Genomic DNA, 56,237 nt, shown 5'->3' on the forward strand with positions numbered 1-56,237 from the left:
CGTGCTGGGAGCTAGCCTGCTAGCGATGAGGCCAGTCCAACCAATACGAATCTACTGCGCAGCCCGCGCCGGCAATAGCTTCAACGTGCTCCGTGTATTGGCCGTCACTTCCTCATCATTGAGATGCGCCTGGAAGTACATCCCTTCGACATACGCCTCCGCCTGATCCTCGTAATGCCGGTCAAACGGCACACCACTCTGGCCCACCGGGTTCACGGTCAGGCTGTGCGCCGGGTCGGCGAAATCGATCAGGCGCCGGGTCGATGGCCCATACGTGACCGGCCATGGCGCCGGCCCGATTTTGGCCGAGAGGTTGTTTGGCACTTCATGGGTACCGGGCGCCGCGAACGGCCCGACATTGAAAATCCGGTCCAGCGGCTTCTGCTGCCCCAGTGGATGACCATGGGTCAGCGTATGCGCCTTGCCCCACTGCCATTGCGCGAAATCCGCACCCAGGGTGGTCTTGAGGTGAGCAATGCTCGCTTGCCACGCCACCCTGACCGTATCGGCGCGCGTTTCCTTGCCGAGGGTGTTGCGGTTGTCCCACCACGGCGAATCAGCGTTCGCCGCCAGACGAGGCAGCGCAGCGTCGATCACCCGCGTCGAAAGCAGCGTTTCGAAAAAGTCGTTGCCCAGTTCATCGTGCATCGATGCGTCGGCGAGGTTGAACAGGAGCTGGTTGAACAGCGTGGCGCTGGTTGAATCCAGCGGGTAATCACCTTTCCACTGAGCCAGTTGCTCCACCAGTTTGAGTTCGGCGGAGTCGCTCACCACTTCACGCAACACCGGCAACAATGGCGCGAGCAAGCGCGGGCCGTAAGCAGTGGTGGTGCCCAATTGCAACTTCTGGCTGGTCTCCAGATCCCACTTGACGGTTTTGTCGCCGAGCTGGCGATTGAGCTGCTGACCTCGATCGGCGAGGTTGTAGTAACCGGGAATCTCCATGCCGGTCGGCGACACGGGCTGGAAGTTGGCCGAGACGATGTAGCCCCGTGCCGGGTTCTCTTCCTGGGGGTTGGCGCTGAAGGGGTAGAAGCCGTCCTTGTCCGATTCGGCGCTGCTGCCGTCAAGGATGAACCAGGGCCGAACACCGGCGGGCCGTTTCGGCAATTGCGCCGCTGCCCACCAGCCGATGTCGCCCTTGGCATTGGCCCACACGATGTTCAGGCCGGGTGCCTGGACCTTGGCGGCGGCACTGCGCGCCTTGGCCAGGGTGTCGGCGCGGTTGAGCTGATAAAAACCTTCGAGAATCGGATTCTGGCTTTCGAGAAAGCCCCACCACATGGCAATTGGCGTTTTGCCGACGCTGTTGCCCAGCGCATCGTTGACGATCGGCCCATGGGGCGACTGGCGCAGCACCAATGTCACGGGCGCCTGGCCCTTGACCGCGATCTGCTGCTCGCTGGTGACCATGTCCACCCACTTGCCGCGATACCAGACCTGATTGGGGTTATCCGGGTTGACCTTCTCGGCGATCAGGTCGAGGTCGTCGTTCTGGAACATGGTGATGCTCCAGCCGAAGTCGCGGTTCATCCCCAGCGAGGCGAACGGCATCAACGCCTGATAGTGACCGTAGAGTTCGAAGCCCGGTGCCGAGAGTTGTGCTTCGTACCACACCGACGGCGCGGAAAAGCGGATATGCGGGTCACCCGCCAGCAGCGGCTTGCCGCTTTTGGTGTGGTTGCCGGAGACCACCCAGGCGTTGCTGCCCTCGAACTGTGGCAAGCCGTTGTCTGCCAGCGCCTGCTCGCTCAGGCGGGCGAGGGCGTTGAGGTCTTTCCAGTCGGCGCTGGCGAGGGGTGGCATGGCGCCGCCAGGGTTTTTCGCCAGCACGCCTTTGGGCTGCCAATCGAGATCGAAAACGTTCAGGTACTCGGCGCCCAACTGATCGCGCACGTACGTCAGCAACGGTTCAGTACGAAACGCCGCGGCAAAACTGTAGGCCATGTATCCGGCGATGCTGATGGTGTCCTGCGCGGTGAACGGGCGTTTTGATATGCCCAGCGCATCGAACTCGGCGGGTTTTGCATGACCGTCCTGATACTGGTTGATGCCATCCAGATAGGCCTGCATGGCAATGAAAGACGGGGACTGTTTGTCCAGATTGGCGAGGTAGGTTTCGGCGCGATCGCGAATCCGCAGGCTGCGCATCAGTTTGTCGGTGTCGAGCAGTTTCGGGCCCAGCACTTCGGCCAGTTCACCGCGGGCGAGGCGACGCAGGATTTCCATCTGGAACAGCCTGTCCTGGGCGTGCACATAGCCGAGGGCGCGGTACAGGTCGGTCTCGTTTTCGGCGCGGATGTGCGGGATGCCGCGCTCGTCGTAACGGACGGTGACGGAGCCTTGCAGGTGTTGCAACTCAACCATGCCCTGGCGTGTCGGCTGCTTGCTGTAGACGTACCAGCCGGCGCCTGCGGCGAGCACGACAATCAGCAGGACGAGCGCAGTCAGGAGGCGTTTCATGGTGATTCCTTGTTCTTGTTATGAGTGGCAGCAATTCCCTGGCATCACTGTTTAACACGGCCTGCCGAATCGGCCCATCACCCGTAGGAGGGATTCTTGTTGCCTGACCTGTCGCTACTTTGTTGTATCGACTGGCCACGGGCAGTAACACCCGACTGCCAGGGTGTGCGTGGCATTCACCGCGCGGCCGGCGTTCAACGCTTGCAGGATCGGTTCGATAAAGCTGTTGCTCGAATTGCAGGTCAGGCCTTCGCTGTAAGGGCCGAAGTAGGCGAGCTTGCCGCTGCGATCCCAGATCGCCACGGCCGGGCTGGCCGGGATCTGTTCCGAGCCTGGGAGGACGGTGATGGTTTTCAGGCTGCTCAAGGTGCTGGGCAACTGGCCGTGGCTGCCGGGCTTTTGTACCGCATAGAACTCGACGCCCTGCGCAGCGTACTGCTCGACCAGTTCGCTCAGGTGTTGCTGATTGCCGACGTTGCACGGGCAGGCCGGGTCCCAGAAATGCACGAGGCGGATGGCGCCGGGGCCGGCGAGGGTGTCGGGCAGGCGCAACGGGTCGCCGGAAAATACCGCGGTGTGCTCGCTGAACGCGCGCAGATAGCGTCCCTGAAACCAGTCGTAAGCCGACCACAACACACCGGCACACACGAGGGCGATCAGGCTGGCAAGCAGTGGGGTGCGGTAGGGCAAGCGCATGGGTGTCGATCCTCGAAGGTCGCCCAGCTTGCCATGCTTGCCGCGACAGATGAATATCGCAGGCTTATAAAGTCTGCTTCGTGCTCTGGAATCGCCCATGTCCGCCACTTTCGACCCTGATCATCTGCGTGCCGGCCTGCGCCCTCTGGCCGAGTGGCAGCCGCTGTCCGTGGAGGCGCTGGCGTACCAGCGGTTCTACGGCGTGGATTTTCCGGGGCGTCAGTTGCGCAGGGGCCTGGGGCGTTTCGAGGTGGACGGTTATGAGCTGGTCAGCCAGCTCTGGTGGCCGGAGCGGGCGAAGGCCACGTTGTTTGTGTTTCACGGTTTCTACGATCACACCGGGCTTTACCGGCATGTGATCGAATGGGCCCTGGATCAGGGGTTTGCGGTGATTGCCTGCGACTTGCCGGGGCACGGTCTGTCCAGCGGCGAACGGGCGAGCATCAAGGATTTCGCCGAGTATCAGGACACGCTGCAAGGGCTGTTCGCCGAGGCGCAATCCCTCGATCTGCCGCAACCGTGGCACCTGTGCGGGCAGAGTACCGGTGGCGCCATCGTGATCGATCATGTGTTGAATGAAGGTGCGAACAGCCCGGCACAGGGTCAGGTGATTCTGTTGTCGCCGCTGGTGAGGCCGCGGGCCTGGGGGTGGTCACAGCTCAGTTATTACCTGCTCAAACCTTTCGTCAAAGCCATCGCCCGGCGCTTCAGCGAGAACTCCAACGACCCGGATTTCCTGCCATTCCTGCAAGCCGACCCGTTGCAGCCGCTGCGCCTGCCAACAGCGTGGGTCGGCGCGCTGGCGCGCTGGATCAAGCGCATCGAGGCCGCACCCGGCAGCATGCGCCAGCCGCTGATCGTGCAGGGGCAGGCGGACATGACGGTGGATTGGAAGCACAACCTTGAAGTGTTGAAAACCAAGTTCGATCGGCCGCAGGTGCTGATGTTGCCGCAGGCTCGGCATCATTTGGCGAATGAGACCTTGGCGTTGCGGGGGGAGTATTTCGGGTTTTTGACGAAGCGGATCAAAGGCCGGAATCTTTAGCGTTTGTTCGGGCTTCATCGCGAGCAGGCTCGCTCCCACAGTTGACCGAGTTGCTTGGGAAAACCAGGTCTAATGTGTGCGAGCCTATCTGATGCCGAAGATTACTGGTTGAGGCTCGAAGGATTCTGCCCCACCGCCAACCCCGCCCGAATCGCCGCCAACGCCGCCTGGTAATACGCCTTGCCTTCAGCCGACTCGGCAAACGTGGCGAACTCCTCCAGCTCGTCATCCGACAGGTCGCGATAGACATACAGCAACGTGTTGTTCAGGTCGCTGCCGATCTGCTCCATCAAGCGCTGACGCTGACCGTTCAACAGGCCTTGCGCCTGACCGCCGCCGAGCAGGCCGGGGATCATCGAACTCAAGCTGTCGGCCGCGACGCCGGCAATCGCCAGGCTGACTTCCGCGCCGGCCTCGCGCGCGGGCAAGGCCTGGGCGAGGTGACCGATGATCAGCATGCGGTTGTCGCTGGCCTGAATCTTCGGCAGGCCCTTGGCGTTCTTCGCCAACTGATCACGACGGGTCGCCAGCAGTTCGGCGGCCACGATTTTCTTGCCCAGCGGCGACTGGAAGAAGGTCAGTGCCGGCTTCGGATCAGCAAGGGTTTTGCGCAATTGCGCTTCGGCGCGCTGGTCCACGGCCTGCGGGGCAAAGCGCTGATTGCTGTTATTCACCAGCGCTTGAAACACGGCGGGCGGCAGGCTGTTCTGGTAACGCTGCTGAGCGGCTGAGAGAGCATCGTTGAAATGCGCGCGTTGTTCTGGCCAGCCGGCGACCTTGTACAACTGGTCGTGGCCGTCTGCCCAGGCGGGCAAAACGCAGAACATCAGCAGTGAGAAAAGCAAACGGCGCATAGGGACTCCTGTCAGCAGGCGACTATTCTCCGTGCGGCATACGGACTTGTCGAGAATTCGTATCAAGCCGCTGCGCGGCTCTGTCGGATTTTCGGGCACAGGAATACTATGCGCGCCATGCAAATATCCTCTGATCACCCGCTGCTGTTACGTATCGTCGATGACCTGGCTGAACACGGCTGGTCGCAGCAGAATATTTTCCTTCCTCTGGATCTGACCCGGGCGTTGGCCGCTGAGTGCCGTAAACGTGCCGCCGAGGGTGAACTGGCCCCTGCCGCCGTGGGCCGCGGGCCGACATCGGAGATTCGCGAGAGGATTCGCGGCGACAAGATCCAGTGGATCGAGCCCGGTCAGGCGTTGGCATGCGACAGCTACCTGCAGTTGATGGACAGCCTGCGCGAGGCCATGAATCGAGGCTTGTATCTGGGCCTTGAAGATTTCGAAAGCCATTTTGCGATGTACCCGCCCGGCGCTTTCTACCTCAAGCATGTCGACCGCTTCCGCGATGACGACCGACGCACGGTCTCGGCGGTGGTCTACCTCAACGACGCCTGGTTGCCGGAGCACGGCGGTCAGTTGCGCATGTACCTCAAGGAAGACGTCGAATACGATGTGGTGCCTACCGGCGGATGCCTGGTGGTGTTCCTGTCGGGCGAGGTGCCCCACGAAGTCCTGCCCGCGACCCGCGATCGCCTGTCATTGACCGGCTGGTTCCGGCGCCGTGGCAACGAGCCGTTCTGATCATGCAGAAAATCCTGGTAAGTCGCTGCCTGCTCGGCCACCGCGTGCGTTATGACGGCGGGGCCAGCGGGCCGTTCGATCAGCTTCAACAGTGGCTCGACGAAGGTCGCGTCGTGCCGTTGTGCCCTGAGGTCGCCGGCGGGTTGCCGACGCCACGGGCGGCGGCAGAGATTCCGGGCGGGCAGGGTGGGGAGGTGCTTGATGGCCAGGCTTCGGTGATCACCACCGAAGACGAGGATGTCAGTGCGCAGTTTCTTTCTGGCGCTTATCAGGCGCTGGAACTGGTAGAAAAACACGGCATCCGCATCGCCGTGCTCAAGGCCAACAGCCCGTCTTGCGGGAATTTGCTGACCTATGACGGCTCGTTCAGCGGCGTGAAGGTCAGCGGTGAAGGCGTCACTGCTGCGTTGCTCAAGCGCCATGGTGTGCAAGTGTTCAGCGAACTGGAGTTGCCGCAAGCGGCTTCGGTCCTGGCAGCACTCAGCTAGCGATCAACACAAAACCACTGTGGGATCGAGACCGGCTTGCCGGCGATAGCGGTCTGACAATCAATGAAGATGTTGAGTGTTATGCCCTCATCGCGAGCAGGCCCGTTCCCACAGGGTTGTTCATCAGCCTGAGATCAGGGTTTGGGCGCCACACTCGCATCCGCGCCAAACCATTTCTGCTCCAGCGCCGCCATCCGCCCATCCGCCTTGATCCGCTGCAACGCGTTCTCCAGGCTGGCGTGGAACGCCGGGTTACCCTTCTGAAACGGAATTGCCAGCTCGACAGGAGGGCTGGCTTTCGGTTTTTCGTCCGTCAGCGATTGCACCAGCAGGATGGAGCGAGGCTCTTCTTTCTGAGCGATCAACTGCGCATCGGCCTGAATGTAAGGTTCGCTGAAGTCGAAACGATCCTTGAGTTCCGGGGTCACTGCTATGTGGTTGATGGCGATGTCGTACTTGCCGCTTTCGACGCCGGACAACAGATCGCTGGAGTCGGTGACGACAAAGTCGGCCCGTACATCCAGCTCGTTGGCCAGCAGCTGGCCCAACTCGACTTCGAAGCCACTGAGTTGGCCGTCGTCCTTGAAATTGAAGGGCGGTGTATTAGCCTCAATGGCAATGCGTAATTCGCCGCGGTCGTTTACATCATCAATCAGTTCGGCATGAGCCAAAGGGCTCAGAAGGGGTAGCAGGCAGATCAGGCCAGGCAGAAAGCGCATGGTCACTCCTTTGAATACATTTATCGCGATGCGCTGATTCAGGCTCGCTTTGCTATGGTTGTCGAGAGCCTTCGACAACGAATGGCCGTGAAGTTGTCATGGTCACGCGGATTTTATGAAAAAACTGGAGAAGAGAATGAAAACCTTTATGTCACGTGCTGCGCTGACCGGTCTGCTGATGGGCGTTTCGGTGCTGGCCAGTGCGGCTACGCCGGCACCCAAGGGTGCTGAAGTGTCCATCGTTTCTCCTAAAGATGGTGGGACTGTCCCGCAAACGTTCAAAATCAAGTTCGCTGTTAAGAACGTGGCGTTGGCGCCAGCGGGCGATCTCACCAAGAATACGGGCCACCACCATTTGCTGGTCGATGCCAAGGAAATCGTTGCAGCAGGGGCCGTCATCCCGACAGATGCCAATCACGTTCATTTCGGCAAGGCGCAGACAGAAACCGAGCTGACGCTGACACCGGGCAAGCACACCTTGCAGCTCGAGTTGGGCGACATGAGCCACATGGCCTTCGATCCGCCGATCGTTTCCGAGAAGATCACCGTCAACGTCAAGTAACGATAGTAGCGGCCATGAAAAAGGAGACCCGAAGGTCTCCTTTTTTTGTCGCTCAAATTGCTGTCAGAACAACACGCGGCAACGAATGGTGCCGTTGATGTGCTGCAGCTTCTCTTGCGCCAGGTCCGAGTACTCGGCGTCGACGTCGATGACCACGTAGCCGACTTTCTCGTTGGTCTGCAGGAACTGACCGGAGATGTTGATGCCGTTTTCGGCGAAGACCTTGTTGATCTCGCTCATCACACCCGGGATGTTCTCGTGGATGTGCAGCAGACGGTGCTTGCCAGGGTGAGCCGGCAGGGCCACTTCCGGGAAGTTCACCGACGATACCGAAGTACCGTTGTCGCTGTACTTGACCAGTTTTTCTGCCACTTCCAGACCGATGTTGGCTTGCGCCTCAGCGGTGGAACCACCGATGTGCGGGGTCAGGATCACGTTGTCCAGGCCACGCAGCGGGCTTTCGAACTCTTCGTCGTTGGAGCGTGGCTCCACCGGGAATACGTCGATGGCTGCGCCGATCAGGTGCTTGTCCTTGATCGCGTCCGCCAGGGCTTGCAGCTCGACCACGGTGCCGCGCGCGGCGTTGATCAGGATGCCGCCCTTCTTGATGGAGCGGATTTCCTTCTCGCCGATCATCCACTGGGTCGCAGCGGTTTCCGGAACGTGCAGGGTGACGATGTCGGACATGCCCAACAGCTCGTGCAGGTTGCCGACCTGGGTCGCGTTGCCCAGTGGCAGCTTGGTCACGGTGTCGTAGAAGTACACCTGCATGCCCAGGCCTTCAGCCAGGACCGACAGTTGCGTACCGATCGAGCCGTAGCCGACGATGCCGAGCTTCTTGCCACGGATTTCGAAGGAGTTGGCCGCGCTCTTGATCCAGCCGCCACGGTGGCAGGAAGCGTTCTTCTCAGGGATGCCGCGCAGCAACAGGATCGCTTCGGCCAGCACCAGCTCGGCAACGGAGCGAGTGTTGGAGTACGGAGCGTTGAACACCGCGATACCGCGTTCGCGGGCCGCGTTCAGGTCAACCTGGTTGGTGCCGATGCAGAAACACCCTACAGCCACGAGCTTCTTCGCGTGATCGAAGATCTCTTCGGTCAGTTGAGTGCGGGAGCGAATGCCGATGAAGTGAGCATCAGCGATCTTTTCCTTCAGCTGAGCTTCCGGCAGAGAACCGGTGAGGTACTCGATGCTGGTGTAGCCCGCCGACTTGAGAACGTCGACAGCCGATTGGTGGACGCCTTCGAGAAGAAGGAACTTGATCTTGCTCTTATCGAGAGAAGTCTTGCTCATCTGCGTAAACCTGTATCCCGGAGAAAAATGGCAGGAAATAGCCAGCAGACGCTGACCCGGACGGCAGGAAAGCCGTCGCCGCAGAATAGCCGTTGGGCACTATCCTGCGGGGTCGGTATGCTAGCATATGCACCCCGCTAAACACTCATTCCTGCGACGTGAAGCGTTCTCAGGATGACCATGAATTGTTCGAGAGTTCCGTCGATGACCAATCCTGCCCTGATTGATGAGCTGAAGACCTTGGTTGAGCCTGGCAAGGTGCTGACCGATGCCGACTCCCTGAATGCTTACGGCAAGGATTGGACCAAGCACTTCGCCCCGGCCCCGACCGCCATTGTGTTTCCCAAGACCACCGAACAGGTCCAGGCCATCGTCCTTTGGGCCAATAAACACAAGGTGGCGCTGGTGCCGTCCGGCGGACGTACCGGGCTGTCCGCCGCTGCGGTGGCCGCCAATGGCGAAGTGGTGGTGTCGTTCGACTACATGAACCAGATTCTCGACGTGAACCTGACCGACCGCACCGCTGTATGCCAGCCGGGTGTGGTCACCGAGCACCTGCAGAACGTCGCCGAAGACAAAGGCCTGTACTATCCAGTGGATTTCGCTTCCGCAGGTTCGAGCCAGATTGGCGGCAATATCGGCACCAATGCCGGCGGGATCAAGGTCATTCGCTACGGCATGACCCGTAACTGGGTGGCCGGCATGAAAGTCGTCACCGGCAAGGGCGATGTGCTGGAGCTGAACCGCGATCTGATCAAGAACGCCACCGGCTACGACCTGCGTCAGCTGTTCATTGGCGCGGAAGGCACCCTCGGTTTTGTGGTCGAAGCGACCATGCGTCTGGACCGTGCGCCGAAAAACCTCACTGCGATGGTGCTCGGCACCGCCGATTTCGACTCGATCATGCCGGTGTTGCACGCCTTTCAGAGCAAGCTCGACCTGACGGCCTTCGAGTTCTTCTCCGACAAAGCCCTGGCCAAAGTCATGGGGCGCGGCGATGTGCCGGCACCGTTCGAAACCGATTGCCCGTTCTATGCACTGCTGGAATTCGAAGCGACCACCGAAGAAGTGGCCAACCACGCCCTGGAAACCTTCGAGCACTGCGTCGAGCAGGGCTGGGTGCTGGACGGCGTGATGAGCCAAAGCGAAACCCAGTTGCAGAACCTGTGGAAGCTGCGCGAATACATCTCTGAAACCATCTCCCACTGGACGCCGTACAAAAACGACATTTCGGTCACCGTGTCAAAAGTCCCGGCGTTTCTGAAGGAAATCGACGCGATCGTCGGCGAACATTACCCGGACTTCGAAATCGTCTGGTTCGGTCACATTGGCGATGGCAACCTGCACTTGAACATCCTCAAGCCGGACAACCTGAGCAAGGACGAGTTCTTCGCCAAGTGCGCCACCGTCAACAAGTGGGTGTTCGAAACCGTCGAGAAGTACAACGGTTCGATTTCCGCCGAACACGGCGTGGGCATGACCAAGCGTGATTACTTGACCTATAGCCGCTCGCCGGTTGAGATCGAGTACATGAAAGCCGTCAAAGCGGTGTTCGACCCGAACGGCATCATGAACCCGGGCAAGATTTTCGCTGTTTGACTTTCGAACTTAAGAGCTACGAACCAGGAGTCGGTCAATGAGCTATCAGCACCAGTATGTCGATGGAACGCGTATCCACTTTCCATTGGGTAAAGTGGTGTGCATCGGCCGCAACTACGCCGAACACGCCAAGGAACTGGACAACCCGGTGCCTACAGAGCCGCTGCTGTTCATCAAGCCGGGCAGTTGCGTGGTGCCGCTGGAAGGTGGTTTTACCATTCCAACCGAGCGTGGCTCGGTGCATTACGAAGCGGAAATCGCGGTGTTGATCGGCAAGCCTTTGTCGACGAAGCCAAGCCGTGAAGAAGTGCTGGATGCCATTTCAGGTTTCGCCCCGGCGCTGGACCTGACCCTGCGCGACAAGCAGGCCGAGCTGAAATCCAAGGGCCTGCCATGGGAAATCGCCAAGTCTTTCGACGGTGCCGCAGTGATTGCCCCGTTCGTGTCCGGCAGCACCTTTGCCGACCTGACTGACATTGGTATTCGCCTGACCATCAACGGCGAAGTCCGCCAGGATGGCAACAGCAGCGCGATGCTCAACCCGATCGTGCCGATGATCCAGCACATGGCCGGCTGCTTCTCGCTGCAGGCCGGTGATGTGATCCTGACTGGCACGCCGGTTGGCGTGGGTCCGCTGAATGTCGGTGATGAGCTGGTTATCGAATTGCCGGGCGCCAGCAGCTTCACAAGCAGCGTCCGCTAACCGCAACACCCTGTGGGAGCGAGCCTGCTCGCGATGGCGGTCTGTCATTCAACATCTTTGTCGACTGACACGGCCTCATCGCGAGCAGGCTCGCTCCCGCATTGGTTTTTGTGGTCGGCCGAAAAAGGGCAATCCCGCCATTTGCCGTTTTTTTCACATCTTGTCTGGATAATTCCGCGGAATCCGGCGTCTGAGCCGGTCCCAATTGTGCTATTACCCTTAGCCTGAATTTCTGGAACGCATCCCTTGATGGCCATCCAATCGCTGCCCACGCTTAAAACTGCCCGGCGCCCGCGCTTTTTCATGCGCTGGTATTACTGGCTGTTGCTGGCCGTGGCCGCCGCGTATGGCCTTGCGTTTGCGATGCATTGGGATGACCGCGGTGTGCTCTGGGTGCTGGAGCGTTTCGAAAGCCAAACCGAACGCCAGGAAAGTATCTGGCTCCCGGAATACCGCGCGGTAATCGATGCCAAGCCATTGCCGGGGATGGAAAAGGACGAAGCGTCCGACCTGGCCTACAACCCTCAAACCAAAACCCTGTTCTCGGTGATGGGCAAAAACCCGTTCCTGGTCGAGCTGACTTTGCAAGGCGATGTGTTGCGCAAGATGCCGCTGGTGGGCTGGAGCAATCCGGAAGCCGTGACGGTCATGGGCAACGGCCTGCTGGCCATCGTCGATGAGCGTGAGCACTTGCTGACCATCGTCAAGGTCGACGCCGATACCCGTGAGTTGAACATCGCCAACTTCCCGAAGTACGACCTCGGTCCGTCGAAAGACCAGAACAAAGCCTTCGAAGCGATGGTCTGGGATGCACGCAATCAACAAATGCTGCTGGGTGAGGAACGGCCACCGGCGCTGTTCACCTGGAAAAGCGCCGACGGTCAGACACTCACCGGCGACAAGCAGAAGCTTGCCAGTGACGAACTGGACATCCGCAACCTCTCGGCCCTGGCCATTGACCCGCGCACCCGGCACACGCTGGTGCTGTCCGCTGACTCCCACTTGCTGCTGGAGCTGGACGAGAAGGGCGAGCAGGTCAGTTTCATGACCTTGCTGGGGGGCTTCAATGGTCTGAAGAAGACCATTCCTCGCGCCGAAGGCGTGACCATGGATGACAATGGCACGCTGTACATGGTGAGCGAGCCTAACCTGTTCTATCGATTCGAAAAGCAGCACTGATTCGATTTTTGTAGGAAACGCGACGCTCAGTTGTAGGCCCAGGCTAATGGCCATTAAGCTTCAATTCAGACTGCCGTGGTATTTCATCCACCCGTCCTGATTCCGAGCTTGCCTGAATGCGCCGACTTGCCCGTCCCAAACCCCTGATGCTGATTGTGCTGGTAATTGCGCTGATCGTGCTGGTTGCGATCGGCCAGTACCTGCGGCTGTTCGAGCGCACCTGGTTCAATCTGCACACGCTTTGGCAGGCTGAGAGCGAACAGTCCATCGGCCTGGGTCACTATCAGGTCGCGGTCGAGGGTCGGGTCATCGAAGGCCTGGACGACGATGTGTCGGCGCTGACCTTTGATCCGGTGCGCAAAAGCCTGTTCACCGTCACCAACAAAAACTCCGAACTGATCGAGCTGTCGCTGGAAGGCCGGATCATTCGGCGTATCTCGCTGGTCGGCTTCGGTGATCCGGAGGCAGTGGAGTTCATCAGCGCCGACACGTATGTGATCACTGACGAGCGCCAGCAACGGCTGATCAAGATTCATCTGGAAAAGGACACCACGTTCCTCGACGCAGCGGAAGCCGAGCAGATGACCCTGGGCGTGCACATGAGCGGCAACAAGGGCTTCGAAGGCCTGGCCTACGATTCGGTGGGCAAACGCCTGTTTGTCGCCAAGGAGCGCGACCCGATGCTGATCTATGAAGTGCAGGGTTTCCCGCATTACAACCCGGAAAAATCTTACGCGGTGCACGTGGTCAACAACCCCAAGCGCGATGCCGGGATGTTTGTCCGAGACCTGTCGAGTCTGCAATACGACGAACGCAGCGGCCATTTGCTGGCGCTGTCCGACGAGTCGCGACTGATTCTGGAGCTGGACGTGGACGGGCGACCACTGAGCACCATGTCATTGAACAAGGGGCGTCAGGGGTTGCAGAAGACGGTGCCACAAGCGGAAGGGATCGCCATGGATGACGACGGCACGATGTACCTGGTGAGCGAGCCGAACCTGTTCTACGTCTTCAAAAAACCAACGCAAAACTAACCAACACCCCAAAACCAATGTGGGAGCGAGCCTGCTCGCGATGAGGTCGTGTCAGTCGATAGAGATGTTGACTGAAAGACCGCTATCGCGAGCAGGCTCGCTCCCACAGGGTTTATCTGCGTGTCTGATTATTGGGCGCGGAGGGTTTTCACGCCTTCGCTGGTGCCCAGCAACAGCAAATCCGCCGGACGCGCCGCGAACAACCCATTGGTCACCACGCCGACGATCGCATTGATCTGCGACTCCAGCTCCACCGGGTTGGTGATCTGCATGTTGAACACATCCAGAATGATGTTGCCGTTGTCGGTCAACACGCCTTCACGGTAAACCGGGTCGCCGCCGAGCTTCACCAGCTCGCGAGCCACATGGCTGCGGGCCATCGGGATCACTTCCACCGGCAGCGGGAACGCGCCGAGCACCGGCACCAGTTTGCTGGCGTCGGCGATGCAGATGAAAGTCTTGGCCACGGCCGCGACGATCTTCTCGCGGGTCAGGGCCGCGCCGCCGCCCTTGATCAGGTTCAGGTGCTCGTCGCTTTCATCGGCGCCGTCCACGTAGAACTCCAGGTCGCTGACGGTGTTCAGCTCATACACCGGAATGCCATGGCCCTTGAGGCGCGCGGCGGTGGCTTCGGAGCTGGCGACGGCGCCGTCGAATGCACCTTTATGCTGGGCCAAAGCATCGATGAAGCAGTTGGCAGTGGAGCCGGTGCCGACCCCGACGATGCTCTTGTCGTCGAGTTTCGGGAGGATGAAGTCGACGGCGGCCTGGGCCACTGCCTGTTTGAGTTGATCCTGGGTCATGCGGGCTCCGAGGTGCCGAAGAGGGGAAACGAAAGGCGGGCATTATAGGCTTCGGGGCGGGGAAGGTCATTGCCCGATTGGCGGGTGCGACGGTATGTCTGAGCGAGCAGAGTCTTGTGGCGAGGGAGCTTGCTCCCGCTGGAGCGCGAAGCGGTCCTCTCGCATGCCTTCCGGCATACCGCGCCAGCAGGGTTTGCGACTGCTGCGCAGCCGAGCGGGAGCAAGCGCCCTCGCCACAAGGTATGTGCCTGGCCTTAAAACCACCGGTTTAGTGTGGTCGCCCGGCCGAAAGCCGGGTTAGACTCCATGGCCCTGCCCAACCCGCTCAGTGATGCTTTCCGATGCTCGAACAGTACGTCAAAAAGATCCTCACCTCGCGCGTTTATGACGTTGCCGTAGAAACCCCATTGCAGACTGCCCGCCAGCTCTCCGAGCGGCTGGGCAACAGTATTTTGCTCAAGCGTGAAGACTTGCAGCCGGTGTTCTCGTTCAAGATTCGCGGGGCCTACAACAAGCTCACGCAGCTGAGCGATGAAGAGCGCGCTCGCGGCGTAGTGACCGCTTCGGCGGGCAATCACGCGCAGGGCCTGGCCCTGGCGGCGAAAGTGCTGGGCGTGAAAGCCACCATCGTCATGCCGAAAACCACTCCCGAGATCAAAGTCGAAGGCGTGCGTTCCCGAGGCGGCAAAGTCGTGCTGCACGGGGATTCGTTTCCGGAAGCCCTGGCCTACTCGCTGAAACTGGTCGACGAAAAAGGCTACGTCTACATTCACCCGTACGACGATCCCCACACCATTGCCGGGCAGGGCACGGTGGCCATGGAGATTCTGCGCCAGCACCCTGGGCGCCTGGACGCGATCTTCGTTCCGGTGGGCGGCGGCGGGCTGATCGCCGGTATCGCGGCGTACGTGAAATACCTGCGCCCGGACATCAAAATCATCGGCGTCGAGCCGGACGATTCCAATTGCCTGCAAGCGGCCATGGCCGCCGGCGAGCGCGTGGTGCTGCCGACCGTGGGCATCTTCGCCGATGGCGTCGCGGTCGCTCAGATCGGTCAGCACACCTTCGATATCTGCAAAGACTATGTCGATGAAGTGATCACGGTCAGCACCGACGAGATCTGCGCGGCGATCAAGGATATCTACGACGATACCCGCTCGATCACTGAACCTGCCGGCGCTTTGGGCGTGGCCGGGATCAAGAAGTACGTCGAGCAGCGCGCCGTCACAGGTCACACCTTCGTGGCCATCGACTCCGGCGCCAACGTCAACTTCGACCGCTTGCGTCACGTCGCCGAACGCGCCGAGCTGGGTGAGGGCCGCGAGGCCATTATCGCCGTGACCATTCCCGAGAAGCCGGGCAGCTTCAAGGCGTTCTGCGAAGCCATCGGCAAGCGCCAGATCACCGAATTCAACTACCGCTACAACACCGGCAGCGAAGCGCACATCTTCGTTGGCGTGCAGACGCACCCGGAAAACGACCCGCGCAGTGCGTTGCTCGCCAGCCTGACCGAGCAGGGTTTTCCGGTGCTGGACCTGACCGACAACGAACTGGCCAAGTTGCACATCCGGCACATGGTTGGCGGCCGCGCGGCGCAGGTGGTCGATGAAGTGGTGCTGCGTTTTGAATTTCCGGAGCGGCCGGGCGCGCTGTTCAACTTCCTCAGCAAGCTGGGCGGGCGCTGGAACATTTCGATGTTCCATTACCGCAACCACGGCGCGGCGGATGGTCGTGTGGTCGCGGGCCTGCAAGTGCCTCACGAGGAACGTCACCTGGTACCGGCGGCGCTGGAAGAAATCGGCTACCCGTACTGGGACGAGAGCGACAACCCGGCCTATCAGCTGTTTCTTGGCTGAGGGGCTACGCTGATGGGCAGGTCATAAGGAAATCGAACAATGGAAACGTTAACTGCCCTGAAAATGGCCCACACCGCGGCGACGGCAATATTGTTGGGCTGTGCACTGGGCCTGGGGATATGGGTTTGGCGAACGCGGCGTAATGGCGATACGACTGCTGCGGCGCGCACGCTCCAGCGGCCACGAGTGTTCGTCTGGCTACTGATGGGCGTGGCGTTGCTGAGCATGCCGTTTACCGGCTGGTGGATGGTGCACCTGGTGGGCTGGCCGCTGGGGCAGACGTGGTTGCTGGGGTCCAGCGTGCTCTACACCGTGGCGGCGTTGGGCTGGTTCTGGTTGCTGGTGCGGCTGAACAGGCTGCGCACTGCGCCGGGAGGCAACGGCAGGTTCACCTTTGCACTGGCACTGTTCAGCTTTGTTTGTTTTGTCGCGATTGCGGGATTGATGGGCGCGAAGCCGGTTTAAGGCTTGGGCGAGTCGACCCCCATCGCGGGCAAGCCCGCGATGGCGATTTCAGTCGCGCAGACTGATCACCGGCCAGCCACGCTTCTCGGCCTCGGCTCGCAAGTTCGGATCCGGATCAACCGCCACCGGATTCGCCACCTGCTCCAGCAATGACAAGTCGTTCATCGAGTCGCTATAGAAGTAACTGTCTTCCAGCGAATGCCCGGTTTCTTCCAGCCAGCGACTTAGCCGCGTCACTTTGCCTTCACGGAAGCACGGGATGTCGGTGCTGCGCCCTGTATAACGGCCATCGACCATTTCACATTCGGTGGCGATCAGGGTTTCAACGCCCAAACGCTCGGCAATCGGACCGGTTACAAAGCGGTTGGTCGCGGTGATGATCACCAGCTTGTCACCCGCTTCACGATGCTGGGCCAGTAGATCGATCGCCTTGGGCAACACAATCGGCTCGATGCAGTCGCGCATGTAATCGAGGTGCCATTGATCCAGCGTGGCCATTTCGGTGCGGCCAAGGACTTCCAGGCAAAAGTTCAGGTAGGCGTCGTTATCCAGCTTGCCGGCCAGGTAATCCTGATAGAACTCATCGTTGCGTGCCTTGTAGGCAACGGCGTCGAGGAAGCCGCGTTCGCACAGGTAATCGCCCCAGGCGTGGTCACTGTCGCCGCCCAGAAGGGTGTTGTCCAAGTCGAATAAAGCCAGCCGCATTGCAGTTACTCGCTGAAAAGTCTGTAGAAAGGTGTCCAGAATACGGACTTTTCACAAGAGTGCACATAAGCTAAGCCGGCTCGTTGCTGCCTTCACAACCTTTGTGGAACAATGCGGCGACATGCGTTTGCGAGGTTGTTGCCGTGATCGACCCCGATGGTTTCCGCCCCAATGTCGGGATCATTCTCACGAATGATGCCGGACAGGTGCTATGGGCTCGCCGTATCAATCAAGATGCCTGGCAGTTTCCACAGGGTGGTATCAACCCCCAGGAGACGCCGGAAGACGCCTTGTACCGCGAGTTGAACGAAGAAGTGGGTCTGGAGCGTGAAGATGTTGAAATTCTCGCCTGCACCCGGGGCTGGTTGCGCTATCGTTTGCCGCAACGTCTGGTCCGTACCCACAGCCAACCGCTGTGCATCGGCCAGAAACAGAAATGGTTTCTCCTGCGCCTGATCTCCAACGAGCAGCGGGTGCGGATGGATTTGACCGGTAAACCGGAATTCGATGGCTGGCGCTGGGTCAGCTATTGGTATCCGTTGGGCCAGGTGGTGACATTCAAGCGCGAGGTGTATCGACGCGCTCTCAAAGAGCTTGCCCCGCGCCTTTTAGCGCGCGACTGACGACGGAGTTCGACCCCGAGCCATGCTCAATACGCTGCGCAAGATCGTCCAGGAAGTTAACTCCGCCAAGGATCTCAAGGCGGCGTTGGGGATTATTGTGTTGCGCGTCAAAGAGGCCATGGGCAGCCAGGTCTGCTCGGTCTACCTGCTTGACCCCGAGACCAACCGCTTCGTGCTGATGGCGACCGAGGGCTTGAACAAGCGCTCGATCGGCAAAGTCAGCATGGCACCCAACGAAGGTCTGGTCGGCCTGGTCGGCACGCGTGAAGAACCCCTTAACCTCGAAAACGCCGCGGATCATCCGCGCTACCGCTACTTCGCCGAGACCGGTGAAGAGCGCTATGCCTCATTCCTCGGGGCGCCGATCATTCACCACCGCCGCGTCGTCGGCGTGTTGGTCATTCAGCAAAAAGAACGCCGCCAGTTCGATGAGGGTGAAGAAGCCTTCCTCGTGACCATGAGCGCGCAGCTCGCCGGCGTTATCGCCCACGCCGAGGCCACCGGTTCGATTCGGGGGCTGGGCCGTCAGGGCAAAGGGATTCAGGAAGCCAAGTTCGTCGGTGTGCCGGGCTCGCCGGGTGCGGCGGTCGGTACGGCGGTGGTCATGTTGCCTCCGGCCGATCTGGATGTGGTGCCGGACAAGACCATCGTCGACATCGAAGCTGAACTCGGGCTGTTCAAGACCGCCATCGAAGGCGTGCGCGCCGACATGCGTGCGTTGTCGGCCAAATTGGCCACGCAGCTGCGCCCCGAAGAGCGGGCCTTGTTCGATGTGTATCTGATGATGCTCGACGACGCCGCGCTGGGCAACGAAGTGACCACCGTGATCAAGACCGGTCAGTGGGCCCAGGGCGCGCTGCGCCAGGTGGTCACCGATCATGTCAATCGTTTCGAATTGATGGACGACGCCTACCTGCGTGAACGCGCCTCGGACGTCAAGGACCTCGGCCGCCGCTTGCTTGCCTACTTGCAGGAAGAGCGCCAGCAGACCCTGGTCTACCCCGACAACACCATTCTGATCAGCGAAGAACTGACGCCGGCGATGCTCGGCGAGGTGCCGGAAGGCAAGCTGGCGGGCCTGGTGTCGGTACTTGGCTCCGGCAACTCCCACGTGGCAATCCTCGCGCGCGCCATGGGCATCCCGACGGTGATGGGCCTGGTCGACCTGCCGTATTCCAAGGTCGACGGCATTCAGATGATCGTCGACGGCTATCACGGTGAGGTCTACACCAACCCCAGCGAAGTACTGCGAAAGCAGTTCGCCGAAGTGGTCGAGGAAGAAAAACAACTGGCCCTCGGGCTGGATGCATTGCGCGACTTGCCGTGCGTGACCGTCGATGGCCACCGCATGCCGCTGTGGGTCAACACCGGCCTGCTGGCGGACGTGGCGCGGGCGCAGAAGCGCGGCGCCGAGGGTGTCGGTCTGTACCGCACCGAAGTGCCGTTCATGATCAACCAGCGGTTCCCGAGCGAAAAGGAGCAGTTGGCGATCTACCGCGAGCAACTCGCCGCGTTCCATCCGCAACCGGTGACCATGCGCAGCCTGGACATCGGCGGTGACAAATCGCTGTCTTACTTCCCGATCAAGGAAGACAACCCGTTCCTCGGCTGGCGCGGCATTCGCGTCACCCTCGACCACCCGGAAATCTTCCTGGTGCAGACCCGCGCGATGCTCAAGGCCAGCGAAGGCCTGAACAACCTGCGGATTCTGTTGCCGATGATCTCCGGCACCCATGAACTCGAAGAAGCCCTGCACCTGATTCACCGGGCCTGGGGTGAAGTCCGCGATGAAGGCTGCGACGTACCTATGCCGCCGATCGGCGTGATGATCGAGATCCCGGCGGCGGTGTATCAGACCAAGGAACTGGCACGGCAAGTGGATTTCCTGTCGGTCGGCTCCAACGACCTGACCCAGTACCTGCTGGCGGTGGACCGAAACAACCCGCGGGTAGCCGACCTCTACGACTACCTGCACCCGGCGGTGCTGCAAGCCCTTCAAAGCGTGGTGCGTGACGCCCATGCCGAAGGCAAGCCGGTGAGCATCTGCGGTGAAATGGCCGGTGACCCGGCGGCGGCGGTGCTGTTGATGGCGATGGGCTTTGACAGCCTGTCGATGAACGCCACCAACCTGCCGAAAGTGAAGTGGATGCTGCGTCAGATCAACCTGAGCAAGGCCAAGGAACTGCTCGCGGAGCTGATGACCATCGACAACCCGCAAGTGATCCACAGTTCGCTGCAGTTGGCGCTGAAGAACCTCGGGTTGGCGCGGATGATCAATCCGGCGGCGATCAAACCGCTCTGAAACACTGAGGACCCTTGTGGCGAGGGAGCTTGCTCCCCCGCTGGAGTGCGAAGCGCTCCCAATCTGGCCAATGTTTTCTTTCGGAAAACTTCATCTGCCATTTTGCGACTGCTACGCAGTCGAGCGGGAGCAAGCTCCCTCGCCACAATTTATTGTCAAATCCTGACCTCAACTTCCCCCAAATGCCCGCCATACGGCCCGAAACTCCGTTCAACCAGATGCCGCGTCCCGTCGGCATGAACAATCAACGCCGTACTCGCCCGCGTCCCGTAACTCTGGCTGGCAATAAACACACTCGATAACAGCGTCTCGGTCGCCAAACCCACCCCGGTGTCGGGCAGCTCCGCAAACGGCGCCACCTGCGCATCACTCAGCAACGCCAACAACGCCTCAGGCTGCGGATTATCCAGAACCATCTCCAACGCTGCCCGCGCCTTGAGCAACTTCGGCCACGGCGTATCCAGTCCCGCATTCGATAAACCGTAAACGCCCGGCTGCAGCATCACTGCCTCAGTTCCCTGTGCGTTGTAATGCCACAGCTCGTTGGCGTTGCCGATAAGCAGGTTAAATCCGGCATATTCCAGCGAACGTCTGACAACGTCGGCCAAGTAATCATCAATCGGCATTTCGCCATTGAGAAATTGCGCGACGAGCTCACCCCGGGATTTCCGCGCGGGCGGTTGATGAGGGTCGCGGATATTGGTCAGGGCGGCGAAGCGCCCGTTAGCGCCGACACCGAGCCAGGTGCCACCGGCTTCCAGGTCGCGACCGGCGTGGACCTGCGGTGCTTCGGGCCACTGCGCCAGGGGCAGGCTGGGCCGGGCATAGAATTCGTCGCGGTTGGCCGCCACGATCAGCGGCTGGGCATGACCCGGGCGCCAGGCAAAGACAATCAGGCACATAAGGTGGTCCTTGTGTGTTTTTTGCCCACTCTACGCAGTCATGGTGCTGGTATCCATCGCCATCCAGTGGAGCCCAAGGCCATGCATCCGTTACCATGCCGCTCCGGTTTTGGGGTTGGGTGGGGAAACAGCATGGAATTTCTGCTCTATCTGGCGCTCGGCGCCTGTGCCGGAGTGCTCGCCGGGCTGTTTGGCGTGGGCGGTGGGATCATCATCGTTCCGGTGCTGGTGTTCAGTTTCACCCTGCAGGGCTTCGATGCGTCGATCCTGACTCACCTGGCGGTCGGCACCTCCCTGGCGACGATCATTTTCACCTCGGTCAACGCGGTGCGCGAACACCATCGCCGCGGTGCCGTGCGTTGGCCGATCTTTGCCTGGATGACCGTCGGCATTCTGCTGGGTGCCGGTTTCGGAGCGCTGACCGCCGAAGCGATCTCCGGGCCCAACCTGCAGAAAATCATCGGCGTGTTTGCCCTGATCATCGCCGTGCAGCTTATGCTGGACGTCAAACCCAAGGCCAGCCGAACGGTGCCGGGAAAAGTCGGTCTGACCCTGGCCGGCACCGTGATTGGCTGGGCCTCGGCGATTTTCGGGATTGGCGGCGGTTCGCTGACCGTGCCGTTCCTGACCTGGCGCAGTGTGCCGATGCAACAAGCGGTGGCGACGTCATCGGCGTGCGGCCTGCCCATTGCGCTGGCCAGTGCATTAAGTTTCATGATTCTGGGCTGGCACGATCCGTTGCTGCCGGCCCATAGTCTCGGTTTTATTTATTTGCCGGCGCTGCTGGGGATCGCCCTGACCAGCATGGTTTTCGCCCGCCTCGGTGCGCGATTGGCCCACAGGCTGTCGCCGAAGTTGCTGAAAAGACTGTTCGCCGCTTTGCTGTTCTGCGTAGGTTTGAGTTTCCTGATCTGACGCACCGCACAATCCTGGCTTAATCCTGAGGTGGCAGCGTCGCCCGGGAATTTTGAAGGTTTCAACTCTAACGAGGAGTCGCAATGCTGCCTTACCCGCAGATCGACCCGGTGGCCCTGGCCATCGGTCCGCTGAAAATCCACTGGTACGGCCTGATGTACCTGATCGGCATCGGCGGTGCGTGGCTGCTGGCGTCGCGCCGGCTCAACCGTTTCGACCCGACCTGGACCAAGGAGAAACTCTCCGACATGGTCTTCTGGATGTCGATGGGTGTGATCGTCGGCGGTCGCCTGGGCTATGTGCTGTTCTACGATCTGAGTGCTTATCTGGCCAACCCGACGCTGATTTTCGAAGTGTGGAAGGGCGGCATGTCGTTCCACGGCGGTTTCATCGGCGTGATGCTGGCGGCGTTGTGGTTCGGTAAAAAGAACAACAAGTCGTTCTTCCAACTGATGGACTTCGTCGCGCCAATGGTGCCGATCGGTCTGGGCGCCGGGCGTATCGGCAACTTCATCAATGCCGAATTGTGGGGCAAGGCGACCGACGTGCCGTGGGCGATGATCTTCCCGCCGTTCAGCGACCCGGCGCAGTTGCCGCGTCACCCGTCGCAGCTGTATCAGTTCGCGCTGGAAGGCGTGGCGCTGTTCCTGATCCTGTGGCTGTTCTCGCGTAAACCGCGGCCGACCATGGCGGTGTCCGGGATGTTCGCGCTGTTCTATGGCATTTTCCGCTTCATCGTCGAATTCGTCCGCGTGCCGGACGCGCAACTGGGCTATCTGGCCTGGAACTGGCTGACCATGGGCCAGGTGCTCTGCGTGCCGATGATCGTCGGCGGTCTGTTCCTGATCTGGCTGGCGTATCACCGCGCCCCGGCGACTCCAGCGGCAGCCGTATAAATTCGAATACCGGAGCGACGGCTCCGGTTTCAAGGACACAGGTAACTCATGAAGCAATATCTCGAACTGGTCGCCCACGTCATCAAGAACGGCACCAAACAAGCCAACCGCACTGGCGTGAACACCATCAGTTTTCCCGGCGCGATGCTGCGTTATGACCTGCAGGAAGGGTTCCCGGCGATCACCACGCGCAAGATGGCCTTCAAATCGGCCATCGGCGAGATGTGTGGTTTCCTGCGTGGGGTGAACAACGCTGCGGAATTTCGCGCGTTGGGCTGCAAGGTCTGGGACCAGAACGCCAACGAAAACGCGCAGTGGCTGGCCAACCCGTTCCGTCAGGGTGAGGACGACCTCGGCGAGATCTACGGCGTGCAATGGCGCAAATGGCCGGCGTACAAGCAGATCCCGATCAGCAATAAGGCTGCTATCGAGCAGACCCTGAGCCAGGGCTATCGTCAGATCGCCGAAGGTGAAGAAGACGGTCAGGCCTACGTGGTGCTGTACAAGGCGATCGACCAGATCCGTCAGTGCGTCGACACCATCATCAAGGACCCCGGCAGCCGCCGCATCCTGTTCCACGGCTGGAACGTTGCGCAGCTCGATGAAATGGCTCTGCCGCCGTGCCACTTGCTGTACCAGTTCCACCCGAACGTCGAGACCAAAGAGATCTCCCTGACCCTCTACATCCGCTCCAACGACCTGGGCCTGGGCACGCCGTTCAACCTCACCGAAGGTGCCGCGCTGCTGAGCCTGATCGGTCGCCTGACCGGCTACACGCCGCGCTGGTTCACCTATTTCATCGGTGATGCGCACGTCTACGAAAACCATCTGGACATGCTGAACGAACAGCTCAAGCGCGAGCCGTTCCCGATGCCGAAACTGGTGATCAGTGATCGTGTGCCGGAGTTCGCCAAGACGGGTGTTTATCAGCCGGAATGGCTGGAGTTGATCGAGCCGAGTGATTTTTCGCTCGAGGGTTACGAGCATCACGCCCCAATGACCGCGCCGATGGCGGTCTGACAATCTGCACGCCATACCCCTGTGGGAGCTAGCAGGCAGCTAGCTCCCACATTGGGTTTTGGGGTGTGCTTAGTGGCCGTGGCTTCGGCCCACATGCGACTGTTCAACCTCCGTCGCCACCACACCGCCACTCACTTCCAGCCGCTGCAAAATCCCGCACTGATCAATATCCGGCCCTTCGCCACAGCGTTGGCGCAGGTCGAGCAGTTGCGCCTGTAACGCCAGCAGCCCGTCGATCCGTGCTTTGACGTGATGAATATGTTCGTCGATCAGCGCATTCACGCTCTCACATTGATCCTGCGGGCTGTCGCGCAAGGCCAGCAGGCTGCGAATCTCCTCCAGCGTCATGTCGAGGGTGCGGCAGTTGCGGATGAAAGTCAGGCGCTCGGCATGGGCCTGGGTGTAGACGCGGTAGTTGCCGTCACTGCGGGCCGGCTCCGGCAACAGGTTTTCGCGCTCGTAGTAGCGGATGGTTTCCACGGCGCAGTCGGTGAGTTTCGCCAGTTCTCCGATCTTCATGACGGCAATCTCCAAATGGGTGCTTGACCCTATAGTGGCTACAGGGTCTTTACTTGGCAACAGGCACCTTCATGGACGCAACCAATGAGCGATTCCCTTCACACCCACAAACCCGAGGCTGATCACGATCACGATCACGATCACGATCACGATCACAGCCACAAGCTGCAGCCTGTGCAGAAGCATGACCATGGCGGTCACGGGGATTCCTGCTGTTCTTCCAAAGCGGCGGCGCCGTCGCTGATCAAGCTCAGTGAAAACTCAACTGCCAACGCGCGGTTGAGCAGTTTCCGTATCGACGCGATGGACTGTCCGACCGAGCAGACGCTGATCCAGAACAAACTCGGCAAGCTCGCGGGTGTGCAGCAGCTCGAATTCAACCTGATCAACCGCGTGCTGGGCGTGACCCACGACCTGCCGAGCACCGCGCCGATCATCGACGCAATCAAGTCCCTCGGCATGCAGGCCGAGCCGCTGGAGCAGGGCGTCGAAGCGCCAGTTCCAGCGCCCGAGAAAAAGCCGTGGTGGCCATTGGCGTTGTCCGGCGTGACCGCGCTCGCCGCCGAAGTGATTCACTTCACCAGCGCGGCGCCCAATTGGGTCGTGGCGGTTATCGCGTTGATCTCGATCCTCAGCGCCGGTCTCAGCACCTACAAGAAGGGCTGGATCGCGCTGAAAAATCTCAACCTGAACATCAATGCATTGATGAGCATCGCGGTGACCGGCGCGATCCTGATCGGACAGTGGCCGGAAGCGGCGATGGTGATGTTCCTGTTCACCGTGGCCGAGTTGATCGAGGCCAAGTCCCTGGACCGCGCGCGTAACGCCATCAGCGGCTTGATGCAGATGACCCCGGAACAGGCCACGGTGTTGCAGGCCGATGGCAGCTGGATCTTGCAAGACGTGAAATCCATCGAGCCGGGCGCCCGGGTGCGGGTGCGGCCCGGTGAGCGGATTGGTCTGGACGGCGAAGTCATATCGGGCAGTTCGACCATCAATCAGGCGCCGATCACCGGGGAAAGCCTGCCGGTTGAGAAAACCATTGGCGACAAGGTGTTCGCCGGCACTATCAACCAGGCGGGATCTCTGGAGTTTTCCGTAACCGCCGCCGCAAACCATTCGACCCTGGCCCGGATCATCCACGCCGTGGAACAGGCGCAAGGCGCACGAGCACCGACCCAACGCTTCGTTGACCAGTTTTCGAAAATCTACACCCCCGCCGTGTTCATCTTTGCCCTCGCGGTGGCAGTGATTCCGCCGCTGTTCATGGGCGCAGTCTGGTTCGACTGGATCTACCGCGCGCTGGTGTTGCTGGTGGTCGCATGCCCCTGCGCACTGGTGATTTCCACCCCGGTGACCATCGTCAGCGGCCTCGCGGCGGCGGCGCGCAAAGGGATTTTGGTCAAGGGCGGCGTGTACCTGGAGGGTGGCTACAAGCTCGACTATCTGGCGCTGGACAAGACCGGCACGATCACCCACGGCAAGCCGGTTCAGACGGATTACCTGTCGCTTGATCCCACGGCCGATGCCTCGGCGCCGGCAATTGCAGCGGCGTTGGCCGGACGCTCGGACCACCCGGTGTCGTTGGCGATTGCTAACGCCGCAGTGGATAAAACCTCTGCGCCGCTCGTTGTGCATAACTTCGAAGCACTGGGCGGTCGCGGGGTACGCGGTGAGATCGACGGGAAGACTTACCACTTGGGCAACCACCGCCTGGTGGAAGAGCTGAACCTGTGCTCGCCAGAGCTGGAAGAAAAGCTGTTTGCACTGGAGAAACAGGGCAAGTCCGTGGTGCTGTTGCTCGACAACTCCGGTCCGCTGGCGCTGTTCGCCGTGGCCGATACGGTCAAGGAATCCAGCCGCGAGGCGATCCAGCAGCTGCACGATCTGGGCATCAAGACCCTGATGCTCACCGGCGACAACGTCCACACCGCCCAGGCGATTGCCGCGCAAGTCGGCATCGACGAGGCCAGGGGTGATCTGCTGCCGACCGACAAACTGCAAGCCATCGAAGCCCTTTATGCACAGGGTCATAACGTTGGCATGGTCGGCGACGGCATCAATGATGCTCCGGCACTGGCCCGGGCGGAAATCGGTTTTGCGATGGCCGCGGCCGGCACCGATACTGCCATCGAAACCGCCGATGTCGCCCTGATGGACGACGATCTGCGCAAGATTCCCACGTTCATACGTTTGTCGCGGCAGACGTCGAGCATCCTCAAACAGAACATCGCCCTCGCTTTGGTCATCAAGGCTATCTTTCTTGGGGTAACCTTCGCCGGGATCGCCACCATGTGGATGGCGGTGTTCGCCGACATGGGCGTGAGCCTGTTGGTGGTGTTCAACGGTTTGCGTCTGTTGCGCAAATAATCGATGAGGAGCGGGTGTGCTGAGTGCCGAGCTGAAGGCGTTTTACATGGTGGCCCGCCTGGGCAGCATTACCCTGGCGGCGAAAAAGCTCGGCCTGAGCCAGCCCACGGTCACCACGCAGATCCGCAATCTGGAAAGCCAGTACTCGGTCGAGCTGTTTTACCGTGGCGGCCGCCGCCTCAGCGTCAGCGATGAAGGTGCGCGGTTGCTGCCGATGGTCAAGGCGCTGTTGCAGCAGGAAGCCGACATCGAGTTTTTCCTGCGCAACAGCGGCCAGGTCCAGGGCACGTTGCGCATCGCCGCCACCGCTCCGTATTACATTCTCGATCTGGTGAAGACCTTTCGCGAGCGCTTGCCGCAAGTGGAAGTGTCGGTGGAAATCGGCAATTCGCAGCAGGTGCTGGAAGCCTTGGAGGATTACCGGGTCGATGTCGCCGCGTCCTCGCAACTGCTCGATGACGCGCGCCTGATTCGCCGGGTCCTTGGCAGCGATCCGCTGGTGTTGGCGGTGCATCGCCATCACCCGTTGGCGGTGCACGATCATGTGCCGCTCAGCGCGTTGGCCGGGCATACCTTATTGATGCGCGAGCCGGGCTCGACCACCCGGCGTCTGACCGAGGAGTTGCTGGCCACCGCCGGGGTGAGTTTCGGGCCGTTGCTGGAGATTGGTAGCCGTGAATCGATCCGCGAGGCGGTGCTGCGCAACATCGGGATCAGCATCATTGCCCGGCAGGAAGTGCCGCATGATCCGCAATTGCGTGTGCTGACCCTCGAGAACGCGCCGCAGATTCCGGAGTATTTGTACTGCCTCAAGGAGCGAAAGGGTGCGCGTCTGCCGGCAGCATTTCTCGGCCTGGCGCAGGAAATGGCCCCAGCATAAATCCCTGTGGCGAGGGAGCTTGCTCCCGCCGGCTGCGAAGCGGCCTCCTTTCCCCTGAAAAGAAGGGGCCTGCTGCGCAATCCAACGGGAGCAAGCTCCCTCGCCACAGGTTATTCATTGCCTGTGCTATCCAACCCAAATCCCCGAATACCACTATCAGCCGTTTTTGCCTCACTGCCACATGACGGACGCATTGCATCCTTAGGATGGCCTTCATCTGCTTGATGAGGCCTGTCCATGAACCACTCGATCGCAACTGCCTTGACCAATCCCGGCGCCCCGATGAGGGTGCGCGGCGTGCAGAAACGCTTCGGCGCCTTCACCGCGCTGGATAACGTTTCCCTCGACGTGGCGGCCGGTGAACTGGTGTGCCTGCTGGGCCCGTCGGGTTGTGGCAAAACCACGCTGTTGCGTTGCATCGCCGGTCTGGAGAAACAGGACAGCGGCGAGTTGTACCTCGGTGATCGCGACGTTTCCCACCTGGCACCGCAGGCTCGGGACTACGGCATTCTGTTCCAGTCCTACGCGCTGTTCCCCAATCTCACTGTCGAAGCGAACATTGCCTACGGCCTTGCCGGCAGCGGTCGCGATGAAGTGCGCAAGCGCGTCGGTCAGATGCTGGAGCTGGTCGGCCTGATCGGCAGTGAGAAAAAGTACCCCGGCCAATTGTCCGGCGGTCAGCAGCAACGTGTCGCACTGGCCCGCGCCCTGGCGCCGGCGCCGTCGTTGTTGTTGCTGGACGAACCGATGTCGGCCCTCGACGCCCGGGTCCGCGAGCACTTGTGCACCGAACTGCGTCAACTTCAACGCAGCCTCGGCATCACCACCCTGATGGTCACGCACAATCAAGACGAGGCCATGCTGATGGCCGACCGCATCGCGGTGATGAACAACGGCAAGGTTGAGCAGTACGCCACGCCACAGGAAATCTACGATCGTCCGGCCACGCCGTTCGTGGCGGAGTTTGTCGGTCAGGGCAATTGGTTGCCATTCAGCCGCAGCAGCGACAGTCACGCCCAGGTCGGCGGGATGAGCCTGCGCCTGGCAGACGGCAGCGCCAAAACCGCCTCGGGCCGTTTGTTCTGTCGCCCCGAAGCGATCAACGTCAACCCGCTGGTGCATGAGGAAAACCTGTTCCCGGCCAAGGTTCGCGAAATCACCTTCCTCGGCAACCGCTGCCGAATGAGTTTCGAACTCGATCAACTGCCGGGCCACGCCTTGCTCGCGGAACTGGCGCCGGAAGCCATGCCGCGACTCGGCGCCCAGCAGATCATGGTCGCCTTGCCGCCGCGCAGCCTGCAGGTGTTTGCCTGATGAGCGCGAACATCGCGCTGCCGATACCGCACAAGCAGGTTCGGCAGGCCTCTCGCGCCGAGATCGGCGACCGGGTGTTCGTGGTCGGCGGCAAAGTCTTGTTGCTGGTGTTGCTAGGCATCGCCGTGTTGATGCCATTGCTGGCGATCTTCTGGCGTGGCTTCAGTCCGGAGGCCGGGCAGGGCGGTGGTCTGGTGGCTGCGCGTGAACTGGTCACCAGTGCGAATTTCCACTGGTTGCTCGGCAACAGCCTGAAAGTTTCCCTCAGCGTGGCGGCCATTGTCGTACCGCTGGCCTACCTGTTTGCCTACGCCCTGCAACGCACGTTGATACCGGGCAAAGGCCTATGGCGTGGCCTGTCGTTGTTGCCATTGATGGCGCCTTCGATGTTGCCGGGGATTGCGCTGGTTTACCTGTTCGGCAACCAGGGCCTGTTGCGTGGTTTGCTCTCGGACAATATCTACGGCTTCTGGGGCATCGTTCTGGGTGAGGTGATCTACACCTTCCCACACGCCTTGATGATTTTGCTGTCGGCCCTGTCCCTGGCGGATGCGCGTCTCTTCGATGCCGCCTCCAGCATGGGCGCCAGTCCGGCCAAAGCCTTCCGCAGCATCACCTGGCCGGCGACTCGTCAGGCGGTGTTCGCAGCGTTCTGCCTCGTCTTCACCCTGACCATCACCGACTTCGGCGTGCCCGTGGTGGTCGGCGGCGATTATCAGGTGCTGGCACTGGAAGCCTACAAAGCCGTGGTCGGCCAGCAACAGTTCGGTCGCGGTGCATTGATCGGCATGGTCCTGTTGCTGCCGGCGCTGTTCAGCTTCGCGGTCGATGCCTGGTTGCGTCGGCGTCACGGCGACTCCATGAGCGGTCGGGCGCAGGTCTTTCAACCTGCACCATCGAAACTGCGCGACGGCTTCTATCTCGCCATCGTGCTGCTGATCTGCGCGGTATTGCTGCTGGTGTTCGGCATGGCGGTGTTCTCGTCGCTGGTGAAATTCTGGCCGTACAACCTGTCGCTGTCGCTCAACCATTACCAGTTCAACGACACGGCGGGCGGTGGCTGGCTGGCCTACGGCAACAGCGTGAAGATGGCCCTGTGCACGGCGTTGATCGGCAGTGCGTTGATCTTCACCGGCGCGTACCTGATGGAAAAAACCAAAGGCCAGCGCGGACTGAATCTGACATTGCGCATGCTCAGTTTCGTACCGATGGCGGTGCCAGGGCTGGTGCTGGGCCTGGGTTACGTCTTCTTCTTCAACCTCACCGACAACCCGCTGCATGTGCTCTACGGGACCATGACCCTGCTGGTGGTCTGCACCATTGCTCACTATCTGACCACCGCGCAAATGACCGCGACCACCGCGCTGCGCCAGCTCGACGCTGAGTTCGAAGCCGCCGCGCTGTCGCTCAAGGCGCCGCTGTATCGGCATTACTTGCGGGTCACCGTACCGATTTGCCTGCCGGCGCTGCTGGACATCGTGCGCTATCTGTTCGTCTCGGCCATGACCACCGTTTCGGCGGCGATCTTCCTCTACAGCCCCGACACCATTCTTGCGGCGGTGGCGGTGTTGAACATGGATGACGCCGGCAACGTCGGCGGCGCGGCGGCGATGTCGACCCTGATTCTGTTCACCTCGGCGGGCGTGTCCCTGCTGCTGGCCTGGGCCTCGCGCGGTTTGCTGCGCCGTTCCCAGGCGTGGCGCCAGACCGCACCCGGTCACTGATTTCCAATCCCGCAAACCTCAACTCAAACAGGAAAAGATCATGTTCAAGCCTATGGCCCTGGCCGCTGCTGTCCTCACCGCTTTCAGCCTGAACGCCTTCGCGGCGAAAACCGAGTTGACGGTGTACACCGCCCTCGAAGCCGAACAATTGAAGACCTACAAAGAAGCCTTCGAAAAGGCCAACCCGGACGTCGAGATCAAGTGGGTGCGCGATTCAACCGGTATCATCACCGCCAAGCTGCTGGCCGAAAAAGCCCGGCCACAGGCTGACGCCGTCTGGGGTCTTGCCGCATCGAGCCTGGCGATCCTCGATCAGCAAGGCATGCTGCAAAGCTACGCGCCGAAAGACCTGGGCAAGATCGGCGGCAACTACCGCGACGCCGCCAACCCGCCAGCCTGGGTCGGCATGGACGTGTGGGCCGCGACCATTTGCTTCAACACCGTCGAAGCGGAAAAACAGGGTTTGACCAAACCCGTGAGCTGGCAGGACCTGACCAAGCCTGAGTACAAAGGCAAGATCGTCATGCCCAACCCGGCCTCGTCCGGCACCGGTTTCCTCGATGTCAGCGCCTGGCTGCAAACCTTCGGTGAGAAGCAGGGCTGGCAGTACATGGATGACCTGCACCAGAACATCGGCCAGTACGTTCACTCTGGCTCCAAACCTTGCAAACTGGCGGCCGCGGGTGAATTCCCGATTGGTATTTCCTTTGAATACCCGGCTGTTCAGTTGAAGCGCCAGGGCGCGCCGCTGGACATCATCCTGCCGAAAGAAGGCCTGGGCTGGGAAATTGAAGCGACGGCTGTGATCAAGGGCACACCGCATGAAGATGCGGCGAAGAAACTGGCTGACTTCTCGGCCAGTCCGGCGGCGATGGAGCTCTATAAAGAGAACTTCGCGGTGCTTGCGCAGCCGGGGATTGCCAAGCCGCAGACTGAATTGCCGGCGGATTACGAGCAGCGTTTGATCAAGAACGACTTTGCCTGGGCGTCGAAGAATCGCGACGAGATCCTGACCGAGTGGCGCAAGCGCTATGACGGCAAGTCCGAGAAAGTGGCTGCCAAGTAACTGACTCACATCCTGTGGCGAGGGAGCTTGCTCCCGCTGGACTGCGCAGCAGGCCCTTATTTTGGGGCCGCTTCGCGACCAGCGGGAGCAAGCTCCCTCGCCACAAAATCGGGATTATCTTAATGACACACCCCAACGACATGCTGATCGTAGGCGCCGGCATCCTCGGCCTGTCCCACGCCTACGCTGCCGCCAGGCGTGGCCTCAAGGTCACGGTTTTCGAACGCAGTGAAACCCCGCTCGGCGCCTCGGTGCGCAACTTCGGCCAGGCCCTCGTCACCGGCCAACCGCCAGGCCCGATGCTGGAACTGGCCAAGGCCAGCCGCGAGATCTGGGGGCAATGGGCGCCACTGGTCGGCCTGCAGCTCAAGCGCAACGGCTCGTATCTGTTCGCCCGCACCGAGGCGGAGGAACACCTGCTGGAAGCTTTTTGCGCCGGACGAGCCGTGGAACACGGTTACCGCGTCGACCTGCTGCGCGGTGCTGCATTGCGCGATCTGTACGGCGGCCAGTTCAGCCATCATCGCGCCGCGTTGCATGGCATGGACGATCAACAACTGTATTCCCGCGAAGCGATACCGGCATTGATCGATTACCTGCGCCGCGAAATGAACGTCGATTTTCACTTCTCCACCCTCGTGCGCGACATCGAACCGGGCCGCTTGCACAGCACCGCCGGCACCTTCAGCGCCGAGCAGATCATCATCTGCTCCGGCCATGATTATCAGACCTTGCTCGCCGAGCCGATGGCCGCGCTCAACCCGCAAATCTGCCGCCTGCAAATGCTCCGCGCCCGCCCGCAGATCAACCTCAATCTGCAACACGCACTGCTCACCGGTTTGAGTTGCGTGCACTACGGCGCCTTCGCCGATCTGCCGGAAGCGGCGGCGGTGCAGGCGCAGATCCTGCGTGAAGAGCCGCACCTGCACGAAAACGGTATTCACCTGCTGATCAGCCCGACGCCTTACGGCGAACTGATCATCGGCGACTCCCATCACTATGGCCGCGACCCCTCGCCATTCAACGCCGAGCAAGTGGACGACTGGATGATCGAACTGGCCGAGCAGACGTTGCGCTGCAAGGTACAAGTGGTCGAGCGCTGGCAGGGTGTCTATGGTTCACGCGGGCCAGGACCGTTTTCATTCCTGCGGCCGATGCCGGGCGTGAGCGTGGCGCTGATGCACACGGGCGTCGGCATGAGTGTCGGGCCGGCCATGGCAGAACGTAATGTCGCGACTGTATTGGGAGAGCGTTGATGGACCGCACTGAGCAAGTGATCGACGAGGTATTCGCGCTGTACGAGCGTTTTGGCGACAGTGATTACATCGGCGAGCCGGTATCGCAAATCGAGCACATGTCCCAGGCCGCACAACTGGCCATGGCCGAAGGCTTCGATGACGAAGTGGTGCTGGCGGCGTTCTTTCACGACATCGGACACATTTGCTCCGAGAGCGCTGAGAACATGGGTGGTTTCGGCGTGGTCAGCCATGAGCGTCTGGGCGCCGATTACTTGCGTCGCGCAGGCTTCAGCGAACGCATGGCGCGGCTGGTGGAATTCCACGTGCAAGCCAAGCGTTATCTGACACTCAAAGAGCCCGGGTACTACGATCGCTTGAGCGAAGCCAGCCGCCGGACCCTGGAATACCAGGGCGGGGTGATGACCGAGGCGGAGGCTGAAGCGTTCGAGCAGGACCCGTTGTGCGCCGTCAGTTTGCGCATGCGGCAGTGGGATGAGCTGGCCAAGGAGATGTGGGTGCCGGTGATTGATCTTGGCGTTTTGAAGGAAAAGGCCTTGCGCCTGATGGCGGCTTAGGGCTTAGGGCTTAGGGCTTAGGACATAGGCGCCGAGGCGCGATGAGGCCGGCCCAGACACTGTAGTTTTACAGCTGCTGCGCCAACACCTCAACCTGCTCCTGCCGCTCCGCCTGACTCAACTTCGCCTGCGAATTCAGCGACGACCACTGCGGATGCGCCCGAGCCTTGTTCAGGGCTTCGGGCAGTTTGCCTTCGCGCCAACTCTTGTCCTGCGGCGTGGCGACTTGAATGCTGTCCATCGCCGCGTGCCCACGTGCATTCAACGCCTGAAGCAATTGCCGCTGACGCAATGCCAACAACCGCAACACGCTGTCATCGACCGTCAACTCTCGCTGACCCTTGATCTTGCCCAGCAACCGGCTGCCATAACTGCGTGCGGTTTGCAGCGCGCCGCCGGCAATCGCGCCAGCCAGTGCCGCCGCGCCGAGGGTCAAACCGCCGACCAGCAAATCCACCCCGGCCCCGGCCGCCGCCCCCGCCGCGATACCTCCGCCGACCCGCACGCCCAGTTGCTTGAGGGTTTCCGGATTGAACAGATCATCGCCCCAACGACCGTCGAGCAGCGGCAGATCACTGGCCGCCGCGTCCTGAGGGCGGAAGGCGAAGAGCTTGAGCAACGCTTCGACACAGCGCTGTTCCCGTTGCCGAACGGCTTTGCGCAGTTCGCTGATGGCTTGCTGTTCCTGTTCCGCATCGCTGACCACGCTGCGCCGACACGCTGCGCAATCGATCAACAATTCAGCAATCAGCCGCGCCGCGCTTTGTTGGCGGGCCAGGCGCTGGGCTTGCTGATCGGCGATCAGTCGTTCCAGTTGCTCGCGGGAGTTTTCCAGCAGCAGCGCGAGGCTTTCATAGAGCCGACGTTCGCCATCCTCCGGCGGCGCCACGCTGTCGAAACGCACCAGGGCGTGCAAGCCCAGCCGTGCCAGCGCTTCGCGCCAGTCCGGTTCGCGGTGGTTGGCACTGCTGACGAAATTCAACACCGGCAGTAACGGTTTGCCGCAGCTGGCGAGGACTTCCAGTTCGTCGCGGTATTTGGCCAACACCGGTTCGCGGGCGTCGATCACATAGAGGCCGGCGTCGCAGGTGAGCAGTTGCCGCAGCACTTTGGCTTCTTGCTCGAAACGCTGCCGGGCTTCACTTCCTTCAAGAAAGCGCGCCAGCCGCGCCGGGCCGTCGAGGCGTTCACCGGGACGTTCCAGGCGTTCGAGGTAGTCGAGCAGGGCGATGGCGTCTTCCAGTCCCGGCGTGTCGAACAGGTCGAGCAAGGGCTCGCCGTCCACCGACAACCGCGCGCCTTCGACGTGTCGCGTGGTACTCGGGCGATGGGAGACTTCGCCGAAACCGACATCACGGGTCAACGTGCGCAGCAACGAGGTTTTGCCGACGTTGGTGTGGCCGACCACGGCGAGCTTCAACGGCGCTTTCCACGAATTAGTCATGACCGGTCTCCAGCCAGTTCAGCGGCGCGCAGTCGGCGAAGGGCAGATTCAGTTGCTGCAGCGCCACGTGCCAGTCGCCGAGGCGCTCGGCATCCAGCGCTTCGCCGGGCGGCGCTTGCAGCAACCAGACGCGGGTAGCGCTGGCGCTGCGGGCCAGTTCGGCGATCAAGGCGAGGCTGCCGCGATCCGGCGAGCGCCGTGGATCGCAGGCGATGGCCAGGCGGGCCGGAGGAAAACGGCTGAGCTGTTCGAGGAGTTTGTTACGCGATTCACGGCTGTCGAGGATGCCCGCGTCGCTCACGTTTTCAGGCAGTTGTGGCGGCCATGGGCGTTGTTCGTCCAGCTCAATGGCCACCAGCAGTGCGCCATCGCTTTGCAGATCGCTGACAGCGCTTTCCACCCGATGAAGTTGCGCGGGCGCCGCGTCGCTGATGCCCAGGCGTTCGCTGGTGGGCATCAGGCGTTCGCGCAGTTGGGCGTAACCGGGCAGGTTCAGGTCCAGATGCAGGTTTGCGCGGCCGCTTTTCCAGCGCCACAGGCAGAACAACGCCAAGAGCAGGCGCGGCACAATGCCGTAAATCACCAGCACGCCAACCAGCCAGGTGGCCCAGGCCTGGCGGGCGCTTTCGATGTTCAGCGCGGCATCGCCACTGGCGCGGATCATCTCCATCGTTGGCACGTTGAACCCCAGCACGGCGGGCAGTGCACCCAGCATTTGGGTCATGGTCACGAAGGTGTCGGTGCTGAGCAGGGTGGTTTCCCAGACGAAGCCATAACGCCGGGTCGCCATCAGCATCAGCAGAATCACCAGCGCGCTCAGCATCGCCAGTAACCACAAGCCGTTGACCAGCACGCCGAGCGCCCAGCGATTGAGTTTTTGTCGTTGCAGCAGCAACAGCAGCGCGGGCGCCAGTTGCGCGGCTTTGGCGTCGCGGGCGAGTTTTTCGCTGAGCCACAACCACAAGCGTCCCAGCGTTGCGCCGTGTTCGCCGGCAAACACCAGGCCCATGGCCCAGCTCAGCAGCAGAATCAGGTTCAGCCCGAGCAGACTGCCCAAGGCCCAAAACACATTCACCGGTGTCTGACCGTCACCCATCGCGGCAAACGCCAGCCCGGCGCCACTGACCACGGCCAGCACGGCCATGACGATCAATGCCAGTCGTGCGCCTTGCAGCCAATGCCTGAGGGCTTCGGTCAGTCCATCGCGCTCGGCCAGCCACACGGCGCGGCGCGCAATCCTCGTCGGCAGATCGCCGCCGGCAGTGCGGGCCAGTCTGTTGGCTTCCAGGTCATCCAGAGGGCCGGCGTGTTCTTCACGCAGGCGGATGGTTTCTGTCAGCCATAGGTTATTCAGTTCAGTCACGCGGCATCCCGTCGCTCAATCGAGCTGTGAGCATAACCGCTGTGACGCTTATCGGGGTACGGGGGGCTCTGGTATCCTCGCCGGCATGACTAAATCACTCCCCCTCAGCCTGATCGCAGCCCTCGGTGAAAACCGCGTGATCGGCGTCGACAACAGCATGCCCTGGCACCTGCCGGGGGACTTCAAATACTTCAAGGCCACCACCTTGGGCAAGCCGATCATCATGGGGCGCAAGACCTGGGATTCCCTCGGTCGTCCGCTGCCGGGGCGGTTGAACATCGTGGTCAGTCGTCAGGCGGATCTGGTGCTGGAAGGCGCGGAAGTTTATCCGTCGCTGGAAGCTGCGGTGGTTCGCGCTGAAGAGTGGGCGAAGGAGCAGGGCGTCGATGAGTTGATGCTGATTGGCGGCGCGCAGTTGTATGCGCAAGGAATGGCTCAAGCGGATCGGTTGTACCTGACACGCGTGGCATTGAGCCCGGAAGGGGATGCGTGGTTTCCAGAGTTTGATTTGACGCAGTGGAAGTTGGTGTCTAACACCCCGAATCCGGCCGAAGGCGACAAACCGGCGTACAACTTCGAAGTCTGGGAAAAGGCTTAAAAGCATCGCCAGCAGGCTGGCTCCCACAGTGGGTTTGGGGTGAAACACAGATTGTGTGAACACCACAAAATCCCTGTGGGAGCCAGCCTGCTGGCGATGAGGCCAGTTCAGACGCTGAAGAATTTAAGCGTGAGCCAACGCCGAATGCTCATCCGCATCCAGCAGCGCTTTATCTGTCTGCTGCATGATCTGGCTGGTAATCGCCCCGGCCGTGATCGAACCGCTCACGTTCAACGCCGTACGCCCCATATCAATCAGCGGCTCAACCGAAATCAGCAACGCCACCAGTGACACCGGCAAGCCCATCGCCGGCAACACGATCAGCGCCGCGAACGTTGCGCCACCCCCCACCCCGGCCACGCCGGCCGAGCTCAGCGTCACAATCGCCACCAGCGTCGCGATCCACAGCGGGTCCAGCGGGTTGATGCCCACGGTCGGCGCCACCATCACCGCCAACATTGCCGGGTACAGACCGGCGCAGCCATTCTGGCCAATAGTCGCGCCGAACGAAGCGGCGAAACTGGCGATGGACTGCGGAATGCCCAGGCGGCTGGTCTGCGCCTCAATGCTCAACGGAATCGTCGCTGCACTCGAACGGCTGGTGAAGGCAAACGTCAGCACCGGCCAGATCTTGCGGAAGAAGCGCAGCGGGTTGATCCCGGCCGCCGACACCAGCACGCCGTGGACCACAAACATCAGGCCCAGGCCGATGTAGGACACCACCACAAAACTGCCGAGCTTGATGATGTCTTGCAAGTTGGAACCGGCGACCACTTTGGTCATCAGGGCCAATACGCCGTACGGAGTCAGCTTCATCACCAGGCGCACCAGGCGCATCACCCAGGCTTGCAGGGTGTCGATGGCGTTGATCACTTTCTGACCTTTCTCGACATCATCCTTCAGCAATTGCAAAGCGGCGACGCCGAGGAACGCGGCGAAAATCACCACGCTGATGATCGACGTCGGCTTGGCCCGCGCCAGGTCGGCGAACGGGTTTTGCGGGATGAACGACAGCAGCAACTGCGGCACATTCAGGTCGGCAACCTTGCCCGCGTAGTCGCTCTGAATGGTTTGCAGACGGGCCATTTCCTGCGTGCCGGCCACCAGGCCTTCAGCCGTGAGGCCGAACAGGTTGGTCAGGCCGATACCGATCAGCGCCGCGATGGCAGTGGTGAACAGCAGCGTGCCGATGGTCAGGAAGCTGATCTTGCCCAGCGACGAAGCATTGTGCAGGCGTGCCACGGCGCTGAGGATCGAGGCGAACACCAGCGGGATCACGATCATTTGCAGCAACTGCACGTAACCGTTGCCCACCAGATCGAACCAGCCGATCGACGCTTTCAGCACCGGATTGCCGGCACCGTAAATCGTGTGCAGTGCGACACCGAACACAACGCCCAACACCAAAGCGAGCAGGACTTTTTTAGCCAGGCTCCACGTCGTGTGACGGGTTTGCGCGAGACCGAAGAGCAGGGCGAGGAACACCAGCAGGTTGAGAATCAGCGGCAGGTTCATTGGAACTCCCATTAGACATGTGCCAACTGCCTTCCGGGGCAGTTGCGAACCGGCAAGCCTAACAGCTTGATTTACAATGATTTAATACCAAAAAAGTCTGATAGCTGTCGTTTTTGGAATAAGCGGATGTCGCTGTCAGGGATGCAGCTGACGCGAAAGGGACGCGAGCGGTCGCTGACAGACGAGGACTGTCACACGTATTTGTTAGCGTCGATATCTTTGAATCAGGGAGAACTGTCGATGAAGCTCGCGCCGAAATTTCTGCTCGCTGCACTTTGCCTTGGCCTCGCCGGCCAGGCGTTCGCCACGGACTTGAAGCATTGGCCCGCCGATCAGGCGAAGGCGCTGGACGCCATGATCGCGGCCAACGCCAACAAGGGTAACTACGCGGTGTTCGACATGGACAACACCAGTTACCGCTACGACCTCGAAGAGTCGTTGCTGCCGTACATGGAAAACAAGGGCCTGATCACCCGCGAGAAACTCGACCCCTCCCTGAAACTGATGCCGTTCAAGGACACTGCCGACCACAAGGAAAGCCTGTTCAGCTACTACTACCGCCTCTGTGAAGTCGACGACATGGTTTGCTACCCATGGGTCGCCCAGGTGTTCTCCGGTTTCACACTTAAAGAACTCAAAGGCTATGTCGACGAATTGATGGCGTCCGGCAAACCGGTGCCCGCGACTTATTACGAAGGCGACGTGGTCAAGAACCTCGACGTCAACCCGCCGAAAATCTTCACCGGCCAGCAAGAGCTCTACAACAAACTGATGGAGAACGGCATCGAGGTCTACGTGATGACCGCCGCCTCTGAAGAGCTGGTGCGCATGGTCGCTGCCGATCCGAAGTACGGCTACAACGTCAAACCGCAGAATGTGATCGGGGTGAGCCTGCTGCTCAAGGATCAAAAGTCCGGCGAGCTGACCACCGCGCGCAAACAGATCACCGCTGGCAAATATGACGAGAAGGCCAACCTCGGCCTCGAACTGACCCCGTACCTGTGGACTCCAGCGACCTGGATGGCCGGCAAGCACGCGGCGATCCTGACCTACATCGATGAGTGGAAAAAACCGGTACTGGTGGGCGGTGATACCCCAACCAGCGACGGTTACATGCTGTTCCACAGCGTCGACGTGGCCAAGGGCGGCATCCACTTGTGGGTCAACCGCAAGGACAAATACATGACCCAGATTAACGGCATGATGGCCAAAAACGCTGCGGCCCAGGCCAAGGAAGGATTGCCGGTGACGGCGGACAAGAACTGGGTGATCGTGACGCCGGCTGAAATCCAGTAGGACCGAGTCGCTCCAATCGCGGGCAAGCCCGCGATGGCGGTATCACAGTCACTGGTGTGCCTGTTGCCAAACCGGTTTCGAGAGCAAAAAAATGCCCCGCACTTGGCGGGGCATTTTTATTTCTGCGATTGACGCTTACAGCCCGTCAAGCATCGCCTTGTTACGCACAGCACCCTTGTCGGCGCTGGTCGCCAACAGGGCGTAGGCCTTCAGTGCGGTGGTCACCTTGCGTGGACGTTTTTCCACAGGCTTCCAGCCTTTCTGATCCTGTTCGGCACGGCGCCCGGCCATTTCTTCGTCGCTGATCAACAGGTTGATCGAGCGGTTCGGAATGTCGATCAGCACTTTGTCGCCGTCCTGCACCAGGCCAATCGCGCCACCGGCAGCCGCTTCCGGCGAAGCGTGGCCGATGGACAGGCCCGAAGTACCGCCGGAGAAACGACCGTCAGTCAGCAGGGCGCAGGCTTTGCCCAGGCCTTTGGATTTCAGGTAGGACGTCGGGTACAGCATTTCCTGCATGCCTGGGCCGCCTTTCGGGCCTTCGTAACGGATGATCACGATGTCGCCGGCCTTCACTTCGTCCGCGAGGATGCCGCGTACGGCGCTGTCCTGGCTTTCGAAGATCTTCGCGTTGCCTTCGAACACGTGGATCGACTCGTCGACGCCGGCGGTTTTCACCACGCAGCCGTCCAGCGCGATGTTGCCGTAGAGAACGGCCAGGCCGCCTTCTTTCGAGTACGCGTGTTCGACACTGCGGATGCAGCCGTTTTCACGGTCGTCGTCCAGGGTTTCCCAACGGGTCGACTGGCTGAACGCGGTTTGTGTCGGGATGCCCGCCGGGCCAGCCTTGAAGAAGTGATGCACCGCTTCGTCGTCGGTCTGGGTGATGTCCCACTTGGCGATGCCTTCGGCCAGGGTCTTGCTGTGCACGGTCGGCAGGTCGGTGTGCAGCAGGCCGCCACGGGCCAGCGAGCCGAGGATGCTGAAGATCCCGCCGGCGCGGTGCACGTCTTCCATGTGGTACTTCTGGATGTTCGGCGCGACTTTGCACAGTTGCGGCACGTTGCGCGAGAGACGGTCGATATCGCGCAGGTCGAAATCGATCTCGGCTTCCTGGGCGGCGGCCAGCAAGTGCAGGATGGTATTGGTGGAACCGCCCATGGCGATGTCCAGGGTCATGGCGTTTTCGAACGCCTTGAAGTTGGCGATGTTGCGCGGCAATACCGACTCGTCGTTCTCACCGTAGTAACGCTTGCACAGCTCGACGATGGTGCGGCCAGCCTGCAGGAACAGTTGCTCGCGGTCGCTGTGGGTCGCCAGGGTCGAACCGTTGCCCGGCAAGGCCAGGCCCAGGGCTTCAACCAGGCAGTTCATCGAGTTGGCGGTGAACATGCCGGAGCACGAACCGCAGGTCGGGCAGGCGCTACGCTCGTACTCGGCGACTTTCTCGTCAGAAGCGCTGGAGTCGGCGGCGATCACCATGGCGTCGACCAGGTCGAGACCGTGGCTGGCCAGTTTGGTCTTGCCGGCTTCCATCGGGCCGCCGGAGACGAAGATCACCGGGATGTTCAGGCGCAGGGCAGCCATCAGCATGCCAGGGGTGATCTTGTCGCAGTTGGAGATGCAGACGATGGCGTCGGCGCAGTGGGCGTTGACCATGTATTCGACGGAGTCGGCGATGATCTCGCGGCTCGGCAGCGAATACAGCATGCCGTCGTGGCCCATGGCGATGCCGTCATCGACAGCGATGGTGTTGAATTCTTTCGCTACACCGCCGGCGCGTTCGATTTCGCGGGCGACCAGTTGGCCCAGGTCCTTGAGGTGGACGTGGCCCGGTACGAATTGGGTGAACGAGTTGGCAATGGCGATGATCGGCTTTTTGAAGTCGTCATCTTTCATCCCCGTGGCGCGCCACAGTGCGCGGGCACCGGCCATGTTGCGGCCGTGGGTGGATGTTTTCGAGCGGTAATCAGGCATGAAGCACTCCGGGCGGCTAATCAGGTATCAAAAGGGAAGTGAGCTTCTATTGACGTCTGGAACACTCAGAAATGGCCGTGTGTCCGGAAGTTGCCGATAACTTTGCGGGATCGCCGCGCGCTTCAGCTTGAGCTCATAAACCCGCCGGGGGATGACTGGCGATGAATGTCGCGATTCTACACGGCTGGCGTCAGGAGGGAATGCCGGGAAGCATTGATCCGGCAACCGTGGCGTGTGCGGGATGACGACCGGCGTTTATCAACTCGCGTTCAACGCCAGATTGCGCTGCATGATCAGCGCGTTCAAACCAAGGCCTGCCGCGCTCAGGACCAGGAAACACAAGGCGAGTGCCGTGGTGAGATCTGCGGACGCGAGATTGATCACCACACTGATCACCCCGCCGCAGAGGAAGATCATGACGCCGCCGACCGATGAGGACGTACCGGCATCCTGTGGATAAAGGGTCATGGCTTTGGAGTTGGCGATAGGCCGGGCAATGGTGGTGCCGGCCGTGCAAATGAGCATGGGGATCAGCACCGCAGCGGCAGTGAGCCCGAACTGATTCGCCAGCCACAGCATGACCAACCCCGACAGTGCGATAAGCCCCAGGCCGATCACGATCTGCGAATTGGCCGGCAGACGCCGATGCAGCGCACTGGCGACTATCCCGCCGAACACATAGGCCACGCCGTACAGCAACAATGTCCAGGCAAATTCGTAGGGCGAGAGTGCCAGGCGTTCCATGAAAATGATCGGTGACATGACAATGAATGAAAAATGGCAGGCGAAGGCCAGGCCGGAAATAAGCCAGTAACCCATGAAGCGCAGGTCGGAACACAGCCGCCAATAGGCACTGAAAAAACGACCGGGCGCCGCATTCCGACTGCGTGGGCTCTCCTTGAGCAAGACGCCAGCCTTTATCCAGACAATCGCTGCCAACGCGATAAAGACATAGAAGCTGCCCCTCCCAGCCCAGATGCATTTGCAGCCAGGTTCCGAGCAGCGGCGAGATGGAAATGAACACCCCCGCGGCGGTGGTCATCCAGATCCTGATTCGTTCCTGTTCCTTGCCGACGAACAGATCCTGGATCAGCGCCTGCGACAGCACAAAGGAACCGCAACCCACGGCCTGAATGACTCGAAACACCAGGAACCCGCTGTATTCGCTGGAAAGCAGGCAACCGGTTGCACCGACCACCGAGATGGCGATACCGGTCAGCAACAGGGTCTTGCGCCCCCACAAATCCGACAACGGTCCGACCAGCACCACCGATAGCGCAAGACCGATGGCGAACAGACTGACCGAAAGGGCAATGTCGGAGGCTGAGGTCTGGAAGTAGTCAGAGAGCGCGGGAAAGGACGGGAGTACGACGTCCAGCGGGAATACACCCAGTAGCGTCATCGTCATCAAAAGCAGGATGAGCGACGATTTTTTTGCGGTATGCGTGGAAGGGGTCATCAACAACGCTCTCGATCCGTGAGGGGGGCCGAGAGTTGACCTGATGGATATGGAAGTCAATGCATGAGGGCGCAGGAAACTTCCGAATCAGTTGTAGGAGCGAGCAAGCTCGCTCCTACAGTGTTTCGTGTTGTTAGCTGTTTGGCAGCAACCGGCAAGTAATGCTCTTGATGTAACGGGTTTCAGCAATCGCCGGGTGCACCGGATGGTCCGGACCCTGGCCGCCACGCTCCAGCATCTGAATGTTGCGGTCCAGGTGGCGGGCGCTGGTCAGCAGGATGTTCTGCAGGTCGTCTTCCGGCAGGTGCATCGAGCACGAAGCGCTGACCAGGATGCCGTCCTTGCTGAGCAGGCGCATGGCTTGCTCGTTCAGGCGACGGTAGGCGCCTTCGCCGTTTTTCATGTCTTTCTTGCGTTTGATGAACGCCGGAGGGTCGGCCACGATCACGTCGAAACGTTCTTCGCTGGCTTTCAGCTCTTTCAGGGCTTCGAAAACGTCGCCTTCGATGCAGGTCATTTTCTCGGCAAAACCGTTCAGCGCAGCGTTACGTTCCACGCCATCGAGGGCGAAGGCCGACGCGTCGACGCAGAACACTTCACTGGCGCCGAAGGCGGCCGCTTGCACGCCCCAACCGCCGATGTAGCTGTAGAGGTCGAGTACGCGTTTGCCTTTGGCATAAGGGGCCAGGCGTGCGCGGTTCATGCGGTGGTCGTAGAACCAGCCGGTTTTCTGGCCCTGGATGACCGGCGCTTCGAATTTCACGCCGTTCTCTTCCAGCGCGACCCACTCCGGCACCAGGCCGAACACGGTTTCGACGTAGCGGTTGAGGCCTTCGGCGTCACGGGCGGCGGAGTCGTTCTTGAACAGAATGCCGCTTGGCTTGAGCACTTGGGTCAGCGCCGCGATCACGTCATCTTTATGCGCTTCCATGGTCGCCGAAGCGATCTGCACCACCAGGATGTCGCCGAAACGGTCGACCACCAGGCCTGGCAACAGGTCGGAGTCGCCGTAGACCAGGCGATAGAACGGCTTGTCGAACAGGCGATCACGCAGGGACAGGGCAACGTTCAGACGATGCACCAGCAACGATTTGTCCAGCGGCAACTTGATGTCGCGCGACAGCAGGCGGGCGCAGATCAGGTTGTTCGGGCTCATGGCGACGATGCCCAGCGGTTTGCCGCCGGCCGCTTCGAGGATCGCCTGGTCGCCGGCCTTGAAACCGTGCAAAGGGGTGGCGGCCACATCGATTTCGTTGCTGTAGACCCACAAGTGACCGTTTCGCAGGCGACGGTCGGCGTTGGCTTTGAGGCGCAGGCTAGGCAGGGACATGACGTCGCTCCGGAAAAAAGAGCGGGAGTATAGCGTGTTGCAGCGCTGCCAGGTTTGGAGGTGGACATGTGGCAAGGGAGCTTGCTCCCGCTGGACGGCGGAGCCGTCCCGAAAACGGCTGTTGCAGTACATCAGGCGGCTGCATTCGCTGGATTTACGTCTGCTTCGCAGCCGAGCGGGAGCAAGCTCCCTCGCCACAGGGAAATGCATTGCGCTCAGGAGACGGATTGGGAATTTTATGAAACTTCAGATGATGAGCCGACCATGGTGTCGGATCCAACTTTATAAAGGTTAGAATCGCCACCTGTCCCAGAGTGTGTACTTATGTCCCAAGAGCTGACCACCGAACAGATCCAACAGTCCCTGCAAGGCATCAGCGTGCCGGCCCAGCCGCAGATCATGGTGGATCTGCAGATGGAGCAGTACATGCCCGACCCGGATCTGGAGGTGATCGCCAAGCTGATCTCCCAGGACCCGGGCCTCTCTGGTTCCCTGCTGAAAATCGTCAACTCGCCGTATTACGGCTTGAGCAACAAGATCGCCTCGATCCAGCGTGCGGTGAATCTGCTGGGTAGCCGTTCGATCATCAACCTGATCAACGCGCAGTCGATCAAGGGCGAAATGAACGATGACACCATCGTCACCCTGAACCGATTCTGGGACACCGCTCAGGACGTGGCGATGACTTGCCTGACCCTGGCCAAGCGCATCGGCGTCCAGGCCGGCGATGAAGCGTACGCCTTGGGCCTGTTCCACGATTGCGGCGTGCCGCTGATGTTGCAGCGCTTCCCCAACTACATGACTGTTCTGGAAGAAGCCTACGCCAACGCCAGTGCTGAATGCCGCATAGTCGACACCGAAAACCGGGTGTTCAATACCAACCATGCGGTGGTCGGTTACTACACGGCCAAATCCTGGCGTCTGCCTGAGCACGTGAGCACGGCGATCGCCAATCACCACAATGCACTGGCGATTTTCAGCGATGAGTCATCGCGCAACAGCCAGCTGAAAAACCTGCTGGCGATCCTGAAGATGGCCGAGCACATTTGTGCGTCCTACCGGGTACTGGGCAACCAGAACGATGACCACGAATGGAACAGCATTTCGGCGCTGGTGCTCGATTACGTCGGCCTTTCGGACTACGACTTCGAAACCCTCAAACAAACGATTCGCGACCTCGGCGCTCACCGCTGAGTGTGGTGAAAGCCTGATTCGAGAGCACCATGCCTGAACTGCCGGAAGTCGAAACCACCCGCCGCGGTATTGCGCCGCACCTGGAAGGCCAGCGCGTCAGCCGGGTGATCGTGCGTGACCGTCGCCTGCGCTGGCCGATCCCTGAAGACCTGGATGTGCGCCTCTCCGGCCAGCGTATCGTGCTGGTGGAACGGCGCGCCAAGTACCTGCTGATCAATGCCGAAGTGGGCACGTTGATCAGTCATTTGGGGATGTCGGGCAATTTGCGTTTGGTGGAAGTCGGCATGCCGGCCGCCAAGCATGAGCATGTGGACATCGAACTGGAATCGGGCCTGGCCCTGCGTTATACCGACCCGCGACGGTTCGGCGCGATGCTCTGGAGCCTCGACCCGCTCAACCACGAACTGTTGATTCGCCTGGGGCCGGAGCCGTTGACCGACCTGTTCGACGGCGAGCGCTTGTTCCAGCAGTCCCGCGGGCGTTCGATGGCGGTCAAGCCGTTCATCATGGACAACGCGGTGGTGGTCGGCGTCGGTAATATCTACGCCACCGAAGCGTTGTTTGCGGCCGGTATCGACCCGCGCCGCGAGGCCAAGAGCATTTCCCGGGCGCGCTATCTGAAGCTGGCCATCGAGATCAAACGCATTCTGGCCGCCGCCATCGAGCGCGGCGGTACGACGTTGCGCGACTTTATTGGCGGCGACGGTCAGCCGGGTTATTTCCAGCAGGAACTGTTCGTGTACGGCCGTGGCAGTCAGCCATGCAAGGTGTGCGGGACAGAGCTGCGGGAAGTCAAGCTCGGGCAGCGTGCCAGCGTCTTTTGCCCGCGCTGTCAGAGCTGATATTTCCTACGGTCTATAGTCAGTGTTCTCACTGTTATAGGACCGAGCCATGAACCTGCTTCGAACCGCTGCCGTCGTTGTGTTGCTGAGCGTTGGTACGCCAGTGCTGGCGGCAAATACCGGCAGCGGTGATCCGCGCTACACCATCCAGAACCCTCCGGCCTACGCCATGCTCGGCGATTTGCTGATTGCCCGACCTTTGCTGGTCGCGGCAACGGTGATTGGCGCGGGGGCATTTGTGGTGTCGTTGCCGTTCACCGCACTGGGCGGCAATGTTGGCGATGCGGGGCAGGCGCTGGTGGTTGATCCGGCGAAGGCGGCGTTCGTGCGGTGCCTGGGGTGTATCGGGGAGGGGTTTGAGCAGCGGGAGTGAGGAAGGAAAAATCAAAAGATCGCAGCCTTCGGCAGCTCCTACAGGCGATCGCAAAGTATCTGTAGGCGCTGCCGAGGGCTGCGATCTTTTCAGGCTCTCAAGCCTTGCCGGTAATCTTCCGGTACTTCTCCATCAACTGCTCTTCAGTCTCCGGATGCGCCTCGTCCAGTGGAATGCAATCCACCGGGCAGACCTGCTGGCACTGAGGTTCGTCATAGTGGCCGACACACTGGGTGCACAGGTTCGGGTCGATCACGTAGATCTCTTCGCCCTGGGAGATGGCGGCGTTCGGGCACTCGGGTTCGCAGACGTCGCAATTGATGCAATCGTCGGTGATGATCAGGGACATGCTAACTCCAGCCGGGGCGCAAGGCCCGGGCGCAATAAACCAATGCGCGCAATTGTGCCGCATTGGCGGGCGCAGTGCACGCGGGCCGCGATAAAGTGAAAAGATCGCAGCCTGCGGCAGCTCCTACTTCTTGAAGCGTTCGGTCAGGGCGTCCGCCACCGCAGGGTGGACGAACTTGGTGATATCGCCGCCCAGGGCCGCGATTTCACGGACCAGCGTCGAGGAGATGAACGAATAACGCTCGGACGGCGTAAGAAACAGGCTTTCCACGTCCGGCGCCAGCTGACGGTTCATGTTGGCCAGCTGGAATTCGTATTCGAAGTCTGACACTGCGCGCAAACCACGCAGGAACACGTTGGCGTTCTTCTCTTTGGCGAAATGCGCCAACAGCGTCGAGAAGCCGACGACTTCAACGTTCGGCAGATGTTTAGTGACCTCGCGGGCCAGCTCCACACGCTGTTCCAGGGGAAACAACGGGTTTTTCTTCGGGCTGGCAGCGACGGCGATGATCACATGATCGAACAGGCGCGCGGCGCGTTCGACCAAGTCGCCATGGCCCTTGGTAATAGGGTCGAAGGTACCTGGGTACAACACTCGGTTCATCGCGTCGTCCTGGCGGGAGTCCGTTGGGGAGTCGGATGGTATCGCAGCCTTCCCGGTCGGCCAAGTCGCCTGTTGGGTAAGAAAGCACTATAGACGATGGGAATATTCGCTCTTTTCACGGGTTTTTCAAACGTTCGGCGAGCGAAGTCGCCAGTTGCGCCGTCAGCCCGTAGACCGACAATTGCGGGTTCGCGCCAATGCTGGTGGGGAACAGCGAGCCGTCGTGGATCGACAGGTTGCTCAGTTGATGGTGCCGGCCAAGGCTGTCGGTCACGGCATTTTTCGGGTCTTCACCCATGGCACAACCGCCCATCACATGGGCACTGCCCAGGCGAGTGCGATACAGCTCAAGGCTCAAACCGTCGATCAGCGTGCGTGCTTCGGCCAGGGTTTTCACGTAGCGCGCGTCGGCGTGCATCGGCATGACGGCGTTGGCGCCACCGGCGAACTGGATCTCGGCCATGCTGTGGAACGCGCGGCGCAAACCGTCCCAGGCGTAGGCTGAAACCTGGTAGTCGAGCACCGGCGTGTTGTCACCGCGCAGCTCGACACTGCCGCCGGGGCTGTCCGGGTGAAAACCATCGCGCAGCAGCGCCAGCATGGCGTGGGTGTGGGGCAGGTTTTCCATGTGCCGGGCGTTTTCCGTGCCGAAACCGCCGAGCAGGGTGGCCGCCAGCGCCGGGTGCAGCGGTGGCACTTCGAGTTTGTAAGCCATCTTGCCGGTCGTGCCGTCCTGCCATTGGAAGTGGTCGGAGTAGATCGACTGCGGCGCGCCGTAGAACGGATTGATCACCTCGTCGAACAGCCCGGCGGACATGTTGACCAGATGCAGAAAGGTCCGTTTTCCCAGCCGCTTGTGCGGGTCTGGCGCATCCGAGCGCAACAGCAGCGCAGGGCTGTTGATCCCGCCGCCGGCCAGTACGTAATGCCGCGCCTTCACCGTGATCGTCTTGCCCGTGGGGGTGACGCAACGGTCGTCCATCGCCACGCACTGCAGGCTCGTGACCTTGCCGTCCTTGATCACCAGTTTTTCCGCGCGAGCCAGATAAATAAGTTCACCCCCCTTTTCCAGGGTCGCTGGAATCGTCGTCACCATCATCGATTGTTTGGCGTTGGTCGGGCAGCCCATGCCGCAATAACCGAGGTTCCAGCAACCACGCACGTTGCGCGGGATGACGTGCCAGGTGTAACCGAGCTTCTCGCAGCCCTTACGGATCACGTCATTGTTGGCGTTGGGCGGAACCATCCACGGCGCGACGCCGAGACGCTGTTCCATTTTCTCGAACCATGGCGCCATCTCCGTGGGGCTGTGGCCTTTGACGTCGTGCTCCCTGGCCCAATGCTCGAGCGTCGGGTCCGGGGTGCGAAAGCTCGACGTCCAGTTGATCAGCGTAGTGCCGCCCACCGCCCGGCCTTGAAGGATGGTGATCGCCCCGTCCTTGCTCATGCGGCCGATGCCTTCCTGATAGAGGCTGGTATAGGCCTGATCCTCGAGCAACTTGAAATCGCTGCTGGTCTTGAGCGGGCCTTCTTCGATCAGCAACACCTTGCAGCCGGCGGCGCTGAGGATTTCAGCCGTCGTCCCGCCACCGGCGCCGCTGCCGATGATTGCGACGTCCGCTTCGAGGGCCAGGTCTTCGGTCAGTTGCGAGCCGTCGTGGGTTTTCCAGCCGCGGGCCATGCCTTCGCGGAACGGATCGGGTACGGGCATGTTCGGGTTCTCTTATTGTTTTTGGAGGCTGTGGTGATGCGGCTGACGCCTTCGCGGGCAAGCCTCGGTCTCAAACCGTGGGAGGCCCGGGATACCCGCAATGCGCCCACGATTCCACCCGGCTGTACCACGCCATCATCACCAGTTGCAGCAACGAGCTGTACCCCATGCGCAACAGGCTCAACGAGCTGTTTTCCCAGCGATCAAGAAAGTGCCTGATCTCGTCGGCGCTGGCGTTTTCCCAACTGCCCCAGATGCCGGTCAGTGGCCCACGAGTCACGGCCATCCCCAGCACATCGAACAACTGCCGGGTCAGCTTGAGCATTTCCGGCGACAGGTGATTCAGGCTGTTATCCAGGCTGTGCAAGGTCTGGTCTACCGCCCTCGGCAAACTCCCGGCGACCACGGCCCCCTCGAGCATCACCGGAATCAACGCCCGCAAAAACAGCAGATCGCCGCTGCGCAGCATCGCGAAACCGTCAGCCGGAATGCTCGACGAACATCCGCTGAGGCTCGCGCCCAACCCGGCCGTGGCCAGGAAAGCGCTCGCGCCGAGGCTGAACTTGAGCAGGCCGCGCCGTGACAGCGCGGGTGTATCGGACAGGCTTGGGCTCATTATTGTTATTACCCGAAGAATTTGATCGTTAGCGGATAAACAGCTTCTGGATCAGTTTCTGGATGGTTTTGCCGTACGGTGGGTAGATCAGCTTCGCCGCGTTGAAGCGCTGTTTGATCAGCACACCTTTGGCCTTGCTGAATGTCAGGAAGCCTTCATGGCCGTGGTAATGGCCCATGCCCGAGGCGCCGATGCCGCCGAACGGCATGTCGTCCTGGGCAACATGCAGCAACGTGTCGTTCAGGCACACGCCACCGGAATGGGTCTCGTGCAGGACGCGGTTTTGTTCGCGCTTGTCGTAGCCGAAGTAATACAGCGCCAACGGACGAGGTCGCTGGCTGATGTAGGCAAATGCTTCATCCAGGTCCTTGTACGGAACGATCGGCAGCAGAGGACCGAAGATTTCGTCCTGCATCACCATCATCTCGTCAGTGACGTTGAGCAGCAGGCTATGGCTCATGCGGCGCCCCTGACCCTGGTCGAACAACGGAATCAGCAGCGCGCCTTTGCTGGTGGCATCGCTGATGTAGCCATTGAGCCGGGCCAGTTGTCGGTCATTGATGATCGCGGTGTAGTCCGGGTTGTCAGCCAGGGTCGGGTAAAATCCGCGAACTGCCTGGCGATAGGCTTCGATGAAAGCGCCCACGCGGTCTTCCGGAACCAACACGTAGTCCGGGGCCACGCAGGTTTGCCCGGCGTTGAGCGTCTTGCCGAAGGCGATGCGTTCGGCGGCATCTTTCAATGGCACATCCCGGGAAACGATGGCCGGGGATTTTCCGCCCAGTTCCAGCGTCACTGGCGTCAGGTTCTCGGCGGCCGCGCGCATCACATGTTTGCCGATGCTGGTGGCGCCGGTGAACAGCAGGTGGTCGAAACGCAGGCGGGAGAACGCCACGCCGATATCGGCCTCGCCGAGCACCACGCACACAAGGTCTTCGGGAAAGATCCGGCCCAGCAAAGCCTTGAGCAGCAGGCCGGTGGCGGGGGTCGACTCGCTGAGTTTGAGCATCACCCGGTTGCCCGCCGACAATGCGCCCACCAAAGGGCCGATGGCGAGGTACAGGGGGTAGTTCCAGGGCACGATCACTCCGACCACGCCCAACGGCTGATAAACGACTTTGGCCGAGGCGGGCTGAAAGGCAACACCGACTTTGCGCCGTGACGGCTTCATCCAGCCCTTGAGGTGCTGACTGGCGTAGTGAATGCCGTGCAGGCTCGGCATCAGTTCGGCGAGCAGGGTTTCATCGGCGCTGCGGTGGCTGAAATCCTGGCTGATGGCGTCGATCAGCGCCTGGCGTTCAGTGCTCAACACATCCCGCAACGCTTTGAGCCATTGCTGGCGCTGCGCCGCGGGGGGCATCGGGTTGGCGGCATAGGCTGCACGCTGGGCCTCGAACAGGGTTTGGAGTTCTTCCAGTGGCTGCTGCAGATTCTGGAGGTAGGCAATTTCAGCAGACATGGTCATCTCCGGATTTATTGTTGTGACGAGCTTTTTAGAGTCTATGCTCTAGAAAGTCAAATGACATCCTGGCGCAGCGATGTTTTATCCACGGGCGGATAGGTCGTAAGATGCCCGGCAACGCCCTCTGAATTAAAGCTCAAGCCATGGCCCCACGGATCAAAACCAGCGAGCGCATCGTGCAGAACAGCCTGGAGCTGTTCAATCAGCAGGGCGAGCGCAGCGTCAGCACCAACCACATTGCTGCCCACATGGAAATTTCCCCGGGCAACCTGTACTACCACTTCCCCAACAAGCAGGCGATCATCGCCGTATTGTTCAGTGAGTATGAAAGCCTGGTGGACAGCTTCCTGCGCCCGCCCCAAGGGCGCGCCGCGACGGTGGAGGACAAGCGTTACTACCTCCAGGAGTTGCTGGCAGCCATGTGGCGCTACCGGTTTTTGCACCGTGACCTCGAGCACTTGCTCGACAGCGATCCGGAACTGGCCGCCCGTTATCGGCGTTTTTCCCAGCGCTGCGTGATCCAGGGCACGGCGATCTACAAAGGGTTCGTCGAGGCCGGCATCTTGAAGATGGATCGGGTACAGATCGAATCCCTGACCCTCAACGCCTGGATCATCCTGACGTCCTGGGTGCGTTTCCTGTGCACCACGCGGGAGAACTCCAATCACCTGAGCGAACAGGCAATCAAGCGTGGGGTGTACCAGGTGCTGGTGCTGGAAGCCGGGTTTGTCACGGATCAGTCCCGCGATGCGGTCAACGCCTTGTTCGAGGAGTTTTACGTGCCGCTGGCGCAAGCCCTGGAAGAAGTACAGTAGGATCAGACATCGCCTAATCACTGGAGCCCGTTATGCCCATTGCGCAATTGATCAGCCCGCAAGCACTGGACCTGAAAAAGGAGCAGCCAGGGTTGGTGATTCTGGATTGTCGTTTTGCCCTCGAAGACCCGGATTACGGCCAGCGCAGCTATGCCGAAGGGCATATCGCCGGGTCGAGTTTTGCCGATCTTGAGCGCGACTTGAGCGGGGCAGTGGTCAAAGGAGTGACCGGGCGCCATCCGTTGCCCGAGCCTGGAGAGTTGATCGAGCGTTTGCAGGCCTGGGGCATCAACGCCGACAGCGAAGTGGTTTTGTATGACGATGGTCCCGGCGCCTATGCGGCGCGGGCCTGGTGGTTGCTGGCCTGGTTGGGCAAGCGCGACGGCGTGTTCATTCTCGATGGCGGGCTCAAGGCCTGGCACGCGGCGGGTTTGCCCCTGAGCCTCGATGCCTCTGGTGTTGAACGTGGCACCTTTAACGGGACGCCGGACAACGGGCTGATCCTGAGCGCCGAACAGCTTCAGCAACGTCTCGGCCAACCCGCGATGACCCTGCTCGATGCCCGGGCCTTGCCGCGTTTCAAGGGCGAAGTGGAACCGATCGACCCGATTGCCGGGCACATTCCCGGCGCGCAATGCGCGGCGTTCACCGGCAACCTTGGCAGCGACGGGCATTTCCTGCCGGCCGATCAGCTCAAGCAGCGGTTTGCCGAGAAACTGGGCAATCGTTCACCGAATGATCTGGTGGCGTACTGCGGCTCTGGCGTGACGGCGTGTCATAACCTGTTTGCGTTGTGCCTCGCGGGATATCCGTTGGGATCGTTGTATGCCGGGTCGTGGAGCGAGTGGATCAACGAACCTGCGCGGGGCGTCGCCACCGGCGAGTAAAGATCAGAAGATCGCAGCCTCCGGCAGCGCCTGCGCATTCCCACTGTAGGCGCTGCCGAAGGCTGCGATCTTTTTGTTTCTAAAGTCGGGCTCTGCGATACGCCCCCGGGCCCACTCCGTAAACCTGCTTGAACTGCCGATTCAGATGACTCTGGTCGGCAAATCCCAATTGCGTGGCCACTTGCAGCGGCAGACAGCCACTCTGCAATAACCCTCGTGCCCGGGCGATGCGCTGCTGTATCAGCCAGGTGTGCGGTGGCATGCCAGTGGCGCGGCGGAACACCCGGGCGAAATGGAACGGCGACAGGTTCACCGCTGCCGCGAGTTCTTCCAGCGAAGGCGGCGCCGCCAATTGCGCCTGCAGGAGTTCCTTGGCCAGGGTCACCGCGCGGTGTTCCTTGCCGGGTTTGCCGGCGTCCGGGACAGCGGCGTGACGTTGCAGCAACGACAGCATCAACTCCCGCCAGGCGGTCTGCTGTTGCAGGGCGGTTGACGGTGTTTCGAGCAGCCGGTGCAGTTGGCAGAAGCCCTTGACCAGATCCGGATCGCGATACAGCGTGGCGCCAAACGCCGGCAAGGTGTGGGTTGGCAGTTCCAGCTCGGTCAGCAGCGAGAGAATCTGCCCGCTGTCGGGATAAAACGCCCGGTACAGCCAACCGTCTTCCGTGCCCTTGTGCCCAGTGTGCAATTCATCCGGATTGATCAACACCAGCGTGCCGCTGCCCGCCAGGTGTTCGGCGCCGCGATAGCGATAACGCTGAGCGCCGGCCATGATCATGCCGATCACGTAACCGTCATGCACATGCGGGGCGAAGCGGTGTTCGATGTAGCGCGCAGACAACAACTCTACCCCGGCCAACGGTGCCGTTTGCCAGAAATGGATCGACTCGCCCTGATCGGTATCCATCGATTTACCCACGACCCACGGCGGCCAGCCACTGCGGGATGCGCCGTTCCAGGTAGTAACCCGGTTGCCGGAACGTGCCATCGACGAAGCCGACATGCCCGCCCCTGGCTTGCAGCTCGAACTGGGTGCAGGCGGATAATTCCTCGGCTGACGGCAGGCTGTGAGGGAACACGAACGGGTCGTCGGCGGCCTGAATGATCAGCGTCGGCGTGCGAATGTCCCCAAGGAAATAGCGGCTCGAGGCACGGCGATAGTAATCCTGAGCATCGGTGAAACCATGCAGCGGCGCGGTGACCCGGCCATCGAAATCCCAGAAGGTGCGCATGTTTTCCAGCGAGCCCAGGGCGGCCAGCTTCGCCAGGCCATCCTCGCGCCCGTCATGCTGGAACTGCCGCTGCTTGTTCTTGATGTAGGCGACCATCTCGCGCATGAAGTGCGCCTGATACACCTTCGAGAAACCCTGGCCGATACGGTCGGCGCACTGATCGAGCCGAAACGGCACCGACACTGCCACGGCGCCGACCACGCCGCTGTCGCTGCCGGTCTCGCCCAAGTGTTTGAGCAAAACGTTGCCGCCGAGGGAATAACCGACCGCGTACAGCGGCGCGAGCGGTCGTTTGGCCCGCAGGTGTCTGATGGCTTCGGCGAGGTCTTCACTGGCACCGGAATGGTAGCTGCGTGGCAACAGATTCGGTTCCCCCGAGCAGCCGCGCCAGTTCAGCGCGACGCTGGCCCAGCCCTGGGCGCCCAGTGCTTTCTGCACGCCGGCCACGTAAGGTGAATTGGAGGAACCGGTCAGGCCGTGCAACACCAGCACCAGCGGCGTATCGGCGCGGTGCGGACCGTGCCAGTCCAGGTCAAGGAAATCACCGTCCTCGAGCCACAAGCGTTCACGCTCGCGTTCGATGTGCGTGGTTTTGCGCCACAGCGGTCCCCACAAGGTTTGCAAGTGCGGGTTGCCAAGGCCGAAGGCGGGGGTGAAGCGTTCTGGCGGAAAAGACACGATGGCTCTCGATGCAGCGGTGCGCAACCTGTGCGCACCTTTTCAGGCCGGTGGGTTAACCGGCGATCTCTGCCATACGTTGCCACAACGAACAGTAGAGTCGCTCGGTTTTCTGCTTGCCGATGCTGCGAAAGTCGCCTGACAGATTGAGCAATTACCTGGCAGGTTTATCTGCAGGCTCCGGCAATGGCTTTTGCGGGACGGTCGGTCCTGCGCTGATGATGACCAATTTGTCCATGCTCAGGTGTTTGTTCAATGCGGTTTTGACCTGCGCTACGGTGAGACGCTGGGACTGCTGCATGAAGTCGTCCAGATGATTCAACGGCAGGTTGTAAAAGCCGATAGACGCCAGTTTCGCGACGATGTGTGCGTTGCTCGCAGTGGACTGCGGGAAGCTGCCGGCCAACGCGCGTTTGGCATCAGCCAGTTCTTTTTCGGTCGGGCCGGTTTTAAGGTAGTCGGCGAGCACGTCCTGTACCAGTTTCAGCGTGCCTTCGCTTGTTTCGGCGCGGGTCTGCAGTTTGATCATGAACGGACCGCGCGCCTGCATCGGCGTGAAGGCTGAAACAACCCCGTACGTCAGGCCACGTCTTTCGCGGACTTCGCTCATCAGTCGAGTGCCGAAACCGCCGCCAAGGATCTGGTTGCCCATGAACAGTGCCGCGTAGTCTGGATTGTCATGGTCGATGCCCAGTTGTGCGAGCATCAGAATGGTCTGTTGCGATGGGAATTCGATGTGGCTTTTGCTGGCATTGGGTTCTATCGGTTGCGGGACTTTCGCCAGGGCCGGGCCTTCGGGCAGGGTCGCGGATATCTTCGCGGCAATGGCTTCCGCTTCGGCACGGGACAAGTCACCCACCAACGAGATCACCACGTTGCCGGCCGCGTAGGCTTTTTCGTGGAACGCGCGCAGCTGGGTCGGGGTGATGGACGGAATGGCTTGC

General features: G+C 60.9%; 51 protein-coding genes and 2 pseudogenes (1 of these 53 running past the window's edge). 30 read left to right on the top strand and 23 right to left on the bottom strand.

The features are described from left to right. Positions 1-51: 51 nt before the first annotated feature. Positions 52-2,463 (bottom strand): penicillin acylase family protein, encoded by a 2,412-nt coding sequence (locus tag ACM6IQ_RS25390; RefSeq protein WP_414880135.1) that lies wholly within the window; start codon positions 2,461-2,463, stop codon positions 52-54. A gap of 114 nt (positions 2,464-2,577) precedes the next feature. Further along, positions 2,578-3,159 (bottom strand): DUF6436 domain-containing protein, encoded by a 582-nt coding sequence (locus ACM6IQ_RS25395; protein ID WP_017341347.1) that lies wholly within the window; start codon positions 3,157-3,159, stop codon positions 2,578-2,580. 97 nt (positions 3,160-3,256) lie between these two features. Here ACM6IQ_RS25395 and ACM6IQ_RS25400 point away from each other — a divergent pair, with 97 nt between their 5' ends. After that, on the top strand, positions 3,257-4,204 hold the full coding sequence (locus ACM6IQ_RS25400; RefSeq protein ID WP_017341346.1) for an alpha/beta hydrolase: 948 nt from the start codon (positions 3,257-3,259) through the stop codon (positions 4,202-4,204). Positions 4,205-4,305: 101 nt separating this feature from the next. Here ACM6IQ_RS25400 and ACM6IQ_RS25405 read toward each other — a convergent pair whose 3' ends face one another. Next, positions 4,306-5,058 carry a DUF2059 domain-containing protein gene (locus ACM6IQ_RS25405; protein WP_017341345.1) on the bottom strand — a complete coding sequence of 251 codons (753 nt, stop codon included), beginning with the start codon at positions 5,056-5,058 and terminating at the stop codon, positions 4,306-4,308. A gap of 108 nt (positions 5,059-5,166) precedes the next feature. Here ACM6IQ_RS25405 and ACM6IQ_RS25410 point away from each other — a divergent pair, with 108 nt between their 5' ends. After that, complete coding sequence (locus tag ACM6IQ_RS25410) at positions 5,167-5,799, top strand: 2OG-Fe(II) oxygenase (protein WP_414880136.1); 633 nt, start codon at positions 5,167-5,169, stop codon at positions 5,797-5,799. Between the two features lie 2 nt (positions 5,800-5,801). Beyond that, positions 5,802-6,287 carry a DUF523 domain-containing protein gene (locus tag ACM6IQ_RS25415; protein WP_414880137.1) on the top strand — a complete coding sequence of 162 codons (486 nt, stop codon included), beginning with the start codon at positions 5,802-5,804 and terminating at the stop codon, positions 6,285-6,287. 134 nt (positions 6,288-6,421) lie between these two features. Here ACM6IQ_RS25415 and ACM6IQ_RS25420 read toward each other — a convergent pair whose 3' ends face one another. Further along, positions 6,422-7,006 (bottom strand): transporter substrate-binding domain-containing protein, encoded by a 585-nt coding sequence (locus ACM6IQ_RS25420; RefSeq protein ID WP_414880138.1) that lies wholly within the window; start codon positions 7,004-7,006, stop codon positions 6,422-6,424. A gap of 136 nt (positions 7,007-7,142) precedes the next feature. On the opposite strand from ACM6IQ_RS25420, the gene ACM6IQ_RS25425 reads away from it, so the two are divergent. Then, positions 7,143-7,568 (top strand): DUF4399 domain-containing protein, encoded by a 426-nt coding sequence (locus ACM6IQ_RS25425; RefSeq protein ID WP_017341341.1) that lies wholly within the window; start codon positions 7,143-7,145, stop codon positions 7,566-7,568. 63 nt (positions 7,569-7,631) lie between these two features. Here ACM6IQ_RS25425 and serA read toward each other — a convergent pair whose 3' ends face one another. Next, positions 7,632-8,861 carry a phosphoglycerate dehydrogenase gene (gene serA / locus ACM6IQ_RS25430; RefSeq protein ID WP_017341335.1) on the bottom strand — a complete coding sequence of 410 codons (1,230 nt, stop codon included), beginning with the start codon at positions 8,859-8,861 and terminating at the stop codon, positions 7,632-7,634. Between the two features lie 204 nt (positions 8,862-9,065). Here serA and ACM6IQ_RS25435 point away from each other — a divergent pair, with 204 nt between their 5' ends. From ACM6IQ_RS25435 to ACM6IQ_RS25450, 4 genes are all read left to right on the top strand, one after another. After that, on the top strand, positions 9,066-10,460 hold the full coding sequence (locus ACM6IQ_RS25435) for an FAD-binding oxidoreductase (protein WP_031319170.1): 1,395 nt from the start codon (positions 9,066-9,068) through the stop codon (positions 10,458-10,460). A gap of 37 nt (positions 10,461-10,497) precedes the next feature. Then, on the top strand, positions 10,498-11,163 hold the full coding sequence (locus ACM6IQ_RS25440) for a fumarylacetoacetate hydrolase family protein (RefSeq protein ID WP_017341333.1): 666 nt from the start codon (positions 10,498-10,500) through the stop codon (positions 11,161-11,163). 249 nt (positions 11,164-11,412) lie between these two features. Further along, positions 11,413-12,342 carry an SdiA-regulated domain-containing protein gene (locus ACM6IQ_RS25445; RefSeq protein ID WP_414880139.1) on the top strand — a complete coding sequence of 310 codons (930 nt, stop codon included), beginning with the start codon at positions 11,413-11,415 and terminating at the stop codon, positions 12,340-12,342. Positions 12,343-12,458: 116 nt separating this feature from the next. After that, complete coding sequence (locus ACM6IQ_RS25450) at positions 12,459-13,376, top strand: SdiA-regulated domain-containing protein (RefSeq protein ID WP_017341331.1); 918 nt, start codon at positions 12,459-12,461, stop codon at positions 13,374-13,376. 128 nt (positions 13,377-13,504) lie between these two features. Here the strand turns inward: ACM6IQ_RS25450 and rpiA are convergent, their stop codons facing one another. After that, a complete protein-coding gene (gene rpiA / locus ACM6IQ_RS25455; protein ID WP_017341330.1) occupies positions 13,505-14,179 on the bottom strand; it encodes a ribose-5-phosphate isomerase RpiA in 675 nt (224 codons plus the stop codon). 341 nt (positions 14,180-14,520) lie between these two features. Between rpiA and ilvA the strand changes: the two genes are divergently transcribed. Both ilvA and ACM6IQ_RS25465 read left to right on the top strand, forming a co-directional pair. Beyond that, entirely contained in the window at positions 14,521-16,035 is a 1,515-nt protein-coding gene (gene ilvA / locus ACM6IQ_RS25460) for a threonine ammonia-lyase, biosynthetic (protein WP_414880140.1), read from the top strand. Between the two features lie 39 nt (positions 16,036-16,074). Continuing rightward, complete coding sequence (locus ACM6IQ_RS25465) at positions 16,075-16,500, top strand: DUF2269 domain-containing protein (protein ID WP_017341328.1); 426 nt, start codon at positions 16,075-16,077, stop codon at positions 16,498-16,500. 48 nt (positions 16,501-16,548) lie between these two features. Here ACM6IQ_RS25465 and ACM6IQ_RS25470 read toward each other — a convergent pair whose 3' ends face one another. After that, complete coding sequence (locus ACM6IQ_RS25470; protein ID WP_017341327.1) at positions 16,549-17,205, bottom strand: HAD family hydrolase; 657 nt, start codon at positions 17,203-17,205, stop codon at positions 16,549-16,551. Between the two features lie 143 nt (positions 17,206-17,348). Between ACM6IQ_RS25470 and ACM6IQ_RS25475 the strand changes: the two genes are divergently transcribed. Continuing rightward, a complete protein-coding gene (locus ACM6IQ_RS25475; RefSeq protein ID WP_007897732.1) occupies positions 17,349-17,828 on the top strand; it encodes an RNA pyrophosphohydrolase in 480 nt (159 codons plus the stop codon). Between the two features lie 22 nt (positions 17,829-17,850). Continuing rightward, a complete protein-coding gene (gene ptsP / locus ACM6IQ_RS25480; RefSeq protein ID WP_017341326.1) occupies positions 17,851-20,130 on the top strand; it encodes a phosphoenolpyruvate--protein phosphotransferase in 2,280 nt (759 codons plus the stop codon). 155 nt (positions 20,131-20,285) lie between these two features. Here ptsP and ACM6IQ_RS25485 read toward each other — a convergent pair whose 3' ends face one another. Then, on the bottom strand, positions 20,286-21,032 hold the full coding sequence (locus tag ACM6IQ_RS25485) for an NRDE family protein (RefSeq protein ID WP_017341325.1): 747 nt from the start codon (positions 21,030-21,032) through the stop codon (positions 20,286-20,288). Positions 21,033-21,164: 132 nt separating this feature from the next. On the opposite strand from ACM6IQ_RS25485, the gene ACM6IQ_RS25490 reads away from it, so the two are divergent. From ACM6IQ_RS25490 to ACM6IQ_RS25500, 3 genes are all read left to right on the top strand, one after another. Then, complete coding sequence (locus ACM6IQ_RS25490; RefSeq protein ID WP_253433382.1) at positions 21,165-21,947, top strand: sulfite exporter TauE/SafE family protein; 783 nt, start codon at positions 21,165-21,167, stop codon at positions 21,945-21,947. Between the two features lie 83 nt (positions 21,948-22,030). Beyond that, positions 22,031-22,843: a prolipoprotein diacylglyceryl transferase gene (gene lgt / locus ACM6IQ_RS25495; RefSeq protein ID WP_017341323.1), complete on the top strand. Its 813-nt coding sequence runs from the start codon at positions 22,031-22,033 to the stop codon at positions 22,841-22,843. Positions 22,844-22,891: 48 nt separating this feature from the next. After that, positions 22,892-23,863 carry a thymidylate synthase gene (locus ACM6IQ_RS25500; RefSeq protein WP_414880141.1) on the top strand — a complete coding sequence of 324 codons (972 nt, stop codon included), beginning with the start codon at positions 22,892-22,894 and terminating at the stop codon, positions 23,861-23,863. Positions 23,864-23,932: 69 nt separating this feature from the next. Here ACM6IQ_RS25500 and cadR read toward each other — a convergent pair whose 3' ends face one another. Then, entirely contained in the window at positions 23,933-24,382 is a 450-nt protein-coding gene (gene cadR / locus ACM6IQ_RS25505) for a Cd(II)/Pb(II)-responsive transcriptional regulator (RefSeq protein WP_017341321.1), read from the bottom strand. Positions 24,383-24,466: 84 nt separating this feature from the next. On the opposite strand from cadR, the gene ACM6IQ_RS25510 reads away from it, so the two are divergent. The 7 genes from ACM6IQ_RS25510 to ACM6IQ_RS25540 all read left to right on the top strand — a co-directional run bounded on the left by ACM6IQ_RS25510 (position 24,467) and on the right by ACM6IQ_RS25540 (position 33,549). Next, a complete protein-coding gene (locus ACM6IQ_RS25510; protein ID WP_017341320.1) occupies positions 24,467-26,752 on the top strand; it encodes a heavy metal translocating P-type ATPase in 2,286 nt (761 codons plus the stop codon). 16 nt (positions 26,753-26,768) lie between these two features. Beyond that, on the top strand, positions 26,769-27,632 hold the full coding sequence (locus ACM6IQ_RS25515; RefSeq protein WP_414880142.1) for a LysR family transcriptional regulator: 864 nt from the start codon (positions 26,769-26,771) through the stop codon (positions 27,630-27,632). A gap of 237 nt (positions 27,633-27,869) precedes the next feature. Further along, positions 27,870-28,946 (top strand): putative 2-aminoethylphosphonate ABC transporter ATP-binding protein, encoded by a 1,077-nt coding sequence (locus ACM6IQ_RS25520; protein ID WP_017341318.1) that lies wholly within the window; start codon positions 27,870-27,872, stop codon positions 28,944-28,946. Continuing rightward, a complete protein-coding gene (locus ACM6IQ_RS25525) occupies positions 28,946-30,670 on the top strand; it encodes a putative 2-aminoethylphosphonate ABC transporter permease subunit (RefSeq protein ID WP_414880143.1) in 1,725 nt (574 codons plus the stop codon). The genes ACM6IQ_RS25520 and ACM6IQ_RS25525 overlap by 1 nt, the downstream gene beginning before the upstream one ends. Before the next feature lie 40 nt (positions 30,671-30,710). Then, positions 30,711-31,736: a putative 2-aminoethylphosphonate ABC transporter substrate-binding protein gene (locus ACM6IQ_RS25530; protein WP_017341316.1), complete on the top strand. Its 1,026-nt coding sequence runs from the start codon at positions 30,711-30,713 to the stop codon at positions 31,734-31,736. A gap of 122 nt (positions 31,737-31,858) precedes the next feature. Beyond that, positions 31,859-32,992 carry a TIGR03364 family FAD-dependent oxidoreductase gene (locus tag ACM6IQ_RS25535; RefSeq protein WP_414880144.1) on the top strand — a complete coding sequence of 378 codons (1,134 nt, stop codon included), beginning with the start codon at positions 31,859-31,861 and terminating at the stop codon, positions 32,990-32,992. Beyond that, the gene (locus ACM6IQ_RS25540; protein WP_414880145.1) at positions 32,992-33,549 is read left to right on the top strand and encodes a phosphonate degradation HD-domain oxygenase; all 558 of its coding nucleotides are present in this window, start codon (positions 32,992-32,994) and stop codon (positions 33,547-33,549) included. The genes ACM6IQ_RS25535 and ACM6IQ_RS25540 overlap by 1 nt, the downstream gene beginning before the upstream one ends. A gap of 67 nt (positions 33,550-33,616) precedes the next feature. Here ACM6IQ_RS25540 and ACM6IQ_RS25545 read toward each other — a convergent pair whose 3' ends face one another. Together ACM6IQ_RS25545 and ACM6IQ_RS25550 are read right to left on the bottom strand one after the other, a co-directional pair. Continuing rightward, positions 33,617-34,993 carry a GTPase/DUF3482 domain-containing protein gene (locus tag ACM6IQ_RS25545; protein ID WP_414880146.1) on the bottom strand — a complete coding sequence of 459 codons (1,377 nt, stop codon included), beginning with the start codon at positions 34,991-34,993 and terminating at the stop codon, positions 33,617-33,619. After that, complete coding sequence (locus tag ACM6IQ_RS25550; RefSeq protein WP_414880147.1) at positions 34,986-36,356, bottom strand: DUF2868 domain-containing protein; 1,371 nt, start codon at positions 36,354-36,356, stop codon at positions 34,986-34,988. The genes ACM6IQ_RS25545 and ACM6IQ_RS25550 overlap by 8 nt, the downstream gene beginning before the upstream one ends. Positions 36,357-36,441: 85 nt before the next feature. On the opposite strand from ACM6IQ_RS25550, the gene ACM6IQ_RS25555 reads away from it, so the two are divergent. Beyond that, entirely contained in the window at positions 36,442-36,954 is a 513-nt protein-coding gene (locus ACM6IQ_RS25555) for a dihydrofolate reductase (RefSeq protein WP_017341311.1), read from the top strand. Positions 36,955-37,077: 123 nt separating this feature from the next. Here ACM6IQ_RS25555 and ACM6IQ_RS25560 read toward each other — a convergent pair whose 3' ends face one another. Beyond that, a complete protein-coding gene (locus tag ACM6IQ_RS25560; RefSeq protein WP_414880148.1) occupies positions 37,078-38,469 on the bottom strand; it encodes an L-cystine transporter in 1,392 nt (463 codons plus the stop codon). Between the two features lie 240 nt (positions 38,470-38,709). Here ACM6IQ_RS25560 and ACM6IQ_RS25565 point away from each other — a divergent pair, with 240 nt between their 5' ends. Then, positions 38,710-39,765, top strand: coding sequence for a phosphorylcholine phosphatase (locus ACM6IQ_RS25565; protein ID WP_017341309.1), 1,056 nt, complete (start codon positions 38,710-38,712; stop codon positions 39,763-39,765). A 135-nt stretch (positions 39,766-39,900) separates the two neighbouring features. Here ACM6IQ_RS25565 and ilvD read toward each other — a convergent pair whose 3' ends face one another. From ilvD to ACM6IQ_RS25580, 3 genes and pseudogenes are all read right to left on the bottom strand, one after another. Then, positions 39,901-41,742 (bottom strand): dihydroxy-acid dehydratase, encoded by a 1,842-nt coding sequence (gene ilvD, locus ACM6IQ_RS25570; RefSeq protein WP_017341308.1) that lies wholly within the window; start codon positions 41,740-41,742, stop codon positions 39,901-39,903. A gap of 258 nt (positions 41,743-42,000) precedes the next feature. Beyond that, a pseudogene (locus tag ACM6IQ_RS25575) lies at positions 42,001-43,201 on the bottom strand (Bcr/CflA family efflux MFS transporter). Between the two features lie 133 nt (positions 43,202-43,334). Continuing rightward, entirely contained in the window at positions 43,335-44,531 is a 1,197-nt protein-coding gene (locus ACM6IQ_RS25580) for a class I SAM-dependent rRNA methyltransferase (RefSeq protein WP_017341306.1), read from the bottom strand. Between the two features lie 378 nt (positions 44,532-44,909). Between ACM6IQ_RS25580 and ACM6IQ_RS25585 the strand changes: the two genes are divergently transcribed. From ACM6IQ_RS25585 to ACM6IQ_RS25595, 3 genes are read left to right on the top strand one after another with little or no spacing between them, the layout of a single operon-like run. Continuing rightward, complete coding sequence (locus tag ACM6IQ_RS25585) at positions 44,910-45,725, top strand: HDOD domain-containing protein (protein WP_162491074.1); 816 nt, start codon at positions 44,910-44,912, stop codon at positions 45,723-45,725. A 29-nt stretch (positions 45,726-45,754) separates the two neighbouring features. Continuing rightward, entirely contained in the window at positions 45,755-46,567 is an 813-nt protein-coding gene (gene mutM, locus ACM6IQ_RS25590; RefSeq protein WP_017341303.1) for a bifunctional DNA-formamidopyrimidine glycosylase/DNA-(apurinic or apyrimidinic site) lyase, read from the top strand. Positions 46,568-46,616: 49 nt separating this feature from the next. After that, complete coding sequence (locus ACM6IQ_RS25595; protein ID WP_017341302.1) at positions 46,617-46,940, top strand: hypothetical protein; 324 nt, start codon at positions 46,617-46,619, stop codon at positions 46,938-46,940. Between the two features lie 97 nt (positions 46,941-47,037). Here the strand turns inward: ACM6IQ_RS25595 and ACM6IQ_RS25600 are convergent, their stop codons facing one another. The 5 genes from ACM6IQ_RS25600 to ACM6IQ_RS25620 form a co-directional block, all read right to left on the bottom strand. Beyond that, on the bottom strand, positions 47,038-47,289 hold the full coding sequence (locus ACM6IQ_RS25600) for a YfhL family 4Fe-4S dicluster ferredoxin (protein ID WP_003195146.1): 252 nt from the start codon (positions 47,287-47,289) through the stop codon (positions 47,038-47,040). Positions 47,290-47,412: 123 nt separating this feature from the next. Continuing rightward, positions 47,413-47,892: a pantetheine-phosphate adenylyltransferase gene (gene coaD, locus ACM6IQ_RS25605; RefSeq protein WP_007945531.1), complete on the bottom strand. Its 480-nt coding sequence runs from the start codon at positions 47,890-47,892 to the stop codon at positions 47,413-47,415. A gap of 115 nt (positions 47,893-48,007) precedes the next feature. After that, positions 48,008-49,603: a GMC family oxidoreductase N-terminal domain-containing protein gene (locus tag ACM6IQ_RS25610; protein ID WP_414880149.1), complete on the bottom strand. Its 1,596-nt coding sequence runs from the start codon at positions 49,601-49,603 to the stop codon at positions 48,008-48,010. Between the two features lie 70 nt (positions 49,604-49,673). Next, complete coding sequence (locus tag ACM6IQ_RS25615; RefSeq protein ID WP_414880150.1) at positions 49,674-50,219, bottom strand: twin-arginine translocation pathway signal protein; 546 nt, start codon at positions 50,217-50,219, stop codon at positions 49,674-49,676. 28 nt (positions 50,220-50,247) lie between these two features. Continuing rightward, complete coding sequence (locus tag ACM6IQ_RS25620) at positions 50,248-51,696, bottom strand: coniferyl aldehyde dehydrogenase (protein WP_414880266.1); 1,449 nt, start codon at positions 51,694-51,696, stop codon at positions 50,248-50,250. 128 nt (positions 51,697-51,824) lie between these two features. On the opposite strand from ACM6IQ_RS25620, the gene ACM6IQ_RS25625 reads away from it, so the two are divergent. Beyond that, positions 51,825-52,496: a TetR/AcrR family transcriptional regulator gene (locus ACM6IQ_RS25625; RefSeq protein WP_017341298.1), complete on the top strand. Its 672-nt coding sequence runs from the start codon at positions 51,825-51,827 to the stop codon at positions 52,494-52,496. Between the two features lie 32 nt (positions 52,497-52,528). Continuing rightward, on the top strand, positions 52,529-53,383 hold the full coding sequence (locus ACM6IQ_RS25630) for a sulfurtransferase (RefSeq protein WP_414880151.1): 855 nt from the start codon (positions 52,529-52,531) through the stop codon (positions 53,381-53,383). Positions 53,384-53,462: 79 nt separating this feature from the next. Here ACM6IQ_RS25630 and ACM6IQ_RS25635 read toward each other — a convergent pair whose 3' ends face one another. Next, positions 53,463-54,290 carry an AraC family ligand binding domain-containing protein gene (locus ACM6IQ_RS25635; protein WP_414880152.1) on the bottom strand — a complete coding sequence of 276 codons (828 nt, stop codon included), beginning with the start codon at positions 54,288-54,290 and terminating at the stop codon, positions 53,463-53,465. 4 nt (positions 54,291-54,294) lie between these two features. Beyond that, positions 54,295-55,293 carry a hydrolase gene (locus ACM6IQ_RS25640; protein WP_414880153.1) on the bottom strand — a complete coding sequence of 333 codons (999 nt, stop codon included), beginning with the start codon at positions 55,291-55,293 and terminating at the stop codon, positions 54,295-54,297. Position 55,294: 1 nt separating this feature from the next. Between ACM6IQ_RS25640 and ACM6IQ_RS25645 the strand changes: the two genes are divergently transcribed. After that, positions 55,295-55,435 (top strand): hypothetical protein, encoded by a 141-nt coding sequence (locus ACM6IQ_RS25645; RefSeq protein WP_414880154.1) that lies wholly within the window; start codon positions 55,295-55,297, stop codon positions 55,433-55,435. A gap of 12 nt (positions 55,436-55,447) precedes the next feature. Here ACM6IQ_RS25645 and ACM6IQ_RS25650 read toward each other — a convergent pair. Further along, a pseudogene (locus ACM6IQ_RS25650) lies at positions 55,448-56,237 on the bottom strand (M16 family metallopeptidase); its annotated part runs 566 nt beyond the window's last position; the annotation flags it as partial.

This window comes from Pseudomonas sp. IT-P100 (assembly GCF_949767185.1).
In the GTDB taxonomy this organism is placed as follows: domain Bacteria; phylum Pseudomonadota; class Gammaproteobacteria; order Pseudomonadales; family Pseudomonadaceae; genus Aquipseudomonas; species Aquipseudomonas fluorescens_B.

Coding starts and splice junctions, on each gene's coding strand:
- mutM (WP_017341303.1), top strand. CDS start 45,755: ATGCCTGAACTGCCGGAAGTCGAAACCACCCGCCGCGGTATTGCGCCG.
- ACM6IQ_RS25400 (WP_017341346.1), top strand. CDS start 3,257: ATGTCCGCCACTTTCGACCCTGATCATCTGCGTGCCGGCCTGCGCCCT.
- ACM6IQ_RS25580 (WP_017341306.1), bottom strand. CDS start 44,531: ATGTCCCTGCCTAGCCTGCGCCTCAAAGCCAACGCCGACCGTCGCCTG.
- ACM6IQ_RS25405 (WP_017341345.1), bottom strand. CDS start 5,058: ATGCGCCGTTTGCTTTTCTCACTGCTGATGTTCTGCGTTTTGCCCGCC.
- ACM6IQ_RS25490 (WP_253433382.1), top strand. CDS start 21,165: ATGGAATTTCTGCTCTATCTGGCGCTCGGCGCCTGTGCCGGAGTGCTC.
- ptsP (WP_017341326.1), top strand. CDS start 17,851: ATGCTCAATACGCTGCGCAAGATCGTCCAGGAAGTTAACTCCGCCAAG.
- ACM6IQ_RS25465 (WP_017341328.1), top strand. CDS start 16,075: ATGGAAACGTTAACTGCCCTGAAAATGGCCCACACCGCGGCGACGGCA.
- ACM6IQ_RS25440 (WP_017341333.1), top strand. CDS start 10,498: ATGAGCTATCAGCACCAGTATGTCGATGGAACGCGTATCCACTTTCCA.
- coaD (WP_007945531.1), bottom strand. CDS start 47,892: ATGAACCGAGTGTTGTACCCAGGTACCTTCGACCCTATTACCAAGGGC.
- ACM6IQ_RS25545 (WP_414880146.1), bottom strand. CDS start 34,993: ATGACTAATTCGTGGAAAGCGCCGTTGAAGCTCGCCGTGGTCGGCCAC.
- ACM6IQ_RS25555 (WP_017341311.1), top strand. CDS start 36,442: ATGACTAAATCACTCCCCCTCAGCCTGATCGCAGCCCTCGGTGAAAAC.
- ACM6IQ_RS25560 (WP_414880148.1), bottom strand. CDS start 38,469: ATGAACCTGCCGCTGATTCTCAACCTGCTGGTGTTCCTCGCCCTGCTC.
- ilvD (WP_017341308.1), bottom strand. CDS start 41,742: ATGCCTGATTACCGCTCGAAAACATCCACCCACGGCCGCAACATGGCC.
- ACM6IQ_RS25635 (WP_414880152.1), bottom strand. CDS start 54,290: ATGGATACCGATCAGGGCGAGTCGATCCATTTCTGGCAAACGGCACCG.
- ACM6IQ_RS25425 (WP_017341341.1), top strand. CDS start 7,143: ATGAAAACCTTTATGTCACGTGCTGCGCTGACCGGTCTGCTGATGGGC.
- serA (WP_017341335.1), bottom strand. CDS start 8,861: ATGAGCAAGACTTCTCTCGATAAGAGCAAGATCAAGTTCCTTCTTCTC.
- ACM6IQ_RS25420 (WP_414880138.1), bottom strand. CDS start 7,006: ATGCGCTTTCTGCCTGGCCTGATCTGCCTGCTACCCCTTCTGAGCCCT.
- ACM6IQ_RS25630 (WP_414880151.1), top strand. CDS start 52,529: ATGCCCATTGCGCAATTGATCAGCCCGCAAGCACTGGACCTGAAAAAG.
- ACM6IQ_RS25410 (WP_414880136.1), top strand. CDS start 5,167: ATGCGCGCCATGCAAATATCCTCTGATCACCCGCTGCTGTTACGTATC.
- rpiA (WP_017341330.1), bottom strand. CDS start 14,179: ATGACCCAGGATCAACTCAAACAGGCAGTGGCCCAGGCCGCCGTCGAC.
- ACM6IQ_RS25435 (WP_031319170.1), top strand. CDS start 9,066: ATGACCAATCCTGCCCTGATTGATGAGCTGAAGACCTTGGTTGAGCCT.
- ACM6IQ_RS25610 (WP_414880149.1), bottom strand. CDS start 49,603: ATGCCCGTACCCGATCCGTTCCGCGAAGGCATGGCCCGCGGCTGGAAA.
- ACM6IQ_RS25450 (WP_017341331.1), top strand. CDS start 12,459: ATGCGCCGACTTGCCCGTCCCAAACCCCTGATGCTGATTGTGCTGGTA.
- ACM6IQ_RS25615 (WP_414880150.1), bottom strand. CDS start 50,219: ATGAGCCCAAGCCTGTCCGATACACCCGCGCTGTCACGGCGCGGCCTG.
- ACM6IQ_RS25645 (WP_414880154.1), top strand. CDS start 55,295: ATGGCTCTCGATGCAGCGGTGCGCAACCTGTGCGCACCTTTTCAGGCC.
- ACM6IQ_RS25565 (WP_017341309.1), top strand. CDS start 38,710: ATGAAGCTCGCGCCGAAATTTCTGCTCGCTGCACTTTGCCTTGGCCTC.
- cadR (WP_017341321.1), bottom strand. CDS start 24,382: ATGAAGATCGGAGAACTGGCGAAACTCACCGACTGCGCCGTGGAAACC.
- ACM6IQ_RS25445 (WP_414880139.1), top strand. CDS start 11,413: ATGGCCATCCAATCGCTGCCCACGCTTAAAACTGCCCGGCGCCCGCGC.
- ACM6IQ_RS25470 (WP_017341327.1), bottom strand. CDS start 17,205: ATGCGGCTGGCTTTATTCGACTTGGACAACACCCTTCTGGGCGGCGAC.
- ACM6IQ_RS25415 (WP_414880137.1), top strand. CDS start 5,802: ATGCAGAAAATCCTGGTAAGTCGCTGCCTGCTCGGCCACCGCGTGCGT.
- ACM6IQ_RS25595 (WP_017341302.1), top strand. CDS start 46,617: ATGAACCTGCTTCGAACCGCTGCCGTCGTTGTGTTGCTGAGCGTTGGT.
- ACM6IQ_RS25535 (WP_414880144.1), top strand. CDS start 31,859: ATGACACACCCCAACGACATGCTGATCGTAGGCGCCGGCATCCTCGGC.
- ilvA (WP_414880140.1), top strand. CDS start 14,521: ATGCTCGAACAGTACGTCAAAAAGATCCTCACCTCGCGCGTTTATGAC.
- ACM6IQ_RS25540 (WP_414880145.1), top strand. CDS start 32,992: ATGGACCGCACTGAGCAAGTGATCGACGAGGTATTCGCGCTGTACGAG.
- ACM6IQ_RS25485 (WP_017341325.1), bottom strand. CDS start 21,032: ATGTGCCTGATTGTCTTTGCCTGGCGCCCGGGTCATGCCCAGCCGCTG.
- ACM6IQ_RS25390 (WP_414880135.1), bottom strand. CDS start 2,463: ATGAAACGCCTCCTGACTGCGCTCGTCCTGCTGATTGTCGTGCTCGCC.
- ACM6IQ_RS25500 (WP_414880141.1), top strand. CDS start 22,892: ATGAAGCAATATCTCGAACTGGTCGCCCACGTCATCAAGAACGGCACC.
- lgt (WP_017341323.1), top strand. CDS start 22,031: ATGCTGCCTTACCCGCAGATCGACCCGGTGGCCCTGGCCATCGGTCCG.
- ACM6IQ_RS25530 (WP_017341316.1), top strand. CDS start 30,711: ATGTTCAAGCCTATGGCCCTGGCCGCTGCTGTCCTCACCGCTTTCAGC.
- ACM6IQ_RS25525 (WP_414880143.1), top strand. CDS start 28,946: ATGAGCGCGAACATCGCGCTGCCGATACCGCACAAGCAGGTTCGGCAG.
- ACM6IQ_RS25520 (WP_017341318.1), top strand. CDS start 27,870: ATGAACCACTCGATCGCAACTGCCTTGACCAATCCCGGCGCCCCGATG.
- ACM6IQ_RS25625 (WP_017341298.1), top strand. CDS start 51,825: ATGGCCCCACGGATCAAAACCAGCGAGCGCATCGTGCAGAACAGCCTG.
- ACM6IQ_RS25395 (WP_017341347.1), bottom strand. CDS start 3,159: ATGCGCTTGCCCTACCGCACCCCACTGCTTGCCAGCCTGATCGCCCTC.
- ACM6IQ_RS25600 (WP_003195146.1), bottom strand. CDS start 47,289: ATGTCCCTGATCATCACCGACGATTGCATCAATTGCGACGTCTGCGAA.
- ACM6IQ_RS25510 (WP_017341320.1), top strand. CDS start 24,467: ATGAGCGATTCCCTTCACACCCACAAACCCGAGGCTGATCACGATCAC.